Raw genomic sequence first — 57,671 nt, 5'->3', positions numbered from 1 at the left:
TTGGTTTCCCAAGCGGATTTTTAGAACGTAGATTGACTATAGCTTGATACTAAATATACTTTGGTATGAAAATCATACCTATTTTTCGATAGTGAGGCGAGGACTTACCTAGCCTTTCCGCCGTGATAGAAACACCTGAAATCTAATGGTTTCAGGTGTTCGGAAACTTTGAGACATTAGGCTCAAAGTTTAGGTATGGAATTTCGAAGAAAGTCGCTACCGTCCGTAATCACTTAAGGAAAAGCTCAAAAATATTGTTTTCAACTACAAAATCCGTTTGGTTTCCCAAGCGGATTTTGTGCTTTATTTTGAAACTTCTTTTGCAAGAACAAAGTTTCCAAGAGTAGCAGAACCATTTCCTGCGACTGCTGGAGTGACGATGTACTCACGCACATCTGGCACTGGTAGGTAACCATTGAGAAGAGCTGTAAATTTCTCACGGACACGATCCAGCATGTGTTGTTGAGCCATGACCCCTCCACCAAAGACAATCACGTCTGGTCGGAAAGTCACTGTCGCATTAACCGCGGCTTGAGCGATATAGTAGGCTTGAACATCCCAAACAGGGTTGTTGAGTTCAATGTTTTCCCCACGAACACCTGTACGAGCTTCCAAACTTGGACCAGCTGCATAGCCTTCCAGACATCCTTTATGGAAAGGACAAACACCCTTAAACTCTTTTTCAATATCCATTGGGTGTCTAGCAACATAATAATGACCCATCTCAGGGTGACCCACACCGCCGATAAACTCACCACGTTGGATAACACCTGCACCGATACCTGTACCGATTGTGTAGTAAACCAAGTTTTCGATACGACCACCAGCATTGTTACGGGCAACCACTTCACCATAAGCAGAGCTGTTTACGTCTGTTGTGAAGTACATTGGCACGTTGAGGGCGCGACGAAGGGCACCAAGCAAGTCCACATTTGCCCAGTTTGGTTTTGGAGTCGTTGTGATAAAACCATAAGTTTTTGAGTTTTTGTCAATATCAATGGGACCAAATGAACCAACTGCAAGACCAGCAAGGTTATCGAATTTTGAGAAGAACTCAATGGTTTTATCGATTGTTTCGATTGGAGTTGTTGTTGGAAATTGTGTTTTTTCTACAACGTTAAAGTTTTCATCACCGACAGCACAGACAAACTTTGTACCGCCCGCTTCCAAGCTTCCATATAATTTTGTCATGATAAACCTCTTGTTTTTATTTTCTTTATTATAGCATATTTTAAAAATCTAAGTTTCTCAATTTTTTAGATTTTCCTCTGTAAATCTTACCATTCAAGCAAAAACGAACAAACATGTCATTTGTTCGTTTTCACATTAGAGAGGATTGATTAGATTTTCACTTCGATCACAGCATCCCCCTTCGCAACTGAACCTGTTGCGACTGGAGCTACTGAAGCGTAGTCAGCTGTATTTGTAACGATAACCATTGTTGTATCATCAAGTCCAGCTGCAGCGATTTTGTTTGAGTCAAATGTTCCAAGAACATCGCCAGCTTTCACCTTGTCACCTTGAGCAACTTTTGCTTCAAAACCTTCACCATTCATAGATACAGTGTCAATACCAACGTGGATCAAAACTTCAGCACCATCAGTTGTTTTCAAACCAAAAGCGTGTCCTGTTGGAAAGGCAATTGAAACTTCAGCATCAGCTGGTGCATATACCACACCTTGGCTAGGTTTCACAGCGATACCTTGTCCCATAGCTCCACTTGAGAATACTGGGTCATTAACATCAGCAAGAGCAACAACGTCACCAACGATAGGAGTTACAAGTGTTTCATTTTGAAGAGTTGCTGGAATGTTACCAGTTGTTTCTTCTTGGACCAAACGTTCTGTCTCTACTTCAGTAGCAACTTCTTTTTCATCCTCATAACCAAACATATAAGTAAGAGCGAAACCAAGAACGAATGATACAGCTACCATAAGAAGGTATTGTGCAAGTTGTCCGTTACCGATGTAAAGCATTGTACCAGGGATGACGGTGATACCATTACCAGTACCTGCAAGTCCAAGGATAGAAGCCAATCCACCACCGATTGCACCAGCAATCAATGAAAGGAAGAATGGTTTACGGAAACGCAAGTTAACCCCGAAAATAGCAGGCTCTGTAATACCTAGGAAGGCAGAAAGAGCAGCTGGGAAAGCAAGTGTTTTTAGTTTTGGATTTTTAGTTTTAACACCAACCGCAACAGTCGCAGCACCTTGAGCTGTCATAGCAGCTGTGATGATCGCGTTGAATGGGTTAGCATGGTCAGCAGCAAGCAATTGAACTTCAAGCAAGTTGAAAATGTGGTGCACACCTGACACGACAATCAATTGGTGAACCCCACCGATCAAGAAACCACCAAGACCAAATGGCAAGCTGAGGATCGCTTTTGTAGCGATAAGGATGTAGTTTTCAACGACGTGGAAGACCGGTCCAATGACAAAGAGTCCAAGGATAGACATGACCAAAAGTGTAACAAATGGCGTTACCAAGAGGTCAATGACATCTGGAACAACCTTGCGGACAGCTTTTTCAAATTTAGCTCCGACAACCCCGATGATGAAGGCTGGAAGAACAGAACCTTGCAAACCAACAACAGGGATGAAACCAAAGAAGTTCATAGCTGTTACTTCACCACCTGAAGCGACTGCCCAAGCGTTTGGAAGCGAGTCAGAAACAAGCATCATACCAAGAACGATACCAACGGCTGGATTTCCACCGAATACACGGAAGGTTGACCACACAACCAAACCTGGCAAGATGATAAAGGCTGTATCTGTCAAGATTTGCGTGTAAGTTGTCACATCAGCTGGAAGTGTCATTCCAAGAGCAGTCAAGAGACCACGCACACCCATGAAGAGACCTGTCGCTACGATAACTGGGATGATTGGAACGAAAACGTCACCGAAAGTACGAATAGCACGTTGGAACCAGTTCCCTTGTTTCGCAGCTTCCGCTTTCATGTCATCTTTAGATGATGTTGGCAAGCCAAGTGCAACAACTTCATCGTACATCTTGTTAACTGTACCTGTACCAAAGATGATTTGGTATTGACCTGAGTTAAAGAAAGCACCTTGAACTTTATCCAAGTTCTCAATCACTTCTTTATTAATTTTTCCTTCATCTTTGACCATGACACGAAGACGAGTCGCACAGTGGGCAACACTGCTGACATTTTCACGTCCGCCCAAGGCATCGATGACTTTTTTTGCAATTTCCTGATTGTTCATTTGCAAAAATCTCCTTATATAAAATTTTGTAAACTGTTTGAAAGCGATTTTATTCGCCCTACGACTTTTATTTTATCATGTTTTAGAAATATGTCAAGCGTTTTGCAGAAAAAATATTCTATCCACTTAGTAAGCATGCTTTAGATTGATTGATTTTGACTGTTTTATCAGGTTTTCCTTAAAAAAATAAGTTTAAAATCTTGGTTAAAAAGGGTTTCATTTCATTATCTTTCATATTTTCGTGAAAATTCGATTGATTTCCTGCATTTATTTTATGACAAACGTTTGACAGTTTTTTCTCTTTTTTAACATAAAAGGCTTGCATTTTTTACCGAAAACGGTTACTATTAAAAGTGATAAGATTTTTGGAGGAATGAATGAATGGAATGGACTACTGAGCGTCGTTACAGACTTTATCAAGATTGGACGCAAGAAGAAATTCAAAATATTAAGGAAAATATGGCACAATCTCCATGGCATACTCATTACCATGTTGAGCCAAAAACAGGACTTCTCAACGATCCAAATGGCTTTTCTTACTTTGATGGAAAGTGGATTGTTTTTTATCAGAACTTTCCTTTTGGTGCAGCCCACGGTTTAAAATCTTGGGTGCAATTAGAAAGCGATGATTTGGTTCACTTCACAGAAACCGGAGCCAAAGTTTTGCCTGATACTCCATTAGATAGCCACGGTGCTTACTCTGGTTCTGCCATGCAGTTTGGCGATAACTTGTTCCTATTTTATACAGGAAATGTCCGTGATGAAAACTGGATCCGTCACCCTTACCAGATCGGTGCTTTGATGGATAAGGATGGCAAGATTACGAAGATTGACAAGATCTTGATTGACCAGCCAGCAGACTCTACTGACCACTTCCGTGATCCGCAAATTTTTAACTTTAAAGGTCAATATTATGCTATCGTCGGTGGACAGGACTTGGAGAAAAAAGGCTTCGTCCGTCTCTACAAGGCTGTGGACAACGACTACACAAACTGGCAAGATGTTGGCGACCTTGACTTTGCTAACGACCGCACTGCCTACATGATGGAATGCCCAAATCTAGTCTTTGTAGGCGAGCAACCTGTCCTTCTCTACTGCCCACAAGGATTGGATAAAGATGTTCTAGACTACGATAATATCTATCCAAATATGTATAAAATTGGGGTTTCCTTTGACCCTGAAAATGCAAAAATGGTAGATGTGTCTCAACTTCAAAACATGGATTATGGTTTCGAAGCCTATGCTACCCAAGCCTTCAACGCTCCTGATGGACGTGCTCTAGCAGTTAGCTGGCTTGGTTTGCCAGATGTTTCTTACCCATCTGACCGTTTTGACCACCAAGGAACCTTCTCTTTGGTCAAGGAACTCACTATCAAAGACGGCAAACTCTACCAATACCCAGTCGCGACTATCAAGGATCTCCGTGCTTCTGAAGAAGCCTTCTCAAACCGTTCCCAAACCAATAATAGCTACGAACTTGAACTTAACTTAGAACCTAATAGTCAGAGCGAGATTGTCTTACTTGCTGATAAAGAAGGCAAGGGACTTTCAATCAACTTTGATCTTGTAAATGGTCAAGTGACAGTAGATCGTAGCCAGGCTGGAGAACAGTATGCCCAAGAATTTGGTACAACTCGTTCTTGCCCAATCGATAACCAGGCTACTACTGCTACGATTTTCATCGATAACTCTGTCTTTGAAATTTTCATCAATAAAGGAGAAAAAGTATTTTCTGGTCGTGTCTTCCCACATGCGGACCAAAATGGTATCCTGATTAAATCTGGAAACCCAACTGGAACTTACTATGAATTAGATTATGGTCGCAAAACTAACTGATGTCGCCAAACTTGCAGGAGTCAGTCCTACTACCGTTTCTCGGGTTATCAACAAAAAAGGTTATCTCTCTGAAAAAACCATTCAAAAGGTTAATGAAGCCATGCGGGAATTGGGCTATAAACCCAACAATCTAGCTCGCAGTCTACAAGGAAAATCAGCTAAGTTAATCGGCTTGATTTTCCCCAATATTTCCAATGTTTTCTATGCAGAATTAATTGATAAGCTGGAACACCAACTCTTCAAAAATGGTTATAAGACCATCATCTGCAACAGTGAGCATGATTCTGAGAAGGAACGCGAATACATCGAAATGTTGGAAGCCAATCAGGTAGACGGCATCATTTCTGGTAGTCACAACTTGGGAATCGAAGACTACAATCGCGTGACAGCGCCGATTATTTCCTTTGACCGAAACCTGTCTCCAGACATCCCTGTCGTCTCCTCTGACAACTATGCTGGTGGGGTCCTTGCTGCCCAGACCTTGGTTAAGACAAGCGCCCAGTCTATCATCATGATTACAGGGAATGACAATTCAAATTCTCCAACTGGACTACGCCACGCTGGTTTTGCATCTGTACTCCCAAAAGCTCCTATTATCAATGTTTCCAGTGACTTTTCGCCCGTCAGAAAAGAAATGGAAATCAAGAATATCTTGACTCGTCAAAAACCAGATGCCATCTTTGCTTCGGATGATTTGACTGCTATTCTGGTCATTAAAATCGCTCAAGAACTGGGCATTTCTGTCCCAGAAGATCTCAAGGTCATTGGCTATGATGGGACCTACTTTATCGAGAATTACTACCCTCAACTGGCTACTATTAAGCAACCTTTGGAAGAAATTGCCTGCCTCACTGTTGATCTTCTCTTGCAAAAGATTGAAGGCAAGGAAGTCGCAACAACAGGCTACTTCTTACCAGTTACTCTATTACCTGGAAAAAGTATTTAAGTACAAGAAAACTCAGACCAATTCGTCTGAGTTTTTTTATGATCTTAGGTTTTCTAGATAACGCTGGGCTGTCTCTAGGTTAAATGTTTTATCAGCAATGAGGCGCTCAACTAGGGGAGCTACCTCGGATTCACTAGCACCTGCAAGGAGAGCCAAGGATTTGGCCTGCAATTTCATGTGTCCTTGCTGGATTCCTGTACTTACCAAAGCTTTCAGTGCCGCAAAATTTTGGGCTAGCCCGATAGAAACAATAATCTGAGCTAATTCTTTGGCAGAAGGATTTCCCAGTAGTTCGTGACTAAGGGCCACACGAGGGTTGAGGCCGATAGAACCACCCTTGGTCGCTACAGGCATGGGCAAGGTCATCCGACCGACCAATTCTTCTCTTTCAAGGTCCAGCGTCCATTGACTAAGACCTTGGTAGCGTCCATCTCGACTGGCAAAAGCATGAGCTCCAGCTTCAATGGCACGCCAATCATTACCAGTAGCAATCAAAATGGCATCAATGCCGTTAAAAATCCCTTTATTGTGAGTAGCAGCTCGGTAAGGATCAGCCTGCGCAAACTGGTTAGCTAAAGCTATCTTCTCCGCAATTTCTCGTCCTTGATCCTTTTGGCGACTCAAATAGCGAAAGGCGATGCGACAGCTGGCTGTCACTAGAGAATCGGTCGCGTAGTTGGACAGGATTCCCATGAGACTCTGTCCCTGACAGAGTTCTTCTAAGACTGGTTTCAAGGCTTCCAGCATGGTATTGAGCATATTAGCTCCCATGGCTTCTTGGGTATCGACATGGAGATAAATAACGAGAAAGTCTGTTTCACCTTTAATCTGCTCGACATGCAAATCACGCGCCCCACCCCCGCGTTTAACAATGGAAGGATAAGCTTGATTGGCAAGTTCCAAGAGTTCTGCTTTCTTGCTGGCAATCTTCTCTTGGGCAAAATCTGGTTCAGCAACTTGATAAAGGGCCACCTGCCCAATCATCTGACGCTCATGGACTTGTGCGGTAAAACCTCCTGTACGCTTGATGATTTTACTTGCATAGCTGGCCGCAGCAACCACGGACGGTTCTTCTGTCACATAGGGAACTGTGTGTTCCTGACCGTTAACGAGAACCTCTGGGACCAGCGAATAAGGCAGAGAAAAAGTTCCCACTACATTCTCACTCAGCTGGTCTGCCACAGTCACACTCATCTGTTCATCCTGCTCCAAACTCTCTTGTCTCTCAGGACTAAGGAGCGCCTGAGCTTTTAACAGCTCGAGGCGCTCTTGGTATGATTTTTTAGAAAATCCATTCCAACTTATCTTCATTATTTTTCAACCTTGCTATAACGGCGTTGGTGGTCCACAATTTCAACCAAGGCAAAATCTTGATTTTCATAGCCAGCAAACTGGGCAGAGTTTGTTTCATCCAAGTCTACTTCCTCAAAGAAGACCTTTTCATAGTCTGCAACGGATAAGGCAGTTCGTTGGTCAAGTTTGTTCAAGCGGTCTTTATCCAGATAAGCTTCATATCCTTCAACCAATTCACCACTGAAGAACTCAGCTACAGCCCCACTTCCGTAACTATAAAGGGCAATTTTATCCCCAGCCTTCAAGCTATCTGTATTTTCCAATAGAGACAAGAGTCCGAGGAAGAGAGATCCTGTGTAGATATTCCCCACCTTTTGACTGTAGAGAATAGACTGGTCAAAATGCTTTTGCAAGAGGTCTTTTTTCTCTTGAGACAGGCTCTTATCCATGATTTTTTTCAAGCCTTTTAGCGCTAATTTAGGGTAAGGCAAGTGGAAGCAAACAGCCGCAAAATCATCCAAAGTAAGCTGGTAGCGTTTTTGGTATTCAAGCCAAGTCGTTTTCAAACTATCCAAGTATTGTTGGGTAGAATAAACACCATTTACATACGGAGTTGTCGAGTAATTTGGTCGCCAGAAATCCATGATATCACGGGTTTGAGCTACATTGTCATTATTAAAGGCCATAATACGTGGATTTTGTGTAATCAACATAGCCACACTTCCAGCACCCTGAGTTGGTTCTCCTGGAGTTTCAATACCGTACTTGGCAATGTCACTAGCGATGACTAAGACTTTGGACTCTGGAGAATTTTCCACATGCAATTTGGCATAATGAAGGGCAGCTGTCGCTCCATAGCAAGCTTCTTTAATCTCGAAACTACGAGCAAAGGGCTGGATGCCCAGCAAACCATGCACAAAGACGGCCGCAGCTTTACTCTGGTCAATTCCTGACTCGGTAGCCACAATAACCATATCAATTTCTTGTCTTTCTTGCTCAGTTAAAATAGAGTCACTTGCACTCGCCGCCAAGGTCACAATATCCTCAGTTAGGGGTGCAATACTCAATTCCTTGAGCAAGAGTCCTTTGCTTAATTTTTCAGGGTCAATTCCCCTCGCTTCTGCTAAGTCTTGTAATTTCAAGACATATTGACTGGTCGCAAAACCAATCTTATCAATACCGATTGTCATATTTACCTCTGTTTTATCATTCATTGTAAAAAATCGTTCTATACTATTTTATCACAAATAGCAGTAAAAGAGAGAAAAAAGACTTGATTCACCAAATCAAGTCTCTTATTATTCTAACTTTTACGCTGTTTTCTTAAGTAGGAATAAAATCTGAGAATTACTGTTCCACTAGCCATTCCAATAGAGATTACCAGAGCCAACATGACAACCAAGGTAGCACTAGCAATGGCATGATTGTAATCCCCTGTCACAAAAAAGGCAGTTGTCCGATAGGAAAGATAACCCGGAACCAGAGGTGCCAAGATGGCTAAGATAAAGACCACAGCAGGGGTCTTATAAAGAATACTCAAAATCTGGCTGACACAAGAACCAATAATGGCCGCAATGAAGGTGGCTACAATGACATTGGTTGGTTCCTTGAGCAAGAGATAGATTAGCCAGACAGCCATGCCCAAAATTCCTCCAGGCAAGAGCATAGAACGTTGAACATTGAGTACGATTAAAAAAGTGATAATAGCAAGAAGACTTGCTACTGCTTGTAATAAAAAGGTTGTTAGTGTCATATTAATTCATCAATACCAAGGCGACAGAAGTTCCCGCCCCTAAAGCAAGGGTAATGAGTAGGGATTCAAACATCTTACTCATACCAGAGTTTATGTGGTTGGTCATAATATCACGGACCGCATTAGTCAAGGCAATTCCTGGTACAAACGGCATGACCGCACCAGCTATAATCAAATCTGCTGTTGAGGGAAAACCTGTGTAGCGAGCCCAAAACTGGGCTATCATCCCAAAGACAAAGGCTCCAGCAAAGGCTGTCACAAAGGGAATTCGGATAAACTTCTCCACATAGAGGGAAAAGGCAAAACCAAATAAGGTAGCCACTCCTGCCCCAAGTGCGTCGTAGATATTTCCACTAAACATAATTGAAAAGAAAGGAGCACTAAAGGTCGCAGCCAAAGTTACCTGCAACTTAGTATAAGGAAGGGGCTGGGCTTGCAAGTCCGTCAATTGCTTGAAGGCTGTCTCTAAATCAAGCTTTCCACCTACCAACTGACGAGAAATCTGGTTGACATCGCAGACTTTTTCGATGTTATAAGAAGAGGAGGTCACGCGCTTCATACGCGAAATATTGGTATTTTCAATAGAGAAAAAGATAGCGGCAGGCATGGCAAGAACATTGCAATCCACAATCCCCTGCGAATGCGCAATTCGGATCATGGTATCTTCTACACGATGAATCTCTGAGCCACTTTTGAGAAGAATGGTTCCAGCTAACATAATCACATCGATGACGGCATTTAATTCTCTTGATTCTTCCATGCGTTCCTCCTTTTATCAACTCCTTCTATTCTATCACAAATCTGGAGTCAAAAAAAATCTTTGCCATGAAATCATGACAAAGATTCGTTTAATCACGAGAATTTTCGTGGTTTCCTTCACTATTTGGTTGAGTCGGAGTAGGAACCGTTCCTTGTTGATTTCCTTGCTGACCACCTTGTTGATTCCCTTGATTTGGAGTAGTAGGTGAACCTTGGTTACCACGTTGAACTGACGTTGAAGAGGAACTTGATGGTGGTGTTTTGGGTTTATAAATCGAAATTTTAATACGTGTGCTGGCTAAATCAATTTTTCCACCCGGTTTTGGACTTTGCTCTACAACAGTCTCCTCAGCTGTTCCTTCAGGAGCAGTAGACACTTCTACAACTTCGATATTAGCTTTTTTAACTCCATATATCTCTGTAAGATTATTAACTGCAAATTCTCGAGTTGAACCAATATATCTTGGCATTGAAATCGAATTTACTTTTTTAGCAACTGTCAAAACTATTTGAGTTGCCTTGCTAAGATCGTAGGTTGTTCCCTCCGGTAAACTTTGTTTCATGATTGTGCCGGCTTCGATTTCGTTGGATTCTTCTTCCTCAATCTTAATTAGATTTTCTGGAACCTTCTTGCCTTTCAATTCTGCCACTACATCACTAGATTTTCGTCCAAGATAATTTCCAAGTTGGAAGGATTGCTGACCAGAAGACACAATCAAATTAATTTTTGTTCCTTCTTTGCGTGTCGTACCAGCGTCAGGATCGGTACGAATAACACGACCTTCTTCAACCTTATCACTAGCCTCTGTTTTTTCTTCACCAACCTCAAAATTGGCTTTCTTAAGCGCTTCTTTAGCCTCAGCAACCGTCTGACCTGCCACCTTTGGAACGGCAATGGTAGCAGGCGTTCTATATAAAATCCATACTAAGGATGCCACAACCAACAAGAAGGTCGCAAATAAAATTGGATAACGTGCTTTCATGCGACGGCGTTTGGTTGGCTTTGGACTAGGTACCGTTTTTTCTGTCTGATGAGGCTGGGGCTTAGGTTGAGGTCTTCCCTCTTGTACCGGAGCTTTAGGAATAGAAGTCAAGGTACTTTGTGGAACTTTAGGAAGAGTCTTGGTATCCGTCTTAGTCGCATCGTCAAAGACTAGCTTTGGTTCATTACGACGATTATAAGACAAACTACTAGACAAATCCACATACATTTCAGCGACTGATTTGTAGCGATCTGTCAATTTCTTGGCAGTTGCCTTGATAACAACATTCTCCAAAGCCTGAGGCACAGATGGATTTTCAGCTATAACCGATGGCAATGGCTTCTGGAAATGCTGGAGGGCGATGGTCACCGCACTATCCCCATCGTAAGGAATATGACCTGTCAGCATCTCATAGAAGATAATCCCCATAGCATAGATATCACTCTGTACAGTTGCTTTAGAACCACGCGCCTGCTCTGGCGATAAATAATGAACCGAACCCAGCATAGAGTTGGTCTGAGTCAAACTCGTCTCAGCAAAGGCTACTGCGATCCCAAAGTCTGTAACCTTAGCAGTCCCATCTGGTGTCAAAAGGATATTTTGCGGTTTTAAATCTCTATGAACAATTCCTCGAGTATGGGCTAAGCGCATAGCCAAGAGGATTTGTCCCATGATTCGAATCGCTTCTTCATTTGAAAGAGGGTGATGTTCCTTGATATAGCGTTTGAGGTCTAATCCAGCAACATATTCCATCGCGAGATACTGTTGTCCCTCTTCTTCACCGATATCTGTAATCCGAACGATATGAGGATGGTCCAGATCCGCCATGGCTCTTGCTTCTCGCTGGAAACGTGCCACAGCAATCGGGTCTGTCTGGTAGTTGGTCCTCAGGACTTTCACTGCCACTTCTTCACCGTCCAAAATCAAATCCTTGGCCAAATAGACATCTGCCATGCCTCCTCGACCAATTTGTTTGATAATTCGATACCGCCCGGCAAAAATCTTGCCGATTTGGATCATTCTGTTGCCTCCTCATTAATAGCAATAAGGGCAACTGTGATATTGTCCAATCCACCAGCATTGTTGGCAAAACGGATCAAGGTTGCTGCCTTATCTGCCAAAGGAATATCGCTGGTTACAATATCATAGATTTCACTTCCTGAAATCATATTTGTTAATCCATCACTATTAAGTAGGAGATAGTCTCCTGGCTCAAGAGTAATCATTCCAAAATCAGGCTGAATTTCATCTTTTTGACCGATTGACTGGGTAATAATATTTTTCTGTGGGTGGCTAGCCGCTTCTTCCGGTGTTAATTGGCCAGCCTTGAGCAATTCATTGACCAAGGAATGGTCGCTCGTTAACTGGTGGTATTCTTCTCCACGAATTAAACCGATACGAGAATCCCCAACGTGGGCATAAATAGCCTGATTGTCAATAATGGCTACAGCCTCAAGAGTTGTTCCCATCCCTTTATAGGCTTCATCTTGCCCCAATTGGTTAATCTTTTTATTTTCCATCTCAAGGTTGTTAGCAAACCATTCACGCACCTCGTTGATGGTATCAATTTGGGTATCTACCCAAGCGATACCTAAATCTGTAACCGCCATTTCACTCGCGATATTTCCTGCACGGTGTCCTCCCATCCCGTCAGCTAAGATAATCATAGTACGACCTGCTCTGTTGACGTAGTGGTTGACATAGTCTTGGTTATTTGTTCGTTTTTGACCAACATCCGTTAATATTGAAATTTCCATATGTCAGTTCCTTCCTAATTCGATATCTTGCGAAATTGGCTGATGAAAAATCCATCACTTCCATACAATTCAGGTGTAATGAGAATACAACCATCTTTCATGATATCCTTACATTCATGTTCTAGTTTTACCTGCTCAAAGTCGGGATGACTTTCTAAAAATGCCTGAACGACTTGAAAGTTCTCCTCTGAGACAATAGTACAGGTACTATAAGTTATTATACCACCTTTGCGTAGTGTTTGACAAACACTACCTAATATTTCTAGCTGAATTTCCTGTAAGGACGCGAAATCTGCCGTTTCTTTATTGTATTTTATGTCTGGTTTTCGTCTTAAAAGTCCAATCCCAGAACAAGGGGCATCTACCAAAATCTTGTCAAAAGAATCCTTACTAAAAAACTCATGAACCTTTCTGGCGTCCAATTTTTGGGTTTGGACACGGTTTGCCACACCTAAACGCTCTGCATTTTCTTGAATTAAGTCCAACTTGTGGTCGTACAAATCCAGAGCAGTAACCTGACCTGTCGTCAGGTAAGAAGCTATATGGGCTGTTTTTCCACCCGGAGCAGCACAGGCATCTAGAACCTGCTCATCACCTTGTAAATCAAGCGTCGGAGCAACAAGCTGACTGGACTCGTCTTGGATAGTAATAGATCCATCCGCAAACAAATCATGGCCTGCAAAATGCCCCTGCTCCTTAACCAGACCAGAAGGAGACAAGGATGAAGCACTGGCCTCCAACAAGGCTTGGATTTCCTCTTTTCGTCTTAAATCTGTTACACGAATGCTGGCCTGGTTGCGCACCAAGAGACTTTCAAAAATAGCTTGCGCTCGCTCCTCTCCGTATTCTTCCTTGAGCTTGGCAACTAGCCAAACCGGAAGGGAATATGCAATGGAGTCACGCTTATTTTTTCGTTTGATGCTGGTGATATCTGGCCATCCTTCACGCAAGATACGGCGAAGGACAGCGTTGACCAATTTTTCACTGCCTTTTTTACGGACTTTGGCCAATTCTACTGCTTCATTGACCACAGCATGGTCTGGAATCTTGTCCAGATAGCGGAGTTGGTAGGCACTCATGAGAAGCAGAACATAAAGCCAACTGTCTAACTGGTCTCTGTCTTCGATAAAGTGGGATAAGTACCATTCTAGATTCAGTTTTCGGGCTACCGTTCCATAGACCAGCTCGGTTACCAAGCCCTTGTCTGTTGCCGAAAGTTGACTTCCCTTAAGATTCTTATTTAAAGCGATGTTTGAGTAGGCTTGATTGATAAAGACATCCTCTAATACTACTAGGGCTAAACTTCTTGCCGTTTCTACTTTAGTCACCAAATCGTTCTCCTACAGTCAATGTACGTCCAACTCCATTGAGGAAGGAAGCAATGTCCATCTTAGGCTTACCAGCTGGCTGCACTTGTTTGAGGGAAAGAGCTCCTTGAGCCGTTGCGACAATCAATTCTTTCTTGCCGATAGAGAGAATCTCCCCTGGATTTCCCTGACCTTCTACTGCTAGGGCTTCATAAATCTTAAAGCGATCGCCCTTAAGGAAAGTATGGGCAACAGGCCAGGGGTTCATTCCACGGATCTGATTGAAAAGTTGACGATTGCTTTTAGTCCAATCTAACTTTTCTTCCTCTGGCTGGATATTTGGAGAGAAGGTAACCTGACTTGGATCCTGCGGTTCAGGTTTGATTTCACCAGCAATATAGGCAGGCAAAGTGTCCAAAAGCAAATCACGACCAACTAGCGCCAATTTTTCAAACAAGGTACCGACATTGTCCTCATCTGTGATAGGAATACTGCGACGGGAAATCATATCTCCTGCATCCATTTCCTTGACCATCTCCATAATGGTCACACCAGCTTCATCATCCCCTTGAATCAAGGCATAATGGATAGGTGCACCACCACGGTGTTTAGGAAGAAGGGAGGCGTGAACATTGACCGCAAAATCCATGCTATCAAGGAGTTTACTCGGGAGAAACTGCCCAAAAGCAGCAGTCACAATTCCATCTGCTCCTAAATTCATAATAGCTTCCATCTCTGGACTTCCAGATAATTTTTCAGGTTGGTAGATAGGAAGACCTGCCTCCTTGGCAGCCTGCTTGACTGGGGTTTCTTGGATAACTTTTTTACGACCAACAGCACGGTCTGGCTGGGTTACAACAGCTAGAATTTCATAACGGTCATCTGTCAAAAGTCCTTTTAAGACTGTTGCTGAAAAATCGGGGGTCCCCATAAAGATTAATTTTGTCATATCTTCTCCTTCTTATAAAAATTGCTGTGGCTCATGGTCAATGCTGAGACGGAGCTCACTATTTTCCCGTTCTTGAGTCAAGGCCAAAACTTGGTTGAGGGTCGGCCCCAGCTCATCTTCTAAACGATATTTAATTAAAATCTGATAATGATAAAGGTTGTGGGTGCGGGCAATGGGTTTGGGCGTTGGCCCAAGAATGTTACTGGTCTCTGACAAGCCTGACTGCAAAATGTTCATGACTTCATAGGCACGTTTGACCACCTCTTCTTCTTTCTTGTGAGAAAGGGTAATACCAATCGTGAAATAGTAAGGTGGATAACCAAGTTGTCGTCTGATTCCCATTTCATAGGCATAAAATCCTTCGTAATCCTGATCCTTGGCAAATCGAATAGCGTAGTGCTGAGGATTGTAAGACTGAATCAAGACCTGCCCAGCTTTTTCAGCACGACCTGCCCGGCCTGCCACCTGAGTCAAGAGCTGGAAAGTTCTTTCAGAAGAACGGAAATCAGGCAGATTTAAAGCTGTATCCGCATTGAGAACTCCGACTAGGGTCACATTGGGAAAATCCAAACCCTTGGCAATCATCTGAGTACCTAGCAAGATATCCGCTTCCCCACGTCCAAACTGGTCAAGTAGAGCTTGATGACTTCCTTTCTTACGAGTCGTATCCACATCCATCCGCAAAATACGGGCCTGGGGAAAGAGTTCTGCCAGCTCGTCATAAGCCTTCTGTGTTCCCGTCCCATAGTAACGAATGCTGCGACTCTTACAGTTAGGACAGACCTGAGGAATATCCTTTGAAAAACCACAATAATGACAGTTCATGGTCTTGGTATCCATGTGCAAGGTCAAGGAAATGTCACAGTTAGGACAAGTATCCACCGTCCCACACTCCCGACACATAACAAAGCTAGAATAACCACGACGATTGAGCATGAGAACCACCTGCTCTTTTTTAGCCAGACGGTCTTGGATGGCTTCTAGCAAAGGAGGAGTAATGTTTGACGTCTCATTTTGTCCGATATAGTCCCGAAAATCAATCACTTGAACCTCGGGAATAGTGGCTAGAGGATTGGCACGTTTGGTCAAACGCAAATGTTGATAGACGCCTTTTCCAGCCCTCGCACGGCTTTCCAGACTAGGAGTTGCTGAACCAAGTACCAGAGCTGCTTGATTATACTGAGCCCGTAAAATAGCTACCTCTCTGGCATGGTAACGAGGATTGCTGTCCTGCTTATAAGTCGCTTCATGCTCTTCATCGATAATCATGACACCCAGATTTTTCAGCGGAGCAAAGATGGCCGATCTGGCGCCAACAACAACTTGGGCATCGCCACGCTCCACCTTGCGCCATTCATCATACTTTTCACCATTGGAAAGGCCTGAATGAAGAATGGCCACCTTGTCCCCAAAACGAGCGATAAAACGCTCCGTCATCTGTGGAGTCAAGGAAATCTCAGGAACCAGCAAAATAGCTGTCTTGCCCTTATCCAAAGCTCCTTGGATAATCTGCAAGTAAACTTCTGTCTTCCCACTTCCTGTAATCCCTTGAAGGAGGAAGGGAGCCTGATGACTGCCAATCGCACTGACAACCGCATCACGCGCCTGTCTTTGCTCTGGATTCAATTCCAAAGGCTGACTTGCTTCAATCCCTTCAAAATAAGCAGCCGAGCGTTGAACTTCCTTTTGGACTATGGTCACAGCACCTTGTTCCACAAAGAAGTTGACTTGCTCCCGCGAGTAGGACTCTAACAAACTAGCCAAAGAAGCACTCTCTGGATGAGACAGCAAATAATCTCTCAATTCCAACTTTTTCTTAGCACGCGTAGAAATCTCTACACTTTCTAATTGAGCAAGGTCAACCTCATACCAAGACTGGGTCTTGACCTTCTTTTGATCAATTGCCTGATATTCTAGACCAAGCAGGCCTTTTCTAGTCAAACGCATCATTTCAGCTTGCTTAGCTAAATCCAGAGAAGAAAATGCAAGCGAATCCTCTGAACCAAACAAGCGCTCTCGGTCTTCCTGACTCAGACCTGCAAGAGGATAGAGAATCTTGTCATAGCTGGAGTTCAGAAATCCTGGTAGCATAGCCTTGAGGATGGAGATTTTATAGGAGAAGACGGACTTGCGTAACTCCTCAGCAAGCCAGAGTTGTTCTTGCGTGAGAACAGGAGAAAAATCCAGCACCTCCGCAATATCTTTTAAATCATGATTAGCCTCTTCTTCATCTGGTTGGGACTCCAAACCAAGAACAATCCCTTGAATCAGGCGATTCCCCTTACCAAAGGGCACATGAACCCGCATCCCAACTTCCAGCATTCCCAGAAATTCCTCAGGAATCCTGTAACTATAAGGCTGGTCTGTCTGCATCAAGGGCACATCTACGATAATCTTAGCTATAGTCATCTTCTCACCTCCTCCTTGTCAGTACATTCTTGCAATAGAAAAAATAAGATTGAGTCCCCCCAACCTTAAATTTTTTCACCATCTTCTTTTTCTTTAGCGATTTGCTCTTTGATTTTCTTTTCTTCTTCTTCTTTGCGACGTTTTTCTTCTTCGATACGGCGACGCACTGCTTCACGTTTACCTTCTGGATCTGGGTGAATTGTAACGTTCCCTGATTCGATTTCTTCTAAAGCGCGAAGAGTTGATTTTTCAGACTTGAAACCTTGAGTTGCTGGCGCACCTGCTTCCAATTCGTGGGCACGTTTTGCTTCCAAGATTACGAGTGAATATTTTGATGGAACCTTGTCGAGCAAGGTATCAATAGAGGGTTTTAACATCATTTGCTTGTACCTATTTTCTAAATTTTATCGGCTAGTTGGAGATTTTGGTAACATCTCCTGATAGTGACCAATGACACGATCCACACGGAAGTGCTCTGCTTCGATAACACGTTTGACACGCTCAGCAGCTAGGGGCACCTGATCGTTGACAATCGCATAATCATACTCACGCATGAGAGCAATTTCTTCCTTGGCTTTTTCGATTCGTTGGGCAATCACTTCTGCACTGTCTGTTCCACGACCTACCAAACGATCTTGCAATTCATCCAAATCTGGTGGTGTCAGGAAGATAAAGACAGCATCTGGAACCTTTTTCTTAACCTGAAGAGCACCCTGAACTTCAATTTCAAGGAAAACATCGATTCCCTTGTCCAAGGTTTCATTGACGTAGGTCAGAGGAGTTCCATAGTAGTTGCCGACATATTCTGCGTATTCCAACATCTGACCTTGACGAATCAGCTCTTCAAACTCTTCCCGAGTACGGAAGAAATAATCAACACCGTCCACTTCTCCAGGACGTTGTGCGCGTGTCGTCATAGATACAGAATATTGAAATTGATTTTCAGAACTCTCAAAAATCTCTCTTCTAACCGTTCCTTTTCCAACCCCTGAAGGACCAGAAAAAACGATTAGTAAGCCTCGGTCTACCATTGTGTCTCCTTTTAGTCAGTCTGTGAAATAACATTTCTCTAGAATAACGGCAAAAAGCCAGATTATCCTTTACAGTCTTTCTATCTAGTGTAACAAAAAAGCAGTAATTTTTCAACTGCTCTTTCTTATTTATTTGGCATAATCTACTGCACGAAGCTCGCGAATCACGGTTACCTTGATATTTCCTGGGTAATCGAGATTGTTTTCAATTTTCTCACGAACTTTGTGAGCCAAGATTGTGACTTTGTCGTCCTTGATTTGTCCTGGATTGACCATGATACGGATTTCACGTCCTGCTTGAAGGGCAAAGCTATTTTGTACCCCTTCAAAGCCGTTAGCAATTTCTTCCAAATCATGGAGACGCTTGATGTAGCTTTCAAGAGACTCACTACGAGCACCCGGACGGGCAGCGCTCAAGGCGTCTGCTGCAGCAACAATCACTGCAATGACGCTTTCGGCTTCGACATCACCGTGGTGGCTAGCAATTGTATTCACCACAACTGGATGTTCCTTGTACTTACGAGCCAATTCCATACCGATTTCAACGTGGCTACCTTCAACCTCACGGTCAATGGCTTTTCCGATATCGTGAAGGAACCCTGCACGACGAGCAAGAGCCGCATTTTCACCAAGTTCGCTCGCCATGATACCAGCTAACTTAGCAACCTCAATCGAATGACGTAAGACATTTTGTCCATATGAAGTACGGAACTGCAAGCGACCCATGATTTTCATCAAGTCTGGATGAAGGTTTGGTGCCCCAATTTCATAGGCAGCAGCCTCACCGTATTCACGAATCTTATTGTCAATCTCTTGACGGTTTTTCTCAACCAACTCTTCGATACGAGCTGGGTGGATACGACCATCCTTGAGCAACATTTCCATAGTCATACGGGCAATCTCACGACGGATTGGGTCAAAACCTGACAAGGTCACCACTTCTGGTGTATCGTCGATAATGACATCAACCCCTGTCAAACTTTCAAAGGTACGAATGTTGCGACCTTCACGACCAATAATGCGTCCTTTCATAGTATCATCTGGCAGATGAACTGTTGAGTTTGTTGACTCCGCTACATATTCACCAGCAATACGTTGCATAGCTTGAACCAGAATGTCCTTGGCCATTTTATCAGAACGTTCCTTGACCTCTTGCTCAGCCTCACGAATACGACTGGCAATCTCCTTGGTCAAGTTTTCCTCTGTCTGTGCCAAGATAATATCTCGTGCTTCTGCCTGAGACAGGGCACCAATACGCTCTAGTTCTGCTTCTTTTTGTCTTTCGACTTCCTCTAATTGCTCTTCACGCGCATCAAGGTTTTTCGCTCTATCAGAAATACTTTGTTCTTTTTGTTCAAGTGTTTGTTCTTTACTCGTCAAATTGTCGTCCTTACGGTCAAGGCTAGTAGCTCTCTCTGTCAAACGACTTTCGATTTGTTTGAGTTCCTGACGTTCTGATTTGAATTCAGCGTCCACTTCTTCACGGTATTTTCTGGCTTCTTCTTTGGCCTCCAATAGTGCTTCTTTTTTAAGAGACTTGCTTTCACGCTTGGCTTCATTAACAAGTAAATCCGCTTCACGCTCAGCTTGTCCACGTAAATTAGTTGCTTCTTGTTCAGCATTTAAAAGCATCAACTCTGCAGCTTCCTGAGATGATTTCATCTTAGCTGAGATGCTGACATATCCAATGACTAAACCAATGATGACGGCAAAAACAGCAATCGCAAGCGACATGATCTCCATGTTTTTACCTCATTTTATTGTTATTCCGAATGACATACATTCTTTTACATTCTACCATAAAAAAATGATTTCCACAAACCTAAAATAGAATATGTTTTGGGGAATTCGGAATTTAATTACATAAAATTTATTAGCGCAATCTCTATTTCTTAGAAGTCATAGTTTAGTAAAAATTTTAGAAAAAGCCTACTTTACAGTAGACTTAGTAATGATCTTTGAAAGACAAGAAAGCCACGCTATCTTCATCCATCATATAAATCAAGCGATTTTCTGCGTCAATACGCCGTGACCAGGCTCCTTGGTAATCATATTTGAGCGGCTCTGGTTTTCCTATTCCTGTAAAGGGATCACGTTGAATATCCTTGATTAGTTTATTGATTCTTTTTAGTGTTTTCTTATCCTGAGTTTGCCAGTAGCAATAATCTGCCCAGGCATCTTCTGTAAACTTGAGCAGCATTTCTCACTCCTCAATAACATGGACCTGAGTACTTCCAGCACGGACTTGAGCCATTCCTCGCAAAACCTTGTCTGATAACTCCTTATTTTGAGCGATTCTCAGTGTTTCCTGAATACTGTCCCATTCGCTCTTTGAAAGAACTACAATGTCCTCGTTTGGATTTTTATTGACCACTGTCAAAGGCTCAAATTCATCATTTACCTTTTTCATGTAGTCTTTTAAATGATTTCGGAATGTTGAGTAAAGAACTGCTTCCATAACCATACCTCGTTTTACCTCTTTTCCACTATTATACACAAAAAGAAAGAAATTGTCAGGAACTTGTACAGGATTTTCTTTTCTATCTATTTATTCGTAAAAAATCTCAAAAAGTCCACCTTTCAGCAGACTTAGTTTGTTTCTATTCTAATCGGCACTCTTCCAAAATTCTGATCTGCTATACTTGGATTTCCCAGTTGGTAAATCTGGTCAGCCTTTTGAGTCATAGCATCCCAGGGTTCTTTGCCAATTCGGCTGACTAAACTGACCTGCCCTTTCAAAGACTTGAGATGTTGTCTGCCTTTTTCAGTAAAGCCAAGGACATGAATCCCTTCTGGCAAGTCACTTTCTCTAGCTTGCACCAAAATATAGGTCAAGAGGCGTCTGACACGCGCCTTGGTGTAACGTTTGGTCGCAACCGCCTCAACCAAGTCTTCCAGAGATTGGGCTGTTTTAATAGCCTCTTTAATGCGCACAGCTATTTCTTGATTGACCTGATAGATGGTGGTTAGGTCGGGATTTGACAAGATTTGATAATGAAGCAAGAGAAAATAGTCTTCCCAGTTCACCTTACTGGCCTGCTCAAAGAGGGTAACAGAAGGCATAAAGCGTTCTAAAAAATCTTGGTCCTTCTGGTGCTGACGGAGAGCTGTCGCTGAGGCAAAGTCCACATCCTTGTCCACAGAATGGTAACCTGCCCCCTGACGTTGAATCGGATGCAGTTTGATATTTCGCCCTGCTACCGCTTTGGCATAGGCAAGAGCAAGGACATGGTTGGGTGTATTTCCTGAAAAATCAAGACCTGCAAATTCCTTCCACATGGCCTGGGTTTTCTGGGGATAGGAAAGAGAATCAGGCAGATTTTCCACAAATTTCTCCATCTCAGCCCCCTGCTCTGTGTATAAGTCAGCGATTTTCTGGTAATCTAGAACTTCCTCCGTCCCAAAAGCAAGGCTATCAATGCCCAACCTAGCCAAGATATCCACAGCTCCTTGGCCGAAGAAATCCGCCGCCTGAACACTGACTAAAAATGGCAATTCCACTACCAGATCCGCTCCATTTTCCAGCGCCATCTGGGCTCGTGTCCACTTATCCACGATAGCAGGCTCTCCACGCTGCATGAAATTCCCTGACATGGCAACGATTTTCAGTCCCTCAGCCTGATTTAGCAGGTACTTATGCCCATTATGAAAGGGATTAAACTCCGCGATAATACCTGTGATGGTCATAGTGATCTCCCTTTCTAATGACGAAATCTACGATACCACTCAGGCAATCTCCCTCTCCAGTTAAGCCATTGTTTTTCTCCTACTGGAAGGATTTCTGCTAGTTGTTCATTACTATAATTCTTTTGTAGTTCAGGATAAGCTATCAACATAGTTGGTCTATGGCATCCTGCAACTGTCGTTGGCCATGTTCCATACATTAGCATATGTCGGATATCATCCTCCGATTTTATTTCATTTACTAACATATCAAAAAGTTCCTTAGACATATCGTAAACAACTAACTCTGAAAATACGGTTCCTTCTTCCTGAACATAAAAGTATTGCCCATCTTTTTCCCAAAGCGTTCCATTTTGACGGATACGATTAAACTGCGAAACTTCTTCCCAAGAATATTTTGATCGAACCATATCAACCTCCTACTTCTGCGCTACAAAAAACCAACGGGTACTGGTTTCTGTTGGCTCCTTGTCTTCAAAGTCTGCATAGAGTTTGAAGGATTTGAAACCAGCCTGTTCCAGCAAAATATCATAGGTCAGAACCTCATAAGTCCGCTCCTCATGCACTTCATCGTGGCGACTAAAGGAACCGTCAGATTCCTTGATAAAAAAGGTCAACTCATGCACGATGGAGTGAGGTGCTTCGTCCTCGTAGGTATCCCAGAGCATTGCAAAATCTTCTGCATTTTCATGATAAGAATAGCCTGGAAAAACTTCGTCTGTCTGGTAGGTCGAATGCACATCAAAGATGAAAACTCCATCTTCATTAAGGGCATTATAGACTTCCTTAAAAACATCCCCTACTTCCACCTCATCCTGCATGTAGCAGATTGAGTCCGAATAACAAGTAACAAAGTCATATTTACCTGACTTGGACAAATCCAGCATATTGCCTTCAATAAATTCAATCTTTTGCTTGGCTGAAGCCGCTCTCTTCTCAGCAATCTTCAACATATCCGCACTCAAATCAAGACCAGTCACATCAAAACCAGCCTGAGAGAAGCGCACAGATTGAATTCCTGTCCCACAAGCCAGTTCCAAGAGTTTCTTTCTCTCCTTGGTCTTAGGCAAATGACGAAGCGAAAAATCCGTCCATCTATCGTATAAACTGTCGTCCATGACCGCATCGTAAACAGCCGCAAAAGTTTCATAAGTTGCCATAATCATGATACCAAGAGCGTCAATGGCAAACACCACTCGCCCTTTACCTTTCTATCAATTTTTCTAAAATAAGCAAATAAAACCCAGTTGACTACAACTGAGTTCATCTTCTAAGCAAGAGCTTCTGAAATATCTACTGAATTTGCCTCATGCCATAGCTTTTCTAGGTTATAGTGGGCACGCATTTCTTCTGAAAAGACATGCACAACGACAGCGCCGAGGTCTAGTAAGACCCAACCTCCAGCTGCATCGCCTTCTATATGGCTGCCTTTAAAGCCTGCATCAGCTACTTTTTCACGGATGTTATCAGCGATAGCGTCCAACTGACGGCTATTCATTGAACTAGTAATAACAAAGTAATCCGTCACGCTAGTCAAATCTTGAACGTCAAGTGCGAGGATATCCTCCGCACGTTTCTCATCAGCCGCTTTCACGACTAGTTCTAGTAATTCTTTTTCGTTCATTTAGTCCTCTTTTAAAAAATATTTTTATAATCTAGGACATCTGCAAAGCGATCCTCCCAAATGTCCTCATAAAATTCATTTATCGTTTCTGCTGGAATGTCATCCCCATCAAAGGTTGTGACAGCACCTTCTGGAATAATCAGCTTATAGCCATATTCAAAGGCAACCTTGACAGAGGTATCCACACAATATTCTGTCTGCATGCCACATAAAACTAATTTTTCAACCCCCTGTTTATCCAAGTATTCTTTTAAGCCAGTTTCTTTGAAAATACTATTATACTTCTTCTGAAAGACCTTTTCATCAGGTTTTCGATTTAAAAGCGCAGATAACTGCCAATCTTCTGATGTTTGGGCTTCAGGATTCTCAATATGTTGAACATAGATAATTTCGATATTCTTACTTCTAGCCTGGTTTTGTAAATAAGAAATTTTTTCCAATAGACTATTTGTCTGAAAACAGGTTTCCACTAAAATATTTTGTACATCAATGATGATAAAAGCCGTCTTCATTTAGTCCTCTTTCAAATAGTCCACAAAGGCGTTATAGGTTTCAAGGGTTTGGGGATAGATGGGGAATCCCTGATGAGCTAGATGCTCCACGGTTCGAGCTGTTTCATAGGCCACCGCCTTATTAAGCGATAGACTTGCAATCTCACGCGCCACATCTACTCCAGGAAAGGCACGATTATGCTCTATATAGTCTGCGACATAGATGACCTTGTCTAAGTCTGTCATCTGACCAGCCCCGACTGTATGGATTTCAATGGCTCGCAGGATTTCTGAATCATGCAAATCCAAATCTTCCTGAATCTTGTAAATACCAACCATACCATGCCAGACATTATTGCCCCAGTTTTTGAGGTTAGAGTCTAGCTGATAACGGCCAATCAAGTTTAAAAATTCCTGATCTGACAGTTTTTTAGCGTAGTCATGAAGAAGGCCTGCTAGTCCTGCTTTCTCGGCATCTACTCCAAAGCGCTGAGCCAGTTCTATGGCTGCACTCTCCACACCCAAGCAATGGGTTAAGCGTTTTTCAGGCAGAAGCTCTGCCATTTTTTCCAACAAAGCCTCACGAGAGCAGTTGATATAGTCTTGATAGGCCATCAGTAGAACCCCTCCTTCTCGATGTAGTCTAGCACAGGCTGAGGCAGGAGAAAGTTGGGTTTCCGACCTTGGGCAAGGAAGTCACGCACCATGCTGGACGAGATATCCATGAGAGGCACATCCACCCAGATAACTGGATAGGAAGTCCCTGCCTTGTAGCGTGGGCGCTGAACTCCCACAAACTGAACCATATCTACCAGTTCATCAATTCGGTACCACTTAGGCAGATAGTCCACCATGTCGGCACCAATGATAAAGTAATAATCTGTATCTGGATTCTTCTCAGTTAGAAGCTTCATGGTGTCGTAGGTGTAAGAAATACCCTTGCGCTCTAGCTCGATGGTTTCAATGGCCAGACCTTCAATCCCCTCAATCGCCAACTCAAGCATCTTGAGACGATGGTGTTCAGGAATGGTTTCCTTTTTATCAACATGAGGAGGTTGGTATTCAGGCATAAGCAGAACTTGATCTAGTCCCAACTGCTGGCGCACTTGATCCGCAACAATGAGATGGGCATTGTGAACAGGATTAAAATTACCTCCTAAAATCCCTACTTGTTTGCGTTTTTTCTCCTTGATTTCTGGCTCCAACTCTACCTTGGTAAAGGGAGTTAATAGTTCGATTGCCATAGGCTAGTCTCCTTTATTTCTCTGTAAAAACAGTTATTTGGAGTAGGTTTTTAGATTTCTTTGATTTTTTTAGAAATCTTGCGATTTTCTTTCTTGCTAGATTGTTTAAACAAAATCAAGATGCGTCCGATTTTTTGGACAGTATCCACACCAATTTCTTCTTCCAAGATTTCAGCTACTTCGTGGATATTTTCATCTGTGTTTTGCAAGAGCGTTACCTTAATCAATTCGCGGGCGTCAAGAGCTTGACGAACGCTGGTTTTGATTTGGTCGTTGAGACCATTTTTCCCGATTTGGATGATGGGTTTGAGGGTGTGTGCCTGGCTGTTGAGGAAGGCACGTTGTTTTGATGTTAATGACATAATTTCTTTAAAAGAGTTTCTTTTTATACTTTTCTGAAGTGGTGACGGATGTCAGCAAAGTCCTTCGGACTTTCATGACTAAAATTTGAGCCTAAGGTCTCAAATTTTCCGCAGTTGGTACAATCACTTGTACCAACTGACACCACGGCGAAAAGTATTCTCTATAGGCTCTCCCTGCTCGCCCGAATTCAGATAACCCTTTCCTTTCTGTGTTTAAATGATTGCTTTTCGTGTGACGACGGCGACGCCTTCCGGTGCCCAGACGGCGACTTTAGCAGTTCCTGTTACACGGATCCAGCCTAGTCCTGAGATGACTAGGTCTGTCTTTTCCTTAATGTTAAATACATGTTGGACCAATTTTGGAAAATCTTCTTTTTCCTTGCTATTTGGTGGGGTTAGAAGAGTTCCAAGGTGCTTATCATAAAAGGCATCAGCGCCTTCAAGCTTGGTACGGTGGAGTTTAAGTTCATTGTCAAAGAAAGCTGTGAAACCTTGCTTTTCGCCCGCAATGAAGTCAAAGCGTCCGAGACCTCCTAAAAACAGAGTTTGTTCAGGATTGAGCTGATAGGTTTTAGGTTTGATTTCCTTTTTAGGGCTGACATACTTGAGGTTTTTGGCAGTCAAGTAGTGGGCCATCTGGTGGCGGTGGATAATCCCCGGTGTATCGTAGATATAAGAACCGTCATCAAGCGGAATCTCAATCTTATCCAAGGTTGTCCCTGGGAAGCGTGAAGTCGTGATGACATTCTGATCACCCGTAATTTCTTGGATAATGGCATTGATAAGAGTTGATTTTCCAACGTTGGTCACACCGACCACATAGACATCACGGCCCTTTCGGTAGTGCTCGATTTTGTCTATGACTTCCTTAATAGCATGTTTGTTTTGGGCTGAAGTTAGGACGACATCGACTGGACGAAGCCCTTCTTCGTGGGCACGTTCCATGAGCCACTGGCTAATCTTACCAGGCTTAACTGACTTAGGCAGGATATCTTTTTTATTTCCCACCAAGAGGACATCATTGCCCGATACAAAGCGTGGCAAGCCTGGAATGACAGAGCCATTAAAGTCAAAGATATCAATGACATTTACCACTAAAGCATCACTGTCTCCCACCTCGTGCAAGAGCTTGAGGAAATCATCGTCCGTCAACTGGACATCTGTGATTTCATTGTAGTGGCGGAGACGGAAACAGCGTTGGCAATAGACTTCACCAGTCTCCAAACCTTTTTCAAGTGCCGACTGGGGAGTAAAACCAAGATCAGCCTTGTCTGTCGTCTGAATGGTTGCTCCACAACCAATACAGAGAATTTCTTCCATAGTTAAATTCCTTTTTTATATGTAATCGGTCCGTACTTTTCAGTGATTTTTCTCATGACACGACGCTCACGAGCTCGGTTAATCTGCGTTTTGATTGAGTCGTGTTGTACCAAGGGTTTGACTAAAATTGAGCGAATCCCTGCACGGTGGGCTGCTCGAATATCCGTCATGAGCTGGTCGCCGACCATGACCACTTCATTTTTGTCGTAGTGAAATTCCTTCATGGCACGGTCAATCCCAAATGTGAAAGGCTTCAAGGCCCAATAAACGTAGTCAATCCCAAATTTCTCAACTGCTCGTTGAACTCGTTTTTTGGTGTTGTTTGAGACCACGATGATGCGAATACCCGCATCACGGAGGTCATGTAACCATTGTTTCATCTCCGGCGTCCCATCAGGGTTGTTCCAAGCTATGAGGGTATTGTCCAAATCGACCAAAACAGCCTTGATTCCCTGCGCCTGCAGACTTGGGACTGTCAGATCATAAACTGCTTCTACAGCAAAATCTGGCATATAGTTTTCAATCGCCATTCTGGCTCCTTTTCTTAACTTTTTTTCGCAATTTTCCTTAGTAACAATGACAGGATAATCCACAAACCTGCACTAGCCAAACTGATGTAGAGCCAAGCATGGGGTTCATCTGTTAAAGGTAAGGGAACATTCATTCCGAAAAAGCCTGTCACTACTGCCAAAACCGCTAGCAAGACTGAAATGATGGTAAGAGTTGTCAAATTATCATTCAGATTATTGTTTAGGATGTTGTTGTAAGATGCTGATAGTTGTTGGAGGACTTGAGAAATCAAGTCTGTCATGGATACCAGCTGATGAGCCTCAATCATGGCATCATCAAACTGTTCTCTCTCAATCTCGTTAAAACTGCGATAGAGGGCATGCCCTTGAATATGCTCCAGCAACATGCGATTTTGCTTGGCAGCCGCAGTGAGGTAAACCATACCAGTCTCCAAGTCGGAAAGGGCAAAAAGGTTTTTCTTAGTCGTCCGCTGCCGCAAGAGGCCATTGACCTCGTCTTTACTCTTATCCATCTGCTCGATGACAGGATAGTAGGCATTGCAGATGATTTCCAGACTGGCAAAGAGAAACTTGTAAATCGAAAGCATGTCATGACTCTCCAGATAACGGGTCATCTGTTCAATGACATAGGCGTTCTTGGTATTACTAATGGTAATCAGGCGACGATGTTCCACGATAAAGGTCATGGGAAAGGCTTCATAGTATGCCTTATCCTTTTTCAAGTTCAAGACATTGTAGATAAAGGTCACAGTCCCATTTTCACGGTGATAATCCATGTGAGCGCGCTCATTTCTATCCAGCGCGTATTCAATGGTTTCCTTGTCCAAACCGTAGATTTCAGAAAGGTCCTCTAGTTTTTTCAACTTGTCCAAATCTAGGTTAATCCAGGTACAACCATTGCCCAACTGCTTTTCTAAAACCATCTTTTCTCCTTTACAAAACTCTTTCTATTATACCATAAATCTGCTAAAATTTCAGGCCTGGTCTGTCCGAGAGAAATTGCTGACAACGGTGATATTCCGATTGGGAACGAAGTGTAGAACCTGGTCTTCTCCTCTGAGTTGCGTTGTTCGAATGCCAACACTAACCACCTTGCCCGATACAGTAATAGGACCATTTGTCAGAACAACCTCATCTCCTACATCCAGTTGACGTTCAAAGAGGATGAAAAAGCCATTGATGACATCAGACAGAAAACCTTGGGCTCCCATCCCAATAGCCACCCCAGCAATCCCAGCTCCAGCAAGCAAACTAGAAACTGGCAAACCCAAAATAGACAAGATACAATAAAGCAAAAAGAAATAAAGGGTATAATTAAACACATTCTCTAATAAACGTGAGATGGTTTTTTGGCGCCCGACATCATGACGAGACATTTTTAGAGAAGGTTTGACAATTCTCTGCACCATTGTATGAAGCAGTTTTTTAGCTATGTAGAATAGCAAAAATAGAAATAACAGAGAAAGTACCTTGGTCAAGATATTCTCAATAATCGTTGTTATATCAAGCTTATTGAGGTAGGTTTGAATAAATTCTTTCATAGAAAACTCCTTTCATTTATTATACCATACTTTCACAAGTGATGAATCTCCATAAATATTCAAAAATAATAGCCAAAATAGACAGAAAATTCTTGATTTTAGCTCATATTTATACTATAATCATAAACATTACACAACAAAGGAGATTGTTATGAAAAAATTCATTCATGCTTGGAATAAGGCAAGCCTAATCAAACGGATTTTGATTGGCATGCTTATTGGAGGAACCCTAGGGCTGACACTTCCTAACATTTCAGGAATTGGCCTACTCGGAGATCTCTTTGTTGGTGGCCTAAAAGCCATCGCACCTATTCTAGTCTTTGCCCTCGTTGCTAACGCCCTTTCCCAACATCAAAAGGGACAAGATAGCAACATGAAAACGGTTATCTTCCTTTACTTGGTAGGAACCTTTGCAGCGGCACTTGTTGCTGTCCTAGCAAGCTTTATTGTCCCTGTTGAGATTACCTTGAATAGTGCCAATACAGAAATCACACCACCAGATGGAATTGGCCAGGTCCTCAGCAACCTCTTGCTCAAACTGGTTGATAATCCAGTCAATGCCCTTATTACTGCCAACTACATCGGTATCCTATCTTGGGCAGTTGTTTTCGGGATTGCTATGAGAGAGGCCAGCAAAAATAGTAAAGAATTGCTGAAAACCATGGCTGATGTGACTTCTAAGATTGTCGAATGGATCATCAACTTAGCTCCATTTGGTATCCTTGGTCTTGTCTTCAAAACCATCTCTGATAAGGGAATCGGAAGCCTAGCTAACTACGGAATCTTGCTTGCCCTCTTGGTGACAACTATGTTCTTTGTCGCTCTGGTAGTCAATCCACTAATAGCCTTCCTCTTTATGAAGAGAAATCCTTATCCCCTCGTTTGGAAATGTTTGCGTGTCAGCGGTGTGACAGCCTTCTTCACTCGTAGTTCTGCGGCTAATATCCCTGTCAATATGAAACTTTGCCACGACCTTGGACTAGATCCAGATACCTATTCTGTTTCTATCCCACTCGGTTCTACTATCAACATGGCTGGGGCTGCGATTACCATTAATGTTCTAACCCTTGCTGCAGTTAACACTCTTGGCATCCCTGTTGACTTTGCCACAGCCTTTGTCCTCAGTGTAGTTGCCGCAATCTCAGCCTGTGGTGCTTCTGGTATTGCCGGAGGATCCCTCCTTCTTATCCCAGTTGCTTGTAGCCTTTTCGGTATTTCTAATGATATTGCCATGCAAGTTGTCGGTGTTGGATTTGTGATTGGTGTCATCCAGGACTCATGCGAAACAGCCCTCAACTCTTCTACAGATGTCCTCTTTACTGCCGTTGCCGAATACGCAGCAGCCCGTAATAAATAACTCATAAAGGCAAGCCTGCTCAGGTCTTGTCTTTTCCGCTTTTATTCTAACTTACTAGGAAACCCTTATGTCTATTAGCCAACGTACGACCAAGCTCATCTTAGCTACCTGTCTTGCCTGCCTTCTTGCTTATTTTCTCAATCTCTCCTCAGCAGTTTCAGCTGGAATCATCGCTCTCTTGAGCCTATCCGACACTCGTAGAAGTACCTTAAAACTGGCCCGCAATCGCCTCTTTTCCATGCTCCTAGCTCTAGCTATTGGCGTTCTGGCTTTTCACTTGAGCGGATTTCATATCTGGAGCCTCGGCCTCTATCTAGCCCTCTATGTGCCTCTAGCCTACAAGATGGGCTGGGAAATTGGCATCACACCAAGCACTGTTTTGGTTAGCCATCTCTTGGTGCAAAAATCAACCTCTCCAGACCTTCTAGTCAATGAATTCCTTCTCTTTGCTATCGGTACAGGATTTGCCTTGCTTGTCAATCTCTACATGCCTTCACGAGAAGAGGAAATTCATCACTACCACACATTGGTAGAAGAAAAGTTAAAAGATATTCTCCAGCGCTTCAAATATTATTTATCCAGAGGGGATGGACGCAACCGAGCACAACTGGTTGAAGAATTAGACACCCTTTTGGAAGAAGCCCTCAGACTTGTCTATTTGGATCACTCAGACCACCTCTTTCACCAGACTGACTACCATATCCACTATTTTGAGATGAGACAGCGACAAAGCCGTATCCTGCGAAATATGGCCCAGCAAATCAACACCTGTCACCTAGCTGCCAGTGAAAGTCTGATTTTAGCCCAACTCTTTTCAAAAATTGCAGGGCAACTGAGCCAGACCAATCCTGCTTCTGATTTACTAGATGAAATCGAACGCTATCTGGATGTCTTCCGTAATCGCAGCCTGCCCAAGACAAGAGAAGAATTTGAAACCCGTGCCACACTTCTTCAACTCCTACGTGAAGCCAAAACCTTCATCCAAGTAAAAGTTGACTTTTACCAAAAATATGGACAGTAAAAAAGAAAACTTCAGACCAACCACAAAAGGTGAATATCTGAAGTTTTCTTTTATTTGTAAGTTATCACCATAAAGGTTAATAGTAAAACAAATAAGGCCAAACTCACCAATAAAGTGAGAACCTTGACCAAGGTATTGCTCTGCCAGTAGCTTGGTTTACCAATATTACTAGTGGCATCCATGGAAAATAGTTGATTTTGACGAGGTTGTATGGTTACCAATACAATCAAAGCAAGAGAGAGGATAATAGCTAAAACAATCAGAATATCAGTCATAGGCCTACCTCAAAATCCCTAGCAAGGTAAAGAGTAAACCAATCAGAATCATTAAACCCAAGATGAGTGAAAAAATCTTACTAATCTTTTCCCCTCGGGTTTCTTTTTCTTTCTTGATCGGTTTTTGTTTCAACTCTTCCATACGACCTTCAACGTCTTTGTAAAATAAATCTTCGTCTGACATGTTAGCCTCCTAAAATGGTTTGCATGGTTTCCTTATATCGCACCAAGTCAACATAGTTGGCATGTTGGCCTTGTTTGCCAAGTGCCTGACGCATTTGCTCAACATCTGAAAGGGCCAGTTTAATGGTCTCAACCAAAGCAGAAACTTCACTACTTTCAAATAGATGATCAGGAGCGATATAGAGTCTATTGTGCACTGTCTGATTAAATCCAAGAATCAAGAGATTGTGCTCAAAGGCCTGACGCACCGCCTGCAACAACTCATTGCTGTGGTTTATATCCAAGTAAATATCCGACAGTTGATACAGATCCTGAATCTTCTGTGGACTAGCGTTCTGATAAAGGACCACATTAGGATAGCGAAGCATGTCTAAGAGCTTAGAAGACATCTCTGTCACCGCTGCGATACGGAAAGTAACATCAGGCAAGGCTTCTACGATTGCTTCTACTTGCTCAATCTGATCGGAATTGGTCAAGATTAAGGCATCTCGTCTTAGGAAATTATCGCGTTTAAACTGGTAATGGTAACCCAAGTGCACAAACTGATCATGGTATTTCTCTTCAGTCAACTCTAAAGCACGTTCATAAGTCGCTTTGTTTGGAATGATGATTTTCTTAGTACGAACATCATCACTTTCCAAAATCAACTGCATATTGCCTGGAATAGCATCATAGAGAGATTCCTGCCAAACCAAAACATCTGAGCCAGATTTATCTGGATGATGGAAAGAAACCAAGAAAGGAGTCGCTAGAGTATTAAAAATAATCTGATGCTTATCTAGCCCTAAATCTTGCAAAAAGAATGTAATAAATTCAACCTTATTTGCAAAGTAACGCATGGACTGACCAGGCAAAGTCAATAAGATATCACCCGTCACATGGTTTTCAAGTAACACCTCCTGACCATTGACATCTTGGTAAACCGTCATCACCGGATCACTATCTGCGCTATAGGTCGTTGTAGCAAAACAGGCTCCGAAACGATTGTAATGGTCAACCTGACGGACTCGACCTTCCAAGTCTTTCCAATCTACCTGTTTAACCAAGCGAGCCTGCATTCCATCAGTATAATGAATAACAGCTCTCTCCTGCGTCATATCTTCAATACGAGCAGACTGATTATTGCCTGAAATTTCCCAAAAAGCTGGAACAGGAACTTGGTTAAAATAAAGAGGTTTTCCCTTTTCATAGCCTAGATAATAGGTAAAAGGAGAAACCAGACCATCAGGCAGAAAACCATCTGCATCGATGACCACTCCAAGTTGAGAAAGACCAGTAGCGACTAGGCTTTCATGTAAATCTCGACTTTCCCGACTATAACGATCATAAAGTTCAATCATGGAGCACCTCCTCTACTGTTTTTTTCCACTTTTCTAAAATTTCTTTGGTTAAGAAACCTTCTGCAATTCGATAAGAATGGGCACGCATACCCTCTAGACGATTTTCTTGATACAATTGACAAATCTTAGCTGCGTAAGCTTGCTTGATTTGGTCTTCTACATGGTCAGATGAACTTGGAATCAAATAACCATTTTTCCCATCCTCTATAAAAGTCTGATTGCCATAAGGCACATCAAAACCGATTAGAGGAAGGCCTGAACCAATAGCTTCCATCAAGGTCAAACCAAAGCCTTCGCTGGTTGAAGCCGTCAAGTAAATCTCATACTGGCTATAAATCTGCGAAAGTTCCGCATGCCCCTTGAGCTGGATATAATCCTCAGCCTGATGATTTGCAATAATGTCTCTAAGCAGAGAATCCTCTCCACCGCTACCATAAATATCAAAGGTTAATTCAGGAATTTCCTTACGAGCTTCAATGACCGCCTTGACCAACCAATCAATGTGTTTTTCTTTGGCAAGACGTGAAGCCGTAATCAATGAAAATGGCTTACGTCCTTGACTTGACTCAGTCAAGGAATCAATACTGCCTACAGGAATGGTAACAATCTTTGGTTGATGCTGAGTATATTTGGCAAATTGATCTTGTAGAACTTCCTTTTGTCTATCAGTAGACACTATAAAGAAGTCAACCTTATCTGCATTGGTAAACTGATAGTCATAATAGTTATTCCAAAGGATGTAATCCTCATTTGTAGCATTTTCACTATAATGCTCCGCGTGAACGACTACCGCTAGATGCGCTACTTGTGCTTCCTCAAACACAACCTGTCCAATACCTGTCTCTCTATCCAGAATGACCAAATCAGACTTGTTCAAATTCAAGGATTTCATAAAAGCACGCATGAAAGCTGGTTTCCCATAGAAAATCTTATCCTTAAAACGATAAATTTCTTCCTTCCCTTGATTCATCAAGATATCATAGGCTGGAGTCCCATCTTCATTGTAAAAAGTTCGTTGGCATAGGACCGCAACATTGTCCTTGGGAGCAAAATATTCGCTACAATAACGCGTATAAGAAAAGTAATCCTTTCGAATCAAATTTCCTTTAAAAACATACTCTACATACTGGACCAAGTCCTTGTCCTCATCAACCAAATAACAGGTGACAAACTTATCTTGATCAGAAAAGAAAACACGCAAAACCTTGCCATTTTTTTCTCTGTGACTTTCTTCACCACCGAAATAAGCCAAAACATCATCCACTGTCACGCTAGTCGGTGCAATCTTAATGTCTGTAAAGTGGTTATAAAGCCAGATCACTTGTTCATCATCAAAACCAATATTGGCTGTTAAGTGCTGAATGTTATCGGCTAAAATCATATCTGTAAAGATAAACTTAGAAGGAAAATTTAATTTCCGAAAAACACCAGCACGATAGGCTTGGGCGTATTCAACACCGCTACTAGCCCATCCAAGTCCTAAATTTATATTGTATATTGTCATATTTTCCTCTTTTTATGGGAAATGAGTCATAATCTCACCCTTAGGAGTGACTTCAACTAAGCCCATCAGGAGATTACGCACCATATCCGCACGGATTTGTTCTTTCATGGTTTCAAAGCCTGCATAGGCCTCTTGATAGTACTCTACAATTGGATTTTTCTGACTAGCAGACTGGCCACCGATAGCCATTGTTAATTGCTGAAGATAATCTACCTGCTCAACCCAATTGTCATCAATAGCCTTGAGCATGGAGAGTCGTAAAAACTGTTCATACAAGTCGTGTTTCTCCAGTAATTCCTTCTTTTCAGAGAGTTCTCTATTCACAACTTGTTGAATAAAGTTGCGGACTTGTTTCTGATTAGATAGGTCTAGATTATCTGGAATCTCCTTTACATGGAAACTGATATTGGTAACAATAAAGTGAAACAGTAATTCACGACTGGCATAGTGTTCAGCCGCTACCGCTTCTGTATATCTCTCGATGATATCCAAAACTACATCTTCTAAGTCACGAGAACCATCTATTAGACGATTGCGTTCCTTGTAAATCATATCCCGTTGAATATTCATACTTTCAGCATATTCTAGAGTCTGACGGCGTGCCGAACGTCCAGCACTATCACTGGCATGCTGAGCCCTTTCGACCAGGTTACGATACTTACGACCTTTGAGAATTTCTGGTTGCGTCATATCTTGAACTTGATAATCTTTATACTTCTTATGAACCCAAGATGGAGCAAATTTCTTGATAACATCATCTTCCAGTGATACAAAAAACTTACTCATACCTGGATCTCCTTGACGACCAGAGCGGCCACGGATTTGAAGGTCGATCCGCTGACTTTCCATCCGCTCTGTTCCAATGACAATCAAGCCACCAAGTTCAGCGACTCCCTTACCAAGTTTGATATCGGTACCGCGTCCTGCCATAGATGTTGCAACTGTTACGGCCCCCATCTGGCCTGATTCTGCGATAATTTGGGCCTCACGCGCAGCATTATTGGCATTGAGAACATTGTGGGCAATCCCTTCACGAAGCAAGAGTGATGAATAAAGTTGAGACATTTCAACCGATCCAACAAAAACGAGTAAGGGATTCCCCTTAGCATGATACTCTTTGATGTATTCCAAAGACGCATAAACTTTCTCTGGTAAAGTCACATAGAGATTATCGGGATAATCAATTCGTTGCTTAGGACGATTGGTTGGAATCCGAATAACGGCCATATTATAAGTCTCAAGAAATTCTTTTTCTGCTACCTTTCCTGTCCCCGTCATTCCAGACACTTTATTAAACATTTTGAAAAGGCCTTGATAAGTAATAGAAGCCATAGCTCGTGTTTCAGGAGATAATTTGACATGTTCCTTAGCTTCAATGGCCTGATGGAGACCTCCCTGCAGTTTGGTCATCTCCATTAGACGTCCTGTTCCCTTATCCACCAGTACCATCTCATTTCCACGAATGATATAGTCCTTGTCTTTAGTATAAAGTTTATGGGCTCGAATCGCATAAACTAAATGACGAGCAAAGGACGCATGTTCTTCCTTATATAAGTTGTCAATTCCTAGGAAACTTTCAGCAGACTTGGCCCCCTTAGTAGTAAGCCAGACCTCCTCCTTCTCCTCTTTGAAAATATAATCTTCTCCCTCGACCAGCGTTGTCACCAGTGTATCAATGATCCCATAGTAATTAGACTGAACACGGGGAGAACCCGCAATAATCAAAGGAGTTTGTGCACTATCAAGCAAGATATCATCAATTTCATCAATGATGACATAGTTAAAAGGTCGCAAAAACTTACCTTCTTCATTCGAAGCCAGATTATCATTTAGGTAATCAAAACCTAAATTACTATTGGTTGTGTAAATGATATCCAAAGCATAAATAAGCTTCTTTTCTTTAGCTTTCATTTCCTTCTTTGGATCCCCTGTAAATGGCACCCCAATGGTCAAGCCTAGGAAACGATAAACTTGGCCCATTTCCTCTGCATCACGTTTTGATAAATACTCATTTGGCGTAACAACCATCACACCTTCTCCTGAAAGAGCGTTCAAATAGACCGGCATGGTGGCTGTTAGGGTTTTCCCTTCACCAGTGTTCATCTCAGCAACATTTCCGTAGTGCATGATAATAGCTCCCATGACCTGAACATCATAGGGGAACATCCCTAAAATCCGTTTGTCCGCTTCACGCACCACAGCAAAAGCTTCTACTAAAAGGTCATCTAGACTTTCTCCTTTGGAAAGACGCTGACGAAACTCCACTGTTTTAGCGACTAATTCTTGATCCGAAAGAGAGGACATCTTATCTTTTAAGCTATTAATCCTCTTTAAAATCTTTTTTACTTTCCTAAGCTGGAAATCTTGACCTAAACGTCTAAACACTTCTGATCTCCTTGATAGAAAAATGATAAAAAGTTATGGATTCAAAACCAGTACTTAAAAGAGAAACTTGATAAGTATAACTATCTTCTGGATAAGTAAATATGAAATCTTTCACTTTTTCTACCTTTTCTTCTAAAATATCACCATAGCGGTCAAAAAAAGTTATCTTGGTATAAACTCCATTTTCAGGCTGACAATCAAAAACCAGTGATAGTTGATACTCCTGATTTCTTTTTAGTAAAGGAAGCTGGGGCTGAGTCCGTGCTGCCTGGTAATTGACACTAGAAAACCAAGTCTTGAGAATTTCACCAGATGGCAATAGAGGATTATAAAGACGGACACTTTTATCAGGAAAACAAGATACAGTTGATCCGTACATATAAGTCCCGCCAACTTCTCCCCAATGAATAGACTGTCTCTGTGTAATAATCATTCTTTCTCCCTTCCAAAATCACTTGCTAGTACCATTCGATAAAAGTGAAGAAACCAAGCAATATTGGTATCTGTATCATCATTGTGTCGTCCAGCAGTTCCTTTAGATAAAATCTTGGCACCTGTATTACATAAATAAGTAACTAGATTCTCATAAGCCTGAGGATCCATTTCTTCATCTTTCATATAGGACAAACCAAAGGTTGTCTTTGAAAAATTTGCTTGTTTAAATATTTTCCAAAAACGCTGATCCAACTCCGTCATATCTTGCGAACTTCTCCCACCTGTATGGTGAATTAAACAATCAAAAGCCAAGTTAGAGACACCCGGTGCGTCCAAACGTCCACGGCTAGCTATGGTTCCTAAATTAGCCAAGGGCTTACCGACTATGATGGCATGAGGTTCAAAAGAAGCACCATAATAGAGAGCCGGAAACGTTCCCATAGAAAGACCTGATAAAATCAAATCCTTTCGATCAAAGCCTAAATAATCAAGATAATGAGCTATCGTCTCTTTGACCTTTCCCTCTAGCTCATCTGTTCCTAGATAAAAAGCTCCCCCTTCTAAACGTGGATCAGAAAATAAAATGAAGGGACATCCTAGGGTTTTCATCATAAAGTAGCCCTCGAATCCTTCTGCAGGTCGATAACCTGAAAAATAGACAGCTAAAGGCGGTTTAAAATCACCCGGATGGAAGAAATAGTTTATTTCATCACGCTTGGAATCATGTAGGATATTCCCACCAAGTACAAACTTACCAAATTGTTTTCGACTCCAACGTTGGTGAAGATTACCCAGTTTGATAGTTCCATGACCTCTTGCTTCAACAGATAAAAATAGTAAAAAATTAGTATCTATACTATCTATAACGATAGCTTTTTCCAAATCTGCTTCAGTATAAACTTCTTCTTCAAAAAAATGGTCTATATTCCCTTCAATTATCTTTCGGACTATAAACCTAAACTCACAATTCCCCTGTTTTTCATACTCTAGCCATAATTCTATAGGCAAATTTTTATAAACCATAAAATTATGAGACCAACAGGCCAATTGATGAAAGTTCGTTCCAAAATCACCTTCTATCATTACATGCTCCAATCCTTGATAAGATATAGAGCCTTCAAAAGAAGAATGAATTTGAATATTTGACGGAAATAATTTATCCCCATATCCCCCACTAAAAAGAGAAGTGGATAGGTCCTGCAATAAAGCCTGCGGATCCGAAAAATCTACGGGCTGTGCACATTGTTTTTTTAATATATCTAAAAGAAGGGGATCTGTCGTCTTAAAATCCTGATTATAAAAAAGACCATGAGGTTCGAAAAAATTGGTAAACTCAAGGACATCTGTTAAAGAGTTCCCATCTTCAATCAAAACAGCTTGAAAACGACTGATAGTATCTATCTCGATCATCTTGCGCAATGCCTTAGAAGACCGAGGGCAAACAAAATACCAGTCCATATTTTCTGGGATTTCATATTGATGAGACCAGTTATCAAGTCCTATTTGTAAAATTTTAAGACCTTTTGACATGTCGAGCCCCCTCTATCCATTTCTCTAATTTTTCAAGAAATTGTTGTCCTGTGTGCTCCTTAATCTTATCAATCGAATAAATCAAGGACTCATTCCACTCTTTCAACCTATCTGTGTAATAATGTGCAGCCTTAGAAAATTCTGTCACATCTGTCAGCAAATAACCATTTTTTAAATGTTCAACATAGACGGTTTCAACTAGATTGATTTGAGGAATTCCTGCACTAATACCAGCTATCTGTGTGTAGAGATGAGGCTGTCTATTTAAATCCACAATCAAACGGACAAATTCTAGTGTTTTTATCAAATCTAACTCATCATTCAAATTGACAAACTGTATGCGTAAGTCCTGGTGTTGATTTTCTTCCAGAGGATTTTCTGCATCACCATAATCAAGTGCCTTTCCCAGACTTTCGAATTGAATGTTTTCTTGGATGAAAGACTCAACAATCCTTTCAACCTCATTCATTTGCTCCTGACTAGCAGCAAAGGCTCCAAAAATCACCTCAGTATCTTTATTTTCAGCGACAAAGGCCAAGACTTGAAGTAGAGCTTGATTATCAATTCCCTGCTCAAAATCCAGTTGATAATATATGATGGATTCTTTCTTAGTTTGACTTCTCCCCAATCGTAATCGGGTGTCAAATGATGATAAATGATAAAATTGATGCATTCGTTCAGGATACAACTCCTGCAACAATCGTAAACTATCCTCTCTATCCACCAAAATCAAATCTGATTTTTCAAAAGTTGAATCTAAATCTCTAAAGGTGTCTTGAGGATTACGCCCAATGAAAAGACTCAACAGTTTAGGATTGGCACTAGGTAAACGGTCTAATACTAGCTGGTCATGGTGAGGATGAGAAGGAAGCATAAAAATATCCTGATCCTTCACATATTTTTGCAGATAATTCTCAAAAAATTCTGTCACCAAATCTCCCATGTCTTGATAGATGAGCGCTTTAAAGCGATAACCAAAAATTGGATTGACTTCTACCCGCCCGCCTTCTTTTAAACGCTCTCTAAATTGCCACACTCCCTTGGGATTCAAATATTCTTGATAGGCCGCTTGCCCATCTTCAAAAAAGATAACGCTCGATACAAATCCACGATCATCCATGATATAGTGCATATGTATTTGACCATTCGGTTCAAAATACTGTATATCACTGATGAAACCTTCAACCCCATGTTCAACCTTAGCAAATTTCTTCCCATTTTTTTGAACGATAATCGTAAAGGGACTATAAATAAATTCACAGTCATTATCCCACTCAATATCTCGAATGCTTAAAACTTGGGTATGGGGATTATGAAAATCTTGCATAACATCAAAAACGGAATAAGTATCCGTTTCTAACACCCCATGTCTATGTAAAAAATAACGTAGATGAGGTTGGTAAGCTAATACTAATAGTCGAGAATCTATATCTTGCCTTTGCAGGAGTCGAATCTGATGAAAGGTATCATCAAACTCTAGACGAAAATGAGAAAAGTACCATGGAGTGATAGTTGCATGCCATGTTCTTTCTGAACCATACCAAGCTGGAATAAAATAATACATAAAAGTCTCCTAAATCAAGGGTTTATAGGTTTCATTTAACCTTAAAGCCTTGAACTCGTCTCTAATCGTAAAAATCATGCCCCCAAACATCAAGAACAAGCCTGGAATCATTGCCAATCGTAATAACTTTTCATCATACAAAACAAAAAGCATGGGACCACCTGCCATAATCACATTAAAGAGACCACCTATGACTGAGAAACGAAGGACCAATCGATTAATAAATCGACTAGTGTCCTCGCCTGGATAAATTCCATAAATGTATTCTCCAGATTTTTTCATGCGATCTGCAATCTCTTCACCATTCATTGTCACAAATGCAAAAATGATACTAAATAAAAATAAGACCGAAATATAAACATAGACCCACAAAGGTTTTCCAATCATAAATTCCTTAGATAATCTCGTCAGTCCTGAAGCGTCGGGGAAAAGAAAGCCTAATAAGATGAATAGATAAGTTGGTACACTAAGAAAACTCATCACATACATATAAGGCATTCCACCTGCAGGATTCAACATGATTTCGAGATAAGAATAGCGTTTAAAACGATTGTGAAGTCCTATCTTATTGACTGGCACTAGATAACGCGCACGATACATAATGGAAAGCAAGTAAGAAAATATAACGGTCATAAAAATAAGCAAGACAACAATCCCTGTTGGGATATGAACCAGTTTAAAAGTTTCAATAACATCCTGGGGAATATTGATGATAATACTAGATAAGAGAATGACAATGGATCCCCCTACCCCCATACTGGCATTCAAATCTGACAACCACACCAGAAAAAAGGTCCCCGCTATTAGTAATAAGGTATTTATAAGTATAACCAAGACCGAAGAATAGGATGCTTGTATCGGTAAACTTAGAGAAATTGCCAAAGATTGAATAACAGCAATCAGCAAGGTCAGATACATTTTTCGACGATCTTGAATTTCAATCGCTGTAGAATTCAAGCCTAACTTTTTCGAAAAAGAAAACATCTGCCATAAAATCATCGCGGACATCCAAGGTGATAATCCTATAGAAAAAAGCGATAAACTTCTTAGGTTCCCACCTGTAAGGGCGGCTGAGAAGGCTAGATAGGCTGTTGAACCTCCTAAAAAATCTTTACTATTTAGGTCAACAAAAGGTAATGTCAGTCTGCTTCCTACAATATAAATAAGAATAAAAAAAATCGTCATAAATCCTTTTTTTAATACAACAGATGAAAAAAAGTTTTTCAAAACTTATCCTCTCAATCTCCTAATTCTTTGTTTTTGTAAAATTCATTTTATATTCTGATACTTTTAAAAATACTATTTAATATTTTTATCTTGTTTATTTCAGTATTAAAAAATAACAGTTTATGATAATCAAAAAAGCCATGCATCTTTTACATAGAAAATGTTCTCAAATCGATGAAGAACTCTGTTCTAATAGCATATATAAAGAATATATTTTTACAGAAATACTATTGCTATTATAACAAAAAAAGCAGAAAAAATCTGCTTATAACTCCCTAAGGTACTAATGAAAGAATACTACGTTAGTGAATAAAATAGATTATTTTTTATTCACTATTAGCTCATTGAACACCCTTGATTTTTAATTATTATCTATAAGGTCTAATATTTCTGTATATCTCCTAAAAATTTCTGTATCCTGTAATCCTTCTTCTTTAGCCTGTTCATATCTCCATCTCAAACACCCTAAAACATTATCCTTTTCCTCCGCATAAATCCAGCCCTTTATAGTATAAATTGCTAATCTTTCTAACAAGCATTCTAAAACATCGGTTAACAGCTTTTCATTTATACTACTTCCAATACTCTCTATCCCTTCCCTATGGAAATAGATTTCTTTATGAATATAAACAATTTTTTCTGATTTAAAAAATAATTTATAATTTGTTCGGGAATCTTCTATCACCTTTCCTTTAGGAAATCGAATATTCGTAAACAACTTCTTGTGGAATAATTTTCCCCAACTGGTTACATATACATAACCATCTAATTCTAATGATGGGAGTTTTAATACAAGTTCCTCTCCTTTATATGTTCTCTCATAGTACTCATCCCAAATATGAACATGATACAATCTGTCACTCTCATTATAGATTGTAAAGTGTGCCACAACAGTATCTGCACTATGTCTAATAGCTGCTCGATGTAAATCTTCCACATAGGTTAAACTTAACCAATCATCCGAATCTACAAAGGTTAGATACTTTCCATTTGATTTTTCAATTCCATAATTTCGTGCATCAGATAAGCCTCCGTTTTCCTTTTCAAAATAGTGAAATCTGCTATCTCTAGCAACATATTCTTGACAGATCTCTCCAGATGAATCTGGCGAACCATCATTTATTAATAGAACTTCGATATTTGAATAGGTTTGATTTTCAATACTATCCAAGCACATTCGAAGATACTTTTCAACATTATAGATGGGAACGATAATACTGATTAAATCTTTTTTTTGCTCTAGTAAAAAGGGGTACTCTTTGCGTTTTTCTAACTCTAACTTTTCACGTACTTTATCTGCTTCCTCTAAAAATTGATGTTCTTCCAACTGTCCCAACATTCTCTGTAAGACATAGTCATACATGTTAAGGGAATGCTGAATATCTATCCCTTCTAAATCCTTTGTTTCTCTTATCCGTTCTTCAAGCGCATCTATATAATCTAAATGCTTGAGAGAAAAAACACTTGACAAGCCTGAAGGATTCATACGATAAACATAGGAAGCACTATTAAACAAATAAATTTTATCAGCTTTCAGATAGAGTTTCCAAATTAAAAATTGATCCTCAGCATATTTTCCATATGGAAAACGAAGCTCATCGAACAAATTTCGCTTAAATAGTTTTCCCCAAGCAGTAGAAAAAGTCAAAAATGGAACATCCAGCATAGAATCTAATACTTGAATCGCTTGTGCTGATGTGAAAGAAATCAAAGATTCACTCTTAAAATGATCATTGTAAAAATAGAAATCAGAGCCATCAAAGCGGCAATAACCGCCAATTAAGATATCAGAATCACTAAGGAGGCTCGCTTGATATAATTTTTCTAGATAGTTTTCAAAGAGAAAATCATCTGCATCTAGAAAGGTAATATAGGCTCCCTGCGCCCTATCCAGTCCATAGTTTCTCGCATCAGATAAGCCTCCATTTTCCTTTTCAAAATATCGGAAACGACTATCATGTTCTGCATAAGTTTGACAGATGGTTGCTGAACTATCTGTCGATCCATCATTCACCATCAAAACTTCAAAATCCTTAAAGGTTTGCGACAATACACTATCCAAACATGATTTCAGATAGTTCTCTGCATTATAGATTGGTACAATGATTGATATCATTTCTGTTTTCAATAGATGCCTCACTTTCGTACTACTTCTCTTTAAAATTCTCAATACTTGTCTACATACTTTTATTCTTATTTATCTAAATTTAGCAACCACAATTGGTCCTCTATTTTTTTATAGGTGGTCGTATCAGACATATCCCATACCGTTCCCATATTATACTTCATCCACTGTAATAAACCGATATGATGTTTTCTAGCTTCCGTCAAATCAATTCCTGCCAAAGCAAGGGTAAGTAAACGACCTTCTGAAACTTCTAAACTTTGACAAATAGGTTCCTCCCCTGGTGCTTTAGAAGCACTATCTCCACGGTCACGATAACAATATGGGGCTTTATGAAGATAGATAATACGTTCAGAAATCAAAAATAATTTATACATTAAATCAAAATCTTCTGCCCAAGATATGTCTTCGGAAAAATAAAGGCGGTCAAACAGAGATTTTTTAAATAATTTACTCCAAGAGCTCCCCCAAGCTATATCTGTACCAAAGGTTGAAAACATATAGTTAAAAAAGGAATCATTGGGTTGAAATACAAGAGGTTCATTTGTTTCAGCGACATGAAATAAAAACATTGCATCCTCTTCACGAAACGTGTAATAATTTGTAACCACGATATCCCCCTCTTGCTCTTTCATTGTTTTGTATAAAATCTCTAAATAATTTGGTTCAATCCAATCATCCGAATCAATAAATGTAATGTACTTACCCCTCGAATGTTTAATTCCAAAATTACGAGCTGAGGAAACTCCACTATTTTCTTTTTCAAAATAACGAATTCTGTCGTCTTTTTCGACATACTCTTGACAAATCTGAGCTGAAGCATCAGTAGAGCCATCATTTATTAAAAGCAATTCAAAATAAGGAAAAGATTGTTCTATTATACTATCTAAGCATTTTCTGAGATAGGATTCCACATTATAAATAGGAATAATGATGCTGATTGTTTCTAACATTACACTTCCTTTGCTTCCTTAACTCTTGTTAGAAGAGATAAGTTGTAAATTTTCCTTAATATGACGATATGTTTCTGTATCTTCCATGCCCCATACCATTCTCATATTGTATTCAGTAATTTCTAAAAATGTTCTATAGCGATCAAAATGCTTCGTCACATCATATCCCATAATAGCTAAAAGAGCTAGGCGCTCTGCTACATGATTTAACTGCGCTGTGACAAGTGGATATATTTTACTCTTTGATATTCCAGAGTCATTTTCTCTATAAATATAAGTATCTTTATGAACATATACAATCTTATCTACTTGAGTATACATTTTATAGATTAATGCAACATCCTCACCTATTACACCTTTGGGAAAGCGTAAAAATGAAAATACACTTTTCTTATATAAGCTACCCCAGATGGTAGAAAAAGATAAATCATTTCTTTCAAGATATGATAAATCATCAATCAATTCTTCTGAAGTATAAGTTTTTTCATAATATTCTCCAAATGTATGAAGATAGAAAGTCGCAGTGGAGGTTTGATAATTAGCATAGTTTGCGATAGAGATGTCTGCATCATTGTTTACTAATGCATTATAAAGAATAGTCAGATGTGATGTGTCTAAAAAATCATCTGAATCAACAAAGGTAAGATATTCTCCTTGCGCCTGTTCAATTCCATAATTTCGAGCATCCGAAAGACCTCCATTTTCTTTTTCAAAATAACGAATACGTGCATCTTTTTCGGCGTATTCTTGACAAATTAGGCCTGAGCTATCTGTCGAACCATCATTTACAAGAATAACTTCATAATTGCTAAAGGTCTGCTCTAGAATGCTATCTAAGCATTGTTTGAGATACTCTTCGACATTGTAAACCGGCACGATAACACTGATTAATTGATTTTCCATCACTCACTCTCTTTTATTTTCTAAAAATAGGTAGTCCCCATTCTCAGCATGTTCCAATTTTTCGCGCACCATTGCTTCTTCTTGGACAAATTCTGTTCCCTCTAACATGGATAAATTTCTCTTTAAAGCAAATTTATACTGATTAAAGGCTAACTCCATCGGATATTCTAGCTCAGGCATCTCTAGCAAGGTTTCAATACGCTCCTCAATCGCTTCTATAAAATCTAAATGAGATAAGTTGTAGTTCTGAGTCAGTCCTTTAAAATTGATTCTGTAGGCATAAATATCTGAATCATACCGAGTCATCTTTTCACTTGCTAGATAGAGTTTCCACATAATGAACTGGTCTTCTGCATATTTCCCCTTAGGAAAGCGAATTTCATCAAATAAATGCTTTTTGAATAATTTTCCCCAAACTGCAGAATAGCGAAGGAGGGTGTAATCCTCCATGCTATCCATACCTTGTATAGCATCTCTCGCACTGAGCGGAAACAGTAGTTCGTCTTCTTTTGGTTTTGGATAAAAATAAAACATACCTTCTTCAAAACGGCAAAATGATCCTACGACAATATCTGCTTCAGTTAGTTGACTTGCATAATACAGATTTTCAATACTCTTCTCAAACATAAAGTCATCTGGATCACAGAAAAAGATATAATCACCCGTCGCAATATCTAAACCTGCATTTCGGGCGTCCGACTGTCCACCATTTTCCTTATCAAGAAAGATAAAACGAGAGTCATCTTCTGTAATTTTTTTTGCAATAGTGATACTATCATCAAGACTACCATCGTTGACAATGATAACCTCTATATTCGTATATGTCTGTAGCAAAATATTTTTAATACAATGTTCAATGTATTCCTCTACATTATATACAGGAATAATAACCGAAATCAATGGAACATCCATATATTTATACCTCTCTACTTAGTCAAATCTACAACAATTTGATTGTTATAGTTTTCATCCTCTATAAATTCAATCCCTTGGTCAAAATTAAATTCCGCTGTATGCTTATGTTTTAACTGTACCTTCGTCTCTGCTCCCATTTGCATCCATTCATACTCTGAATCAATATGGCCAAGGTCTAAGGCACGATACCCTAATCTAGACAATCGATAAGCCAATATTTTGGCTGTTGGACCAAGCATCAGTAAAATTAGTCGTCCCTCCGCATGATCTAAAATGGCTTGTTGAATAACATCCACCTTTGAAAAAGCATGGTGAGAAGGGCAAATAATACGTTTTATAGAGCGAACATTGTTAAATAAATCATTACCAACTCCTGCTCGTGTAGTCGCTCCCTCTACAATAAGTATATCCTCATCTGCAAATAAGGCCTTGATTTTTTCAAATTGGGTAGTAGCTTGACTCTTATCTTTGTTATCAATATAACATCTTGAAATCCAGGTTGACCCATATTTCTTAGCCTGACAAATCTCTTGGAAAAACCTTCCATGATAATCTAACTCATTTTTCCAAAAATTTTCTGAATCGTTATTTTGGAGAAAATTTCCCTTAAAAATTTCAAAAATTTCTGGTAAGCACACAAGCACATTATCTTCCTTATCTGCATTTATCAAAATTTCTCTCATTTCTTGAGCTAAGTCTTCCTGATACTCCTGATATGCGATACTATTGCCGTTTATCAGACTAAACTCACCATCTCCAAATCGAACCAAGGATTTATCCGTTGCTATAAGATCATCCAAGGTCTCATCAATCGACATTACTGTAATATCAAACAATTCTTCCTGTTTAAAAGCCTGACTAAATCTCTCTGCCCCAATTTCAGAAAATAAGCGTATCGCATCCTCCAGCTTTTCAATTTCTTTTCTCAGAAATAAATACTGAGGCACCTTTCCCTTATGCGTAGCATAGAATGAAAAAATAGGTTTATTCAGCTCTTCCATGCTTCTTAAAATGGTTTCATCTACGTCCCCATAATTAATATTCAAATAAGCATCTATACCCTTAAATAGTTCCTCCAAGGTAGCTGTGGTGCACTCTGGGTGCAGATAAATATTATCAAACTGTCCCAATGAATTTAAATATGGACCTACAGCAGTATAAGCTGAGATATGAAAGCGATGTTCTGGAAATGTTGTTGCTAAATGTTCAATGCCTTCAAAGCTCTCTGTTGTTGTAAAAGTAAAGAAATCGAGACCTTGTTTCTTATCCTTTACAAAACTAAAATCATCAAGATGATGGGCTAGCAACTGTTGAAAATCAAGATGATAGAAATCCCACCATTTTTCACGAAATCTATAGGAGACAGAACTATTCCACGGCTTTCTATTCGTTGTATAATGAATAACAAGCGGATTATATTCTAGATTAAAATGTTCCTGCCAATTATTATAAAAAGCAACCAAATCATACCCTACTTGAACATTGTAACGCTTAGCTAATTCTAAACAATTATCTTGAAATAACTGATTAAAAATCGACTGAGAATTCTTAAAATCTTCTAACTCTAATTGTTCATTTTTCTTATTTGAACAAATCTCTAGACATTGTTCCGAAATGCTTAATTCTCTCCATTTAGCAATATCTATAAGCAAAACACCAGTATTATAACTTCCATCTATATCTCTTACAGCAGCAACTGGAAACCCACTTAAATCTATTGAAAAAATAGACTTTAAATCACCATTTATGACAGTATCACTATCGATATAGAGAACCTTCTCTCTATCCACTAAATCTGCTATAAAATATTTGACATAAGCAATTAGACTGCTATGGTTTGAAATTCCTAATTTACAAGATATTTTTTCCGTATCAAACGGAATACTGTAGACAGCTCCTCCTAAAATTTTTGCGACACGTCTAACTTTTCTAAACCAGTCTGTCATAATTCCTTGATTAATAATATAAAAATCAACGGATTTATTATGATACATGATAGATTTCATGGTCACAGTCAATTGTTCTGTGTAAGCTTGATCAGCAATCAAAACGATTGCAATTCTATCTGATGTCATTTCTCCTCCGAAATTCCATGATTAATACTATTCTGCACTCAAGTCTACAACAACTTGACTCAAATATGCTTCATCATCTGCTAATTCTATTTCTGTATCTAGATTAAATTCTGCAGTATGTTTATTGTGTAATAAAACCTTATTTTCAGCTCCCATCTGCATCCACTCATACTCAGAATCGACATGTCCGATATCAATGGCCTGCATACCCTTGATAGCAAGTTGATAGGCTAAAACCTTAGCTGTAGGACCAAGCATTAACAAAACCAAACGTCCATCAGCATGGTTTATTATTGCTTCCATTATCTCATTTTTCTTATCATAAGCATGGCGAGATGGGCAAATAATTCGCTTGATACTCTTGGCGCCATCAAATAAATCATTTCCTACCCCAGATCTAGAAGTATATCCTTCTACGATAAGGATATCTCTTCCTTCCCATAGTTTTTTCAACTTTTCAAACTGAGATTTTGCTTTTGATTTATCTAAAAAATCAATATAAGGTCTGGAAATAAAAGTTGAGCCGTACCAAGTATTTTTACAATAATCTAGATAAAATTCCTCATAATCCTCTAGATATTGTCTCCAAAAAGCTAGAGCATCTGGAACAAAAGAGAAACGATTTTTCAATCCTTCTTGTAAACCAATAATTAATGTAGGACTACTTTCTTGATTAAAAATAAATTTCAATTCTTCTGCAAGTTTAGGGTCATATTTCTGATAATTAATAGATTGACCTAGCATGATTGCAGCCTCGCCATCACCAAATCGAGCGATTGAAGATTGATGCTCCAGAATATAATCAAGCGTTTCATCTATGGTCTGCACCTCAAAATCAAATGGTTTATTGGGCAATTGTTTTGTTTCTGCACAATTCCTTATTGCAGTTACCATAGCATCAACATTTTTTATAGAAAATAGATATTGCCCTCTTTCTCCATTTTGTGTTTTATAAAAAGCAAAACTAGGAATATTTTTTTCTAATAGGCGATTAAACACGCCATCTACTTCCCCACCATAGTTAATATCCAAATATAGATCAGTCTTGTCTAATAGTTCCTCAATCTTTTCTGAATCTGAGGCCGGATATAGATAGACATTTTCTTTCTCAGCTAAATCAGTTAAACGTGGTCCCATCACAGTTCTTGCCACAATACTAAAATCACATTCAGGAAGATGTTCTACCAGATATTCAATCTGTTCTAAATCTTGACTATTGGTAACTGTAAGGAGTTGCAAGCCTCGTAGTGCATGATTTTTTTTTATCCCTATTTCAAAAACTGCTTGCAATAAGAACTGTTTTGCAAAAAAACCTTGACTTAGTAAAAAGGAAAAATAACGCACTCTACTACACATTTGAAGATAGGCTTCCTCTGATAATTGTTCCACCAAAAGGTTCGCTTCTTTTAAGTTATCAACTACAAATCCCAATCCTTGCTCTACTATAAAGTCCGAGTTAGACAAGGTAGCAGGAATAATGACAGGGATACCTGCCGCTAAATAAGTACTCAATTTATAAGAAACATTCATACTGTAGTAATCTACATTTTGTTCTTCATTTTGATATGTAGTCCAAACAAGTCCAAATCCGCCCTTCGATAACTCTAAAAGCATTTCTTCATCCGTCTTCCAACCCGCAATATAAACTTGATTCGATAAAGGAAAGGGTTCTTCATTTGTAAATACTGTTAGCGGAATTGTACCTTCCCAAGTTTTTAATTCTGGGAAACGACTTAAATTTCCTGCAAAATAAATTTCTTTTTTAAATATAGGTTCATGTAAGTCCAAATCATGAGGATGATCCCACATTCTTTGAAAAATGATTTTTTTAACATTCAATCCTTGTTGAAGTAGTTTATCTTTCATAGCTTCTGATGGTAAGATGATGCTATCTGCCATGTTGTAAAGATTGATATAATCCTGCATCAGAAATTCATTTGCTTTAAACATCAGAGGAATCACATCATGAACAAATACTATGATTTTCACATTGAGAAGTTTCAACTTACTTAAAAATTCTCTTTCAAACTCTAGACCATTCCAAGTAGGTGTTTGAAAAATGACCACATCTCCCATTGAAACACTTGCTAGAATCCCGTCTAATCTTCTACTTCTCTCTTCTACAGTTTCAGCTGATGCATGGTAAAAATAAATCCCTAACTCTCTAAATCCTAGTTGACTAGCTATCTTTTGAACAGCATTTTGAGCAATGGTTGCTGTACTTTCTCGAGCCATCCCATACAGATTGGTAATATGTAGCTTCATTTCTCTCCACTTTCTATCATATCTTTTTTCCTAGTTCGTGATTTCAAACAATCCTCTCAACATCTACAAAAACTTTTTCTTGACCTACAGACTGATATATTATCCTTCTAATAGAAATAGTACCTCTTGCAACCATCTTGCAGTTTGAGTAAATTCCAATTCCTCGAATTTTATCTTGTCAACTAAATAGCGAAGATACACAATACAGTCATCTACATACGAACTAACTTCTAACTTTCTAGCAGTTAGAAATGCAATAAAATTCAATCGTTGTTGAATATCACTCCTAATTTTTTCTAATTCAAAATGTTTGTATTCATCACTACTAGTTCGATAAATGTAATTATCTTTGTTTACATATACAATTTTATCAGAAATTAGATATAATTTATACCAAAATTCCATATCTTCTCCTAAAGTTGTTTCTTCATTGAAACGAATAGTTTCCACTCTTACACTCTTAACCAATTTCCCCCAGGTAGAGCTATAAGAATGATCAAAAGAAGACAATGCTTGCAAATTATCAATCAATTCTTGACCTGTAAATGTCTTTTTATCATATCCTCTTTGAAAAATATGAAAGTAGAAACAATTATCTTTTATATTGAATTTTTTATATGTCGAGACAGCTATATCTGCTCCTTCTTCTAAAAGAGTCGTATATAAAACTTCTAAATAATCAGAATCTACCCAATCATCCGAATCAATAAAAGTAATATACTCTCCTTTAGAATGCTCAATTCCCAGATTTCTTGCAGAGGACACCCCACCATTTTCCTTTTCAAAATAACGAAAACGAGAATCTTTAGAAACATATTCTCTACAAATATCCGCTGAATGATCAGGTGAACCATCATTGATTAATAAACACTCGAAATTTTGATATGTTTGAGCAACAATACTATCCAAGCATTGTCTCAAATAATTTTCTACATTGTAAATTGGAATTACAATGCTGATTAATTCATTTTCCAACATTTTATGATTCGCTTTTCTCCTCTAGTAAAAACATAACCTCATGAAGCCACCTTATTGTTTCAGATGTATCATATTCAGGCGACTCCTTTAGTCTCGCAACTTGACTTGTAATTAAAGATAAACAAGTTTTTACATATTTTGATACATTTACACCTCTAACTGCAAGAAATGCGATAAAATTCAATCGCTGTTGAATATCACTACGAATTTTTTCTAACCCAAAATGTCTGTCAACATTATCTAAACGATATATATAGCTATCTCTATTAACGAACACAACTTTGTTAGAAATAAGATATAATTTTAGCCAAAATTCCATATCTTCACCAAGGGTTGTCATTTCGTTAAAAGCGATCTTATCTAACAGACATTTGCGAACTAATTTGCCACATACATAACGATAGGAATAATCAAATGTATCTAAATCTATAAATTCATCAATTAATTCTTGATTTGTAAATACTCTTTTTTCATATCCCCTCTGAAAAGAATGAATATACCAGCAATTATCCGCCATATGAAACCTTTTATAAGTAGATACTGATATGTCTGCATTCTCATCTATAAGCGCATTGTAAAGGACTTCTAAATAGTCAGAATCCACCCAATCATCTGCATCAATAAAAGTAATATACGTCCCCCCCGAACATTCAATACCTAAATTTCTAGCTGATGATACTCCACCATTTTCTTTCTCAAAATATTTGAACCGAGAATCCTTCTCAAGATACTCTCTACAAATATCAGCAGAATTATCTGGAGAACCGTCATTGATTAATAAACACTCAAAATTTTGATAAGTCTGATTCTGAATACTATCTAAACACTGTCTCAAATAATTTTCAACATTATAAATTGGAACTATGATACTAATTAATTCATTCATAAGCAATTCAACTATTCTCCTAAGAATTGTCTAATAGACTCTACCATTTTCTCCGGCTCTGCCGAAGAAAATATATGACTTCGATTATTCGCATCATGGCTAGTATTTTCAAATGCAAATATTGGTTTTGATAACTGTTTAACCACTGAAAGAATATTATCTATTTCCTGATAATGATTAATATCTAAATAAAAATCTAACTTACTCAGAATTTCTTGAGATTGATATGAAGTATAATTAGGATAAAGTGATACGTTCTTAAAAACTTCTAAATTAAATACTCTCGATCCAAAATAACTATGAGCAAAAATATGAAAATGGACATTTGGAAGTTTTTCTACAAGATATTCTATATGTTCCAACTCTTGCGTATCTGTAAAGATAGCTGTATGAAATAAACTAACTGTTGCGATGTCACTAAACGATGTCGGTTTTGTATCCTTTTCTGATAAAATAGTTTGCCAATCTAAACCATTGTAAAACCACCATAATTCTCGATATCTTGTTTTTATCGAATGATTCCATGGTTTATGTTTTCCTTCAAAATGGATAATAGCCGGCTCATATGACACATCCCATTTCTGTAAAAACCAATCTGGTCTTTTTTCATAAAAAATTTCTGCATCTAGCCCAACCATAAAATCAAAATAGGGAGTTAACTCTTTCCATTTATCTTTAAATAATAAATTTAAAACCCCTTGATCTCCATATACTTCTTGGTGTTTTTCATGAGTTAAATCTAGCAATTGCTGACAAATATTTTCTGACACCCATTTGTCAACATTAACAACCATCATTCCTGCATTAAAAGAATTTACATCCCATGAGTCCCGAACAGCGAGAATATAGTTTCCATCAAAAGATATTTCAAATAACTTATCCAAGCTTTTGTGAACGATCATATCACAATCTAAGTATAAAGCCCTACTTTCTTCCACAATTTCAGGAATAAAATAGCGAAAATAGGTCATATATCTAATATGCTTATTAGGAGTAGAAAAGTGTTTTACTTTTTCTGCATCAATCCTTATATTTAAAATTTCACAGTTTATTTTCCCCAATTTCTTTTCCATGAGACAGAACCACTCTTTGGGAATATCTTCGTTAAAAATGTAAAATTTCAAATCCTTATTATGATAACAAATAGATTTAATAGTCGTTTCCAACTTGTCACGATAATTATTATCTGCTCCTAAAACGATCGCTTTTTTTATATCCATAGCTCCAAATTATCCTCTTTCTTTTACAATAAGATTCCCATCATTATAAACCACACTATTAGCCGGAATATCTTTACGCACTAAGCATCCTGCACCTATAATGGTATTATCCCCAATAGTCACTCCTTTTAAAATCGTGACATTACTTCCTATCCAACAATCTCTTCCAACTCTAACTGGTGCTGTAGTCCACTGCCATTTTTCGATTTTCTCAGCTGTGTAGATATGATCATGGTCGTAAAAACGAACTCCCTCTCCCATCATAGTTCCAGAACCGATTTCAATTCTTTCCATACAGTTGAAACTACAAGAGTTATTAATAAAGACACCATCATGCAGTATTAACTTCCCTGAAGAAACATGGAAATTCTCAAAATTTCTACAAATGACATTGCTTCCCACAATTAGACTAGCTTTACTATCAATTTGAAATACATTCCAATTTCCATCTTGGATGATATTTTCTTGATGATTGGTACATACTCTGACTTCATTCAGATACTCTTTCACTCTAGAAACCAATTTATCTGGTGTACTTGATAGAAAAACTTCCTGCCCCTGATTTCCATGGACTGTATTATCAAAAGCAAAGGCAGGTTTCTCAACCTGCAAAAATCTCGATACAATAGCATTCACTTCTTGAAAATGATTGATATCTAGTAAGAAATCACACATATTCACTAGAAAGTCAATTTGCTGATCAGTTGTAACTGTCACGAGACGGACATTGTATTTTGACTCCAGTACTCCTATCTTTTCAGAAAAGTGTACAGGAGCTGCAATATGAAAACAAATATCTGGTAAGTTTTCTAAAATATATTCTAATTGTTCAATCTGATCACTTACAGTTAAAATTAGTGCATCGCCTCGCACAGTATTTTTCCTCATCTATTTAACTTTCTTATTCTATCTATCATTTCTGAAACTTGATCAATCTGATATATCTCTTGATTCGCTTCATACGATTTTGTATTTTCAAAGGCTAAAATTGGTTTATTTTGGGAAATAAATTGCTCTAATATCTCTACTTCCTTCTCACCATAGTTGATATCTAAAAGTACTTGACTCGTCTCTACCAATTCTCTATCCAATTCCTCTAAAGATACTGTTCCAGAATAGACAGTGACATTTGGATACACAACAAATCTAGAAAGATTCTCACTAACGATTACTCTTGCTGCAATCTTAAATTGCACTTCTGGTAAAGCCACTATTAGTGTTTCCAACTGCTCAATTTGATCTGAAGCTGTATAAATCAAACAAGAAAACGGAAATTTAATAGGATAAAGATGCAATTTTTTAAGAGAATGTAAATGATGATTTTTTCCTAACTCTGTCCATTCCATATCATGGTAATACCACCAAACATCACGATAGGTTTGTCCAGCATGTACCTGCCAAGGCTTTCTCTCTGATAAATAGTGGATGATCCCTGGATATTCTTGACCATTTGGAAAACGATAGTTTGCGAAACGTTCATGAATGACAATATGATTATTATCAAAATCTAGTTCTAGCCATTTATTTTCAAAAAGCATATTTAAAATACTTTGATCAGCCTGATCCACTTTATCATGCCATTCATTGGTTAAATCAATCAACTTTTGAGTTATATTCTCTTGCTTCCAAAGAGCATTATTAATCAAGAGAACACCTGCATTAAAGATTTCTCGACCAAAATAGGCTCTGCCTCCAAAATCTCGAATAGCAGCCAAAGGATAGTCCTGTAAATCTGTAGCAAATAAGTCATCTAGATTTTTTGTTACTACTAAATCGCAGTCTAAATAAAGAGCCTTGTCTTCTTTCACGAAATCAGCCACAAAATAGCGCAGAAAAACAGTGTAACTGATATCTGTTTTGTAACGTGAAATTTGCTCAGAAGTTACCCGACAATTGATAATTTCTGAATCAAACTTTTCCAAGCGCTTATTTAATTGTTTCAACCATTCATTAGGAAAATCACTATTAATCAGATAAAACCGAATCGAACGATTATGATAACAAATAGACTTAATTGTAGTTATCACCTGCTCTACATAAGCATAATTTGCTGCGAGGACAATGGCTTTCTTTTCCTTTTGCTCCTGTATTGATAACTGATTCAAAAGAGTTCTTTTCATTTCAAACTCTTTATACGTTGCTGTATCGGATAAGCCACTAGCTTGACCGTTCGCGAGACTGACTTCTAACATCTGCCGATAAACTGCCAAGTGTTTCTCAAGAGGATAACCCATATTAGCTAGTAGAGTGATACGTTCAGACATAGCATCAACCAAGGCATGCATCCACTTTTCTGTCCAAGTGTTTGTAATACTTCCACTTCTCTGGCGATATGCGTACAAACCTTTATTTAAATAAACTACTTTATTTACAGATAAGTACATTTTTTGATTAAAATAACCATCTTCGCCGAGTTTACCCTTATCAAACCGGAGATAATCAAACAATTTCGCTTTATAGAGTTTGCCCCAAGCAGATATCAAAGCAAAACTCTTCATTTCTTGAGATTCATATAAGTTTTCAAAAATAGAAATATTGTCATATACTTTCTCATAGTAGGAATCCCCATATATATGGAAATAATATGTTTCCTCATCTTCATTGTAAGAATAATAATTTCCAACAGAAATATCTGCCTGATACTCAATTATTTTTTTGTAAAGGATTTCTACATAATCTAATTCAACCCAATCATCAGAATCAATGAAAGTTACATAGGAACCAGTCATCTTGTCCAGACCTACATTTCTCGCATCTGATAAACCACCATTCTCTTTTTCAATATAGACAATTCGATTATCTTTTTGTGCATACTCTTGACAAATTTCACCCGAATTATCTGTAGAACCATCATTGATTACAATTATCTCAAGATTTTTATAAGTTTGATTAATTAAACTATCCAAACATTTTTCTAGGTAATTTTCAACATTATAAACTGGTACAATTACCGTAATTTTTTCAGTCATGTAATCGTTCTCCTTTCTTACTATTATAACATTTTTTATGCTATTTTTCTGTCTCCCTTAACCTTTAAAACGCAAAAAATCCCCTGGATGATTTTTCATCCAAGGGATTCTTCATAAATCGAAATAATAATACTTTCTATGTATTTTTAATCCGATTACTCTTCATCATCACGTTTACGGCGTTTTGCAAACAGACCTAAACCAGTCACAGCTGCCAAAGCTCCAAGGAGTACAGATGATTTGGAAGCTTCTGTACCTGTATTTGGCAATTCTTTTTGAGATTTACCTGTTGATTCAGAAGTATTTCCAACTTGTGAGTTCGAATGGTTTGCTGAATTTGAAACAGAAATCGAAGTACTTGTCGATGCTGAATTTGAAACTGATGTGCTCACTGAGGCTGAAACTGACGCTGAGGCTACTGCGCTAGTTGATGCCGAAGCACTTGCTACCGCACTTGTCGATGCTGAAGCTGAAGCTACTGCACTTGTTGACGCTGAAGCTGAAGCTACCGCACT

At 39.4% G+C, this 57,671-nt stretch carries 52 protein-coding genes and 2 pseudogenes; 4 read left to right on the top strand and 50 right to left on the bottom strand.

The window, feature by feature from the left end; all coding sequences use genetic code 11:
- Nucleotides 1-303 precede the first annotated feature (303 nt).
- Together scrK and KUA57_RS07025 are read right to left on the bottom strand one after the other, a co-directional pair.
- The gene (scrK, locus tag KUA57_RS07030; RefSeq protein ID WP_049492068.1) at nt 304-1,191 is read right to left on the bottom strand and encodes a fructokinase ScrK; all 888 of its coding nucleotides are present in this window, start codon (nt 1,189-1,191) and stop codon (nt 304-306) included.
- A 149-nt stretch (nt 1,192-1,340) separates the two neighbouring features.
- Nucleotides 1,341-3,227 carry a sucrose-specific PTS transporter subunit IIBC gene (locus KUA57_RS07025; RefSeq protein WP_218493941.1) on the bottom strand — a complete coding sequence of 629 codons (1,887 nt, stop codon included), beginning with the start codon at nt 3,225-3,227 and terminating at the stop codon, nt 1,341-1,343.
- 381 nt (nt 3,228-3,608) lie between these two features.
- On the opposite strand from KUA57_RS07025, the gene KUA57_RS07020 reads away from it, so the two are divergent.
- Nucleotides 3,609-5,063, top strand: a complete 1,455-nt coding sequence (locus tag KUA57_RS07020) for a sucrose-6-phosphate hydrolase (RefSeq protein WP_218493940.1) — start codon at nt 3,609-3,611, stop codon at nt 5,061-5,063.
- Complete coding sequence (locus KUA57_RS07015; RefSeq protein WP_218493939.1) at nt 5,044-6,009, top strand: LacI family DNA-binding transcriptional regulator; 966 nt, start codon at nt 5,044-5,046, stop codon at nt 6,007-6,009. Before KUA57_RS07020 ends, KUA57_RS07015 begins: the two co-directional genes overlap by 20 nt.
- Nucleotides 6,010-6,045: 36 nt before the next feature.
- On the opposite strand, the gene KUA57_RS07010 is transcribed toward KUA57_RS07015, so the two are convergent.
- The 26 genes from KUA57_RS07010 to KUA57_RS06885 form a co-directional block, all read right to left on the bottom strand.
- Nucleotides 6,046-7,320 carry a hydroxymethylglutaryl-CoA reductase, degradative gene (locus KUA57_RS07010; protein ID WP_218493938.1) on the bottom strand — a complete coding sequence of 425 codons (1,275 nt, stop codon included), beginning with the start codon at nt 7,318-7,320 and terminating at the stop codon, nt 6,046-6,048.
- Nucleotides 7,320-8,492: a hydroxymethylglutaryl-CoA synthase gene (locus KUA57_RS07005; protein WP_218493937.1), complete on the bottom strand. Its 1,173-nt coding sequence runs from the start codon at nt 8,490-8,492 to the stop codon at nt 7,320-7,322. The genes KUA57_RS07010 and KUA57_RS07005 overlap by 1 nt, the downstream gene beginning before the upstream one ends.
- A gap of 113 nt (nt 8,493-8,605) precedes the next feature.
- Nucleotides 8,606-9,055: a threonine/serine exporter family protein gene (locus KUA57_RS07000; RefSeq protein WP_218493936.1), complete on the bottom strand. Its 450-nt coding sequence runs from the start codon at nt 9,053-9,055 to the stop codon at nt 8,606-8,608.
- A 1-nt stretch (nt 9,056) separates the two neighbouring features.
- Nucleotides 9,057-9,815 (bottom strand): threonine/serine exporter family protein, encoded by a 759-nt coding sequence (locus KUA57_RS06995; RefSeq protein WP_218493935.1) that lies wholly within the window; start codon nt 9,813-9,815, stop codon nt 9,057-9,059.
- Nucleotides 9,816-9,903: 88 nt separating this feature from the next.
- The gene (gene pknB / locus KUA57_RS06990) at nt 9,904-11,817 is read right to left on the bottom strand and encodes a Stk1 family PASTA domain-containing Ser/Thr kinase (RefSeq protein ID WP_218493934.1); all 1,914 of its coding nucleotides are present in this window, start codon (nt 11,815-11,817) and stop codon (nt 9,904-9,906) included.
- Nucleotides 11,814-12,554, bottom strand: coding sequence for a Stp1/IreP family PP2C-type Ser/Thr phosphatase (locus KUA57_RS06985; protein ID WP_218493933.1), 741 nt, complete (start codon nt 12,552-12,554; stop codon nt 11,814-11,816). Before KUA57_RS06985 ends, pknB begins: the two co-directional genes overlap by 4 nt.
- Nucleotides 12,555-12,568: 14 nt before the next feature.
- Nucleotides 12,569-13,882 (bottom strand): 16S rRNA (cytosine(967)-C(5))-methyltransferase RsmB, encoded by a 1,314-nt coding sequence (gene rsmB / locus KUA57_RS06980; protein ID WP_218493932.1) that lies wholly within the window; start codon nt 13,880-13,882, stop codon nt 12,569-12,571.
- A complete protein-coding gene (gene fmt, locus KUA57_RS06975; protein ID WP_218493931.1) occupies nt 13,875-14,810 on the bottom strand; it encodes a methionyl-tRNA formyltransferase in 936 nt (311 codons plus the stop codon). Before fmt ends, rsmB begins: the two co-directional genes overlap by 8 nt.
- A gap of 12 nt (nt 14,811-14,822) precedes the next feature.
- Complete coding sequence (locus KUA57_RS06970) at nt 14,823-17,219, bottom strand: primosomal protein N' (protein ID WP_218493930.1); 2,397 nt, start codon at nt 17,217-17,219, stop codon at nt 14,823-14,825.
- 65 nt (nt 17,220-17,284) lie between these two features.
- Nucleotides 17,285-17,599 (bottom strand): DNA-directed RNA polymerase subunit omega, encoded by a 315-nt coding sequence (gene rpoZ / locus KUA57_RS06965; protein WP_000979235.1) that lies wholly within the window; start codon nt 17,597-17,599, stop codon nt 17,285-17,287.
- Between the two features lie 24 nt (nt 17,600-17,623).
- Nucleotides 17,624-18,250 carry a guanylate kinase gene (gene gmk, locus KUA57_RS06960; RefSeq protein ID WP_218493929.1) on the bottom strand — a complete coding sequence of 209 codons (627 nt, stop codon included), beginning with the start codon at nt 18,248-18,250 and terminating at the stop codon, nt 17,624-17,626.
- 129 nt (nt 18,251-18,379) lie between these two features.
- Entirely contained in the window at nt 18,380-19,993 is a 1,614-nt protein-coding gene (locus KUA57_RS06955) for a ribonuclease Y (RefSeq protein WP_000404934.1), read from the bottom strand.
- Between the two features lie 202 nt (nt 19,994-20,195).
- Nucleotides 20,196-20,450 carry a Txe/YoeB family addiction module toxin gene (locus KUA57_RS06950; protein WP_094753153.1) on the bottom strand — a complete coding sequence of 85 codons (255 nt, stop codon included), beginning with the start codon at nt 20,448-20,450 and terminating at the stop codon, nt 20,196-20,198.
- Between the two features lie 3 nt (nt 20,451-20,453).
- Nucleotides 20,454-20,708 (bottom strand): type II toxin-antitoxin system Phd/YefM family antitoxin, encoded by a 255-nt coding sequence (locus KUA57_RS06945; RefSeq protein ID WP_180375037.1) that lies wholly within the window; start codon nt 20,706-20,708, stop codon nt 20,454-20,456.
- A gap of 131 nt (nt 20,709-20,839) precedes the next feature.
- Entirely contained in the window at nt 20,840-21,937 is a 1,098-nt protein-coding gene (locus KUA57_RS06940; protein ID WP_218493928.1) for a nucleotidyltransferase, read from the bottom strand.
- A gap of 14 nt (nt 21,938-21,951) precedes the next feature.
- Nucleotides 21,952-22,344: a hypothetical protein gene (locus KUA57_RS06935; RefSeq protein WP_049488394.1), complete on the bottom strand. Its 393-nt coding sequence runs from the start codon at nt 22,342-22,344 to the stop codon at nt 21,952-21,954.
- 9 nt (nt 22,345-22,353) lie between these two features.
- Nucleotides 22,354-23,094, bottom strand: a complete 741-nt coding sequence (locus KUA57_RS06930; protein WP_284691258.1) for a class I SAM-dependent DNA methyltransferase — start codon at nt 23,092-23,094, stop codon at nt 22,354-22,356.
- 110 nt (nt 23,095-23,204) lie between these two features.
- Complete coding sequence (rsfS, locus tag KUA57_RS06925) at nt 23,205-23,558, bottom strand: ribosome silencing factor (RefSeq protein ID WP_049546916.1); 354 nt, start codon at nt 23,556-23,558, stop codon at nt 23,205-23,207.
- 11 nt (nt 23,559-23,569) lie between these two features.
- Complete coding sequence (locus KUA57_RS06920; protein WP_125458595.1) at nt 23,570-24,070, bottom strand: cysteine hydrolase family protein; 501 nt, start codon at nt 24,068-24,070, stop codon at nt 23,570-23,572.
- Nucleotides 24,071-24,664: a bis(5'-nucleosyl)-tetraphosphatase (symmetrical) YqeK gene (yqeK, locus tag KUA57_RS06915; RefSeq protein ID WP_218493927.1), complete on the bottom strand. Its 594-nt coding sequence runs from the start codon at nt 24,662-24,664 to the stop codon at nt 24,071-24,073.
- Nucleotides 24,664-25,293, bottom strand: coding sequence for a nicotinate-nucleotide adenylyltransferase (locus KUA57_RS06910; RefSeq protein ID WP_125386225.1), 630 nt, complete (start codon nt 25,291-25,293; stop codon nt 24,664-24,666). The genes yqeK and KUA57_RS06910 overlap by 1 nt, the downstream gene beginning before the upstream one ends.
- Nucleotides 25,294-25,343: 50 nt before the next feature.
- A complete protein-coding gene (gene yhbY, locus KUA57_RS06905; protein ID WP_000060168.1) occupies nt 25,344-25,655 on the bottom strand; it encodes a ribosome assembly RNA-binding protein YhbY in 312 nt (103 codons plus the stop codon).
- A gap of 213 nt (nt 25,656-25,868) precedes the next feature.
- Nucleotides 25,869-26,975, bottom strand: a complete 1,107-nt coding sequence (yqeH, locus tag KUA57_RS06900; protein WP_218493926.1) for a ribosome biogenesis GTPase YqeH — start codon at nt 26,973-26,975, stop codon at nt 25,869-25,871.
- Between the two features lie 2 nt (nt 26,976-26,977).
- A complete protein-coding gene (locus KUA57_RS06895; RefSeq protein ID WP_250646329.1) occupies nt 26,978-27,505 on the bottom strand; it encodes a YqeG family HAD IIIA-type phosphatase in 528 nt (175 codons plus the stop codon).
- Nucleotides 27,506-27,519: 14 nt separating this feature from the next.
- Complete coding sequence (locus KUA57_RS06890; RefSeq protein ID WP_218493924.1) at nt 27,520-28,428, bottom strand: magnesium transporter CorA family protein; 909 nt, start codon at nt 28,426-28,428, stop codon at nt 27,520-27,522.
- 51 nt (nt 28,429-28,479) lie between these two features.
- Nucleotides 28,480-29,046, bottom strand: a complete 567-nt coding sequence (locus KUA57_RS06885) for a mechanosensitive ion channel family protein (RefSeq protein ID WP_061590246.1) — start codon at nt 29,044-29,046, stop codon at nt 28,480-28,482.
- 151 nt (nt 29,047-29,197) lie between these two features.
- Here KUA57_RS06885 and sstT point away from each other — a divergent pair, with 151 nt between their 5' ends.
- Nucleotides 29,198-30,403 carry a serine/threonine transporter SstT gene (sstT, locus tag KUA57_RS06880; RefSeq protein WP_218493923.1) on the top strand — a complete coding sequence of 402 codons (1,206 nt, stop codon included), beginning with the start codon at nt 29,198-29,200 and terminating at the stop codon, nt 30,401-30,403.
- Nucleotides 30,404-30,470: 67 nt separating this feature from the next.
- Nucleotides 30,471-31,424 carry an aromatic acid exporter family protein gene (locus KUA57_RS06875; RefSeq protein WP_218493922.1) on the top strand — a complete coding sequence of 318 codons (954 nt, stop codon included), beginning with the start codon at nt 30,471-30,473 and terminating at the stop codon, nt 31,422-31,424.
- 50 nt (nt 31,425-31,474) lie between these two features.
- Here the strand turns inward: KUA57_RS06875 and asp5 are convergent, their stop codons facing one another.
- From asp5 to KUA57_RS06770, 22 genes and pseudogenes are all read right to left on the bottom strand, one after another.
- The gene (gene asp5 / locus KUA57_RS06870) at nt 31,475-31,699 is read right to left on the bottom strand and encodes an accessory Sec system protein Asp5 (RefSeq protein WP_004260825.1); all 225 of its coding nucleotides are present in this window, start codon (nt 31,697-31,699) and stop codon (nt 31,475-31,477) included.
- A 4-nt stretch (nt 31,700-31,703) separates the two neighbouring features.
- Nucleotides 31,704-31,883: an accessory Sec system protein Asp4 gene (gene asp4, locus KUA57_RS06865; protein WP_049488410.1), complete on the bottom strand. Its 180-nt coding sequence runs from the start codon at nt 31,881-31,883 to the stop codon at nt 31,704-31,706.
- A gap of 1 nt (nt 31,884) precedes the next feature.
- On the bottom strand, nt 31,885-33,222 hold the full coding sequence (gene gtfB / locus KUA57_RS06860; protein WP_218493921.1) for an accessory Sec system glycosylation chaperone GtfB: 1,338 nt from the start codon (nt 33,220-33,222) through the stop codon (nt 31,885-31,887).
- Nucleotides 33,215-34,726: an accessory Sec system glycosyltransferase GtfA gene (gene gtfA / locus KUA57_RS06855; protein ID WP_218493920.1), complete on the bottom strand. Its 1,512-nt coding sequence runs from the start codon at nt 34,724-34,726 to the stop codon at nt 33,215-33,217. The genes gtfB and gtfA overlap by 8 nt, the downstream gene beginning before the upstream one ends.
- A gap of 12 nt (nt 34,727-34,738) precedes the next feature.
- Entirely contained in the window at nt 34,739-37,111 is a 2,373-nt protein-coding gene (gene secA2, locus KUA57_RS06850) for an accessory Sec system translocase SecA2 (protein ID WP_218493919.1), read from the bottom strand.
- Nucleotides 37,104-37,544, bottom strand: coding sequence for an accessory Sec system protein Asp3 (asp3, locus tag KUA57_RS06845; RefSeq protein WP_125447856.1), 441 nt, complete (start codon nt 37,542-37,544; stop codon nt 37,104-37,106). Before asp3 ends, secA2 begins: the two co-directional genes overlap by 8 nt.
- Nucleotides 37,541-39,076 (bottom strand): accessory Sec system protein Asp2, encoded by a 1,536-nt coding sequence (asp2, locus tag KUA57_RS06840; RefSeq protein ID WP_049488421.1) that lies wholly within the window; start codon nt 39,074-39,076, stop codon nt 37,541-37,543. Before asp2 ends, asp3 begins: the two co-directional genes overlap by 4 nt.
- Complete coding sequence (gene asp1 / locus KUA57_RS06835) at nt 39,060-40,640, bottom strand: accessory Sec system protein Asp1 (protein ID WP_070481834.1); 1,581 nt, start codon at nt 40,638-40,640, stop codon at nt 39,060-39,062. The genes asp2 and asp1 overlap by 17 nt, the downstream gene beginning before the upstream one ends.
- A gap of 9 nt (nt 40,641-40,649) precedes the next feature.
- Complete coding sequence (secY2, locus tag KUA57_RS06830; RefSeq protein ID WP_081109294.1) at nt 40,650-41,867, bottom strand: accessory Sec system protein translocase subunit SecY2; 1,218 nt, start codon at nt 41,865-41,867, stop codon at nt 40,650-40,652.
- Nucleotides 41,868-42,228: 361 nt separating this feature from the next.
- Nucleotides 42,229-43,995, bottom strand: a complete 1,767-nt coding sequence (locus KUA57_RS06825) for a glycosyltransferase family 2 protein (protein WP_218493918.1) — start codon at nt 43,993-43,995, stop codon at nt 42,229-42,231.
- A 65-nt stretch (nt 43,996-44,060) separates the two neighbouring features.
- Nucleotides 44,061-44,945, bottom strand: a complete 885-nt coding sequence (locus KUA57_RS06820) for a glycosyltransferase family 2 protein (RefSeq protein ID WP_049488427.1) — start codon at nt 44,943-44,945, stop codon at nt 44,061-44,063.
- 18 nt (nt 44,946-44,963) lie between these two features.
- Complete coding sequence (locus KUA57_RS06815; RefSeq protein WP_125447851.1) at nt 44,964-45,848, bottom strand: glycosyltransferase family 2 protein; 885 nt, start codon at nt 45,846-45,848, stop codon at nt 44,964-44,966.
- A gap of 3 nt (nt 45,849-45,851) precedes the next feature.
- On the bottom strand, nt 45,852-46,760 hold the full coding sequence (locus tag KUA57_RS06810) for a glycosyltransferase family 2 protein (RefSeq protein ID WP_125447850.1): 909 nt from the start codon (nt 46,758-46,760) through the stop codon (nt 45,852-45,854).
- A 14-nt stretch (nt 46,761-46,774) separates the two neighbouring features.
- Nucleotides 46,775-48,838, bottom strand: coding sequence for an SP_1767 family glycosyltransferase (locus KUA57_RS06805; protein ID WP_218493917.1), 2,064 nt, complete (start codon nt 48,836-48,838; stop codon nt 46,775-46,777).
- A 27-nt stretch (nt 48,839-48,865) separates the two neighbouring features.
- Nucleotides 48,866-50,056: pseudogene (locus KUA57_RS09615) on the bottom strand (SP_1767 family glycosyltransferase); the annotation flags it as partial.
- Between the two features lie 51 nt (nt 50,057-50,107).
- Nucleotides 50,108-51,103 (bottom strand): annotated as a pseudogene (locus KUA57_RS09610) (sugar transferase); the annotation flags it as partial.
- 99 nt (nt 51,104-51,202) lie between these two features.
- Nucleotides 51,203-52,081: a glycosyltransferase family 2 protein gene (locus KUA57_RS06795; RefSeq protein ID WP_061590257.1), complete on the bottom strand. Its 879-nt coding sequence runs from the start codon at nt 52,079-52,081 to the stop codon at nt 51,203-51,205.
- A 1-nt stretch (nt 52,082) separates the two neighbouring features.
- Entirely contained in the window at nt 52,083-52,967 is an 885-nt protein-coding gene (locus KUA57_RS06790) for a glycosyltransferase family 2 protein (protein ID WP_049488434.1), read from the bottom strand.
- A gap of 11 nt (nt 52,968-52,978) precedes the next feature.
- Nucleotides 52,979-54,187 carry a glycosyltransferase gene (locus tag KUA57_RS06785; RefSeq protein ID WP_061590258.1) on the bottom strand — a complete coding sequence of 403 codons (1,209 nt, stop codon included), beginning with the start codon at nt 54,185-54,187 and terminating at the stop codon, nt 52,979-52,981.
- A 9-nt stretch (nt 54,188-54,196) separates the two neighbouring features.
- The gene (locus tag KUA57_RS06780) at nt 54,197-55,075 is read right to left on the bottom strand and encodes an acyltransferase (protein ID WP_061590259.1); all 879 of its coding nucleotides are present in this window, start codon (nt 55,073-55,075) and stop codon (nt 54,197-54,199) included.
- Nucleotides 55,072-57,156 (bottom strand): glycosyltransferase, encoded by a 2,085-nt coding sequence (locus tag KUA57_RS06775; protein WP_218493915.1) that lies wholly within the window; start codon nt 57,154-57,156, stop codon nt 55,072-55,074. Before KUA57_RS06775 ends, KUA57_RS06780 begins: the two co-directional genes overlap by 4 nt.
- Before the next feature lie 155 nt (nt 57,157-57,311).
- Nucleotides 57,312-57,671 (bottom strand): LPXTG cell wall anchor domain-containing protein (locus KUA57_RS06770; RefSeq protein WP_218493914.1); only part of this gene is annotated, 360 nt, incomplete at its 5' end.

The sequence above is a fragment of the Streptococcus vulneris genome, assembly GCF_019218685.1.
In the GTDB taxonomy this organism is placed as follows: domain Bacteria; phylum Bacillota; class Bacilli; order Lactobacillales; family Streptococcaceae; genus Streptococcus; species Streptococcus vulneris.
Note: the sequence above shows the minus strand (reverse complement) of the source record. Positions and strands in the feature narration are given on the sequence as shown.

What these genes read in the sequence shown, in the direction of transcription:
- scrK (WP_049492068.1), bottom strand. Translation starts at nt 1,191, where the DNA reads ATGACAAAATTATATGGAAGCTTGGAAGCGGGCGGTACAAAGTTTGTC.
- KUA57_RS07025 (WP_218493941.1), bottom strand. Translation starts at nt 3,227, where the DNA reads ATGAACAATCAGGAAATTGCAAAAAAAGTCATCGATGCCTTGGGCGGA.
- KUA57_RS07020 (WP_218493940.1), top strand. Translation starts at nt 3,609, where the DNA reads ATGGAATGGACTACTGAGCGTCGTTACAGACTTTATCAAGATTGGACG.
- KUA57_RS07015 (WP_218493939.1), top strand. Translation starts at nt 5,044, where the DNA reads ATGGTCGCAAAACTAACTGATGTCGCCAAACTTGCAGGAGTCAGTCCT.
- KUA57_RS07010 (WP_218493938.1), bottom strand. Translation starts at nt 7,320, where the DNA reads ATGAAGATAAGTTGGAATGGATTTTCTAAAAAATCATACCAAGAGCGC.
- KUA57_RS07005 (WP_218493937.1), bottom strand. Translation starts at nt 8,492, where the DNA reads ATGACAATCGGTATTGATAAGATTGGTTTTGCGACCAGTCAATATGTC.
- KUA57_RS07000 (WP_218493936.1), bottom strand. Translation starts at nt 9,055, where the DNA reads ATGACACTAACAACCTTTTTATTACAAGCAGTAGCAAGTCTTCTTGCT.
- KUA57_RS06995 (WP_218493935.1), bottom strand. Translation starts at nt 9,815, where the DNA reads ATGGAAGAATCAAGAGAATTAAATGCCGTCATCGATGTGATTATGTTA.
- pknB (WP_218493934.1), bottom strand. Translation starts at nt 11,817, where the DNA reads ATGATCCAAATCGGCAAGATTTTTGCCGGGCGGTATCGAATTATCAAA.
- KUA57_RS06985 (WP_218493933.1), bottom strand. Translation starts at nt 12,554, where the DNA reads ATGGAAATTTCAATATTAACGGATGTTGGTCAAAAACGAACAAATAAC.
- fmt (WP_218493931.1), bottom strand. Translation starts at nt 14,810, where the DNA reads ATGACAAAATTAATCTTTATGGGGACCCCCGATTTTTCAGCAACAGTC.
- KUA57_RS06970 (WP_218493930.1), bottom strand. Translation starts at nt 17,219, where the DNA reads ATGACTATAGCTAAGATTATCGTAGATGTGCCCTTGATGCAGACAGAC.
- rpoZ (WP_000979235.1), bottom strand. Translation starts at nt 17,599, where the DNA reads ATGATGTTAAAACCCTCTATTGATACCTTGCTCGACAAGGTTCCATCA.
- gmk (WP_218493929.1), bottom strand. Translation starts at nt 18,250, where the DNA reads ATGGTAGACCGAGGCTTACTAATCGTTTTTTCTGGTCCTTCAGGGGTT.
- KUA57_RS06955 (WP_000404934.1), bottom strand. Translation starts at nt 19,993, where the DNA reads ATGGAGATCATGTCGCTTGCGATTGCTGTTTTTGCCGTCATCATTGGT.
- KUA57_RS06950 (WP_094753153.1), bottom strand. Translation starts at nt 20,450, where the DNA reads ATGCTGCTCAAGTTTACAGAAGATGCCTGGGCAGATTATTGCTACTGG.
- KUA57_RS06945 (WP_180375037.1), bottom strand. Translation starts at nt 20,708, where the DNA reads ATGGAAGCAGTTCTTTACTCAACATTCCGAAATCATTTAAAAGACTAC.
- KUA57_RS06940 (WP_218493928.1), bottom strand. Translation starts at nt 21,937, where the DNA reads ATGACCATCACAGGTATTATCGCGGAGTTTAATCCCTTTCATAATGGG.
- KUA57_RS06935 (WP_049488394.1), bottom strand. Translation starts at nt 22,344, where the DNA reads ATGGTTCGATCAAAATATTCTTGGGAAGAAGTTTCGCAGTTTAATCGT.
- KUA57_RS06930 (WP_284691258.1), bottom strand. Translation starts at nt 23,094, where the DNA reads ATGGCAACTTATGAAACTTTTGCGGCTGTTTACGATGCGGTCATGGAC.
- rsfS (WP_049546916.1), bottom strand. Translation starts at nt 23,558, where the DNA reads ATGAACGAAAAAGAATTACTAGAACTAGTCGTGAAAGCGGCTGATGAG.
- KUA57_RS06920 (WP_125458595.1), bottom strand. Translation starts at nt 24,070, where the DNA reads ATGAAGACGGCTTTTATCATCATTGATGTACAAAATATTTTAGTGGAA.
- yqeK (WP_218493927.1), bottom strand. Translation starts at nt 24,664, where the DNA reads ATGGCCTATCAAGACTATATCAACTGCTCTCGTGAGGCTTTGTTGGAA.
- KUA57_RS06910 (WP_125386225.1), bottom strand. Translation starts at nt 25,293, where the DNA reads ATGGCAATCGAACTATTAACTCCCTTTACCAAGGTAGAGTTGGAGCCA.
- yhbY (WP_000060168.1), bottom strand. Translation starts at nt 25,655, where the DNA reads ATGTCATTAACATCAAAACAACGTGCCTTCCTCAACAGCCAGGCACAC.
- yqeH (WP_218493926.1), bottom strand. Translation starts at nt 26,975, where the DNA reads ATGGAAGAAATTCTCTGTATTGGTTGTGGAGCAACCATTCAGACGACA.
- KUA57_RS06895 (WP_250646329.1), bottom strand. Translation starts at nt 27,505, where the DNA reads ATGGCGATTGAAAACTATATGCCAGATTTTGCTGTAGAAGCAGTTTAT.
- KUA57_RS06890 (WP_218493924.1), bottom strand. Translation starts at nt 28,428, where the DNA reads ATGGTTTTAGAAAAGCAGTTGGGCAATGGTTGTACCTGGATTAACCTA.
- KUA57_RS06885 (WP_061590246.1), bottom strand. Translation starts at nt 29,046, where the DNA reads ATGAAAGAATTTATTCAAACCTACCTCAATAAGCTTGATATAACAACG.
- sstT (WP_218493923.1), top strand. Translation starts at nt 29,198, where the DNA reads ATGAAAAAATTCATTCATGCTTGGAATAAGGCAAGCCTAATCAAACGG.
- KUA57_RS06875 (WP_218493922.1), top strand. Translation starts at nt 30,471, where the DNA reads ATGTCTATTAGCCAACGTACGACCAAGCTCATCTTAGCTACCTGTCTT.
- asp5 (WP_004260825.1), bottom strand. Translation starts at nt 31,699, where the DNA reads ATGACTGATATTCTGATTGTTTTAGCTATTATCCTCTCTCTTGCTTTG.
- asp4 (WP_049488410.1), bottom strand. Translation starts at nt 31,883, where the DNA reads ATGTCAGACGAAGATTTATTTTACAAAGACGTTGAAGGTCGTATGGAA.
- gtfB (WP_218493921.1), bottom strand. Translation starts at nt 33,222, where the DNA reads ATGATTGAACTTTATGATCGTTATAGTCGGGAAAGTCGAGATTTACAT.
- gtfA (WP_218493920.1), bottom strand. Translation starts at nt 34,726, where the DNA reads ATGACAATATACAATATAAATTTAGGACTTGGATGGGCTAGTAGCGGT.
- asp3 (WP_125447856.1), bottom strand. Translation starts at nt 37,544, where the DNA reads ATGATTATTACACAGAGACAGTCTATTCATTGGGGAGAAGTTGGCGGG.
- asp2 (WP_049488421.1), bottom strand. Translation starts at nt 39,076, where the DNA reads ATGTCAAAAGGTCTTAAAATTTTACAAATAGGACTTGATAACTGGTCT.
- asp1 (WP_070481834.1), bottom strand. Translation starts at nt 40,640, where the DNA reads ATGTATTATTTTATTCCAGCTTGGTATGGTTCAGAAAGAACATGGCAT.
- KUA57_RS06820 (WP_049488427.1), bottom strand. Translation starts at nt 44,945, where the DNA reads ATGTTAGAAACAATCAGCATCATTATTCCTATTTATAATGTGGAATCC.
- KUA57_RS06815 (WP_125447851.1), bottom strand. Translation starts at nt 45,848, where the DNA reads ATGGAAAATCAATTAATCAGTGTTATCGTGCCGGTTTACAATGTCGAA.
- KUA57_RS06810 (WP_125447850.1), bottom strand. Translation starts at nt 46,760, where the DNA reads ATGGATGTTCCATTGATTTCGGTTATTATTCCTGTATATAATGTAGAG.
- KUA57_RS06805 (WP_218493917.1), bottom strand. Translation starts at nt 48,838, where the DNA reads ATGACATCAGATAGAATTGCAATCGTTTTGATTGCTGATCAAGCTTAC.
- KUA57_RS06795 (WP_061590257.1), bottom strand. Translation starts at nt 52,081, where the DNA reads ATGTTGGAAAATGAATTAATCAGCATTGTAATTCCAATTTACAATGTA.
- KUA57_RS06790 (WP_049488434.1), bottom strand. Translation starts at nt 52,967, where the DNA reads ATGAATGAATTAATTAGTATCATAGTTCCAATTTATAATGTTGAAAAT.
- KUA57_RS06785 (WP_061590258.1), bottom strand. Translation starts at nt 54,187, where the DNA reads ATGGATATAAAAAAAGCGATCGTTTTAGGAGCAGATAATAATTATCGT.
- KUA57_RS06780 (WP_061590259.1), bottom strand. Translation starts at nt 55,075, where the DNA reads ATGAGGAAAAATACTGTGCGAGGCGATGCACTAATTTTAACTGTAAGT.
- KUA57_RS06775 (WP_218493915.1), bottom strand. Translation starts at nt 57,156, where the DNA reads ATGACTGAAAAAATTACGGTAATTGTACCAGTTTATAATGTTGAAAAT.